Annotated in this window: 56 protein-coding genes, 1 tRNA gene, 2 pseudogenes and 1 riboswitch (1 of these 60 only partly in view); of the genes and pseudogenes, 31 read left to right on the top strand and 28 right to left on the bottom strand. The window is 68.4% G+C overall.

All coding sequences use genetic code 11. The features are described 5' to 3' along the window. The 3 genes and pseudogenes from OG2516_RS20980 to OG2516_RS20970 form a co-directional block, all read left to right on the top strand. Nucleotides 1-859: the 3' portion of a UvrD-helicase domain-containing protein gene (locus tag OG2516_RS20980; protein WP_007256147.1), read on the top strand. It extends 38 nt beyond the left edge of the window; 859 of the gene's 897 nt are visible here — the last part of the coding sequence; its start codon lies beyond the left edge, outside the window; its stop codon occupies nt 857-859. After that, on the top strand, nt 856-2,361 hold the full coding sequence (locus OG2516_RS20975; protein WP_425357549.1) for a UvrD-helicase domain-containing protein: 1,506 nt from the start codon (nt 856-858) through the stop codon (nt 2,359-2,361). The genes OG2516_RS20980 and OG2516_RS20975 overlap by 4 nt, the downstream gene beginning before the upstream one ends. Before the next feature lie 50 nt (nt 2,362-2,411). Further along, a pseudogene (locus tag OG2516_RS20970) lies at nt 2,412-2,522 on the top strand (transposase); the annotation flags it as partial. 116 nt (nt 2,523-2,638) lie between these two features. On the opposite strand, the gene OG2516_RS12980 reads toward OG2516_RS20970, so the two are convergent. The 4 genes from OG2516_RS12980 to OG2516_RS12965 all read right to left on the bottom strand — a co-directional run bounded on the left by OG2516_RS12980 (nt 2,639) and on the right by OG2516_RS12965 (nt 5,782). Further along, complete coding sequence (locus tag OG2516_RS12980; protein WP_040615831.1) at nt 2,639-3,643, bottom strand: ABC transporter substrate-binding protein; 1,005 nt, start codon at nt 3,641-3,643, stop codon at nt 2,639-2,641. Next, nucleotides 3,643-4,383 (bottom strand): ABC transporter ATP-binding protein, encoded by a 741-nt coding sequence (locus OG2516_RS12975; RefSeq protein ID WP_007256143.1) that lies wholly within the window; start codon nt 4,381-4,383, stop codon nt 3,643-3,645. The genes OG2516_RS12980 and OG2516_RS12975 overlap by 1 nt, the downstream gene beginning before the upstream one ends. After that, on the bottom strand, nt 4,376-5,137 hold the full coding sequence (locus tag OG2516_RS12970) for an ABC transporter permease (protein WP_007256142.1): 762 nt from the start codon (nt 5,135-5,137) through the stop codon (nt 4,376-4,378). The genes OG2516_RS12975 and OG2516_RS12970 overlap by 8 nt, the downstream gene beginning before the upstream one ends. Nucleotides 5,138-5,170: 33 nt before the next feature. Next, complete coding sequence (locus OG2516_RS12965; RefSeq protein ID WP_007256141.1) at nt 5,171-5,782, bottom strand: YkoF family thiamine/hydroxymethylpyrimidine-binding protein; 612 nt, start codon at nt 5,780-5,782, stop codon at nt 5,171-5,173. Then, nucleotides 5,775-5,880, bottom strand: a riboswitch (TPP riboswitch). (Overlaps the previous gene by 8 nt.) Before the next feature lie 401 nt (nt 5,881-6,281). On the opposite strand from OG2516_RS12965, the gene OG2516_RS12960 reads away from it, so the two are divergent. Further along, complete coding sequence (locus OG2516_RS12960; protein ID WP_040615966.1) at nt 6,282-7,232, top strand: EamA family transporter; 951 nt, start codon at nt 6,282-6,284, stop codon at nt 7,230-7,232. 328 nt (nt 7,233-7,560) lie between these two features. Here OG2516_RS12960 and OG2516_RS12955 read toward each other — a convergent pair whose 3' ends face one another. Beyond that, nucleotides 7,561-8,451, bottom strand: coding sequence for a LysR substrate-binding domain-containing protein (locus tag OG2516_RS12955; RefSeq protein ID WP_007256139.1), 891 nt, complete (start codon nt 8,449-8,451; stop codon nt 7,561-7,563). A 5-nt stretch (nt 8,452-8,456) separates the two neighbouring features. Between OG2516_RS12955 and asnB the strand changes: the two genes are divergently transcribed. After that, a complete protein-coding gene (asnB, locus tag OG2516_RS12950) occupies nt 8,457-10,118 on the top strand; it encodes an asparagine synthase (glutamine-hydrolyzing) (protein ID WP_342626095.1) in 1,662 nt (553 codons plus the stop codon). Nucleotides 10,119-10,576: 458 nt separating this feature from the next. Here the strand turns inward: asnB and OG2516_RS19605 are convergent, their stop codons facing one another. Beyond that, on the bottom strand, nt 10,577-10,750 hold the full coding sequence (locus tag OG2516_RS19605) for a hypothetical protein (RefSeq protein WP_007256137.1): 174 nt from the start codon (nt 10,748-10,750) through the stop codon (nt 10,577-10,579). Continuing rightward, a complete protein-coding gene (locus OG2516_RS19600) occupies nt 10,750-11,235 on the bottom strand; it encodes a cupin domain-containing protein (RefSeq protein ID WP_083788599.1) in 486 nt (161 codons plus the stop codon). The genes OG2516_RS19605 and OG2516_RS19600 overlap by 1 nt, the downstream gene beginning before the upstream one ends. A 104-nt stretch (nt 11,236-11,339) precedes the next feature. On the opposite strand from OG2516_RS19600, the gene OG2516_RS12935 reads away from it, so the two are divergent. From OG2516_RS12935 to OG2516_RS20765, 8 genes are all read left to right on the top strand, one after another. Continuing rightward, nucleotides 11,340-11,939: a TetR/AcrR family transcriptional regulator gene (locus OG2516_RS12935; RefSeq protein WP_007256135.1), complete on the top strand. Its 600-nt coding sequence runs from the start codon at nt 11,340-11,342 to the stop codon at nt 11,937-11,939. A gap of 294 nt (nt 11,940-12,233) precedes the next feature. Then, on the top strand, nt 12,234-12,596 hold the full coding sequence (locus tag OG2516_RS12930; RefSeq protein WP_156799378.1) for a nuclear transport factor 2 family protein: 363 nt from the start codon (nt 12,234-12,236) through the stop codon (nt 12,594-12,596). 261 nt (nt 12,597-12,857) lie between these two features. Further along, nucleotides 12,858-13,088, top strand: coding sequence for a pyridoxal-phosphate dependent enzyme (locus OG2516_RS20965; protein WP_083788597.1), 231 nt, complete (start codon nt 12,858-12,860; stop codon nt 13,086-13,088). Nucleotides 13,089-13,096: 8 nt separating this feature from the next. Beyond that, complete coding sequence (locus OG2516_RS19590) at nt 13,097-13,636, top strand: pyridoxal-phosphate dependent enzyme (protein WP_083788595.1); 540 nt, start codon at nt 13,097-13,099, stop codon at nt 13,634-13,636. Between the two features lie 334 nt (nt 13,637-13,970). Then, nucleotides 13,971-14,663, top strand: a complete 693-nt coding sequence (locus tag OG2516_RS19585) for a DUF2924 domain-containing protein (protein ID WP_007256133.1) — start codon at nt 13,971-13,973, stop codon at nt 14,661-14,663. After that, the gene (locus tag OG2516_RS20770) at nt 14,660-15,292 is read left to right on the top strand and encodes a recombinase family protein (protein ID WP_007256132.1); all 633 of its coding nucleotides are present in this window, start codon (nt 14,660-14,662) and stop codon (nt 15,290-15,292) included. Before OG2516_RS19585 ends, OG2516_RS20770 begins: the two co-directional genes overlap by 4 nt. Next, complete coding sequence (locus OG2516_RS20935; RefSeq protein ID WP_342626094.1) at nt 15,289-15,711, top strand: recombinase family protein; 423 nt, start codon at nt 15,289-15,291, stop codon at nt 15,709-15,711. The genes OG2516_RS20770 and OG2516_RS20935 overlap by 4 nt, the downstream gene beginning before the upstream one ends. Next, nucleotides 15,599-16,291 carry a hypothetical protein gene (locus tag OG2516_RS20765; protein ID WP_245544317.1) on the top strand — a complete coding sequence of 231 codons (693 nt, stop codon included), beginning with the start codon at nt 15,599-15,601 and terminating at the stop codon, nt 16,289-16,291. Before OG2516_RS20935 ends, OG2516_RS20765 begins: the two co-directional genes overlap by 113 nt. A gap of 173 nt (nt 16,292-16,464) precedes the next feature. Here OG2516_RS20765 and OG2516_RS12915 read toward each other — a convergent pair. From OG2516_RS12915 to OG2516_RS12895, 5 genes are all read right to left on the bottom strand, one after another. Further along, nucleotides 16,465-16,539 (bottom strand) — tRNA-Gln (locus tag OG2516_RS12915). Nucleotides 16,540-16,591: 52 nt separating this feature from the next. Then, on the bottom strand, nt 16,592-17,920 hold the full coding sequence (locus OG2516_RS12910) for a mechanosensitive ion channel family protein (protein WP_007256130.1): 1,329 nt from the start codon (nt 17,918-17,920) through the stop codon (nt 16,592-16,594). Between the two features lie 61 nt (nt 17,921-17,981). Beyond that, entirely contained in the window at nt 17,982-18,815 is an 834-nt protein-coding gene (gene kdsA, locus OG2516_RS12905) for a 3-deoxy-8-phosphooctulonate synthase (protein ID WP_007256129.1), read from the bottom strand. Further along, complete coding sequence (locus tag OG2516_RS12900; protein WP_007256128.1) at nt 18,815-20,521, bottom strand: KpsE/RkpR family capsule polysaccharide export protein; 1,707 nt, start codon at nt 20,519-20,521, stop codon at nt 18,815-18,817. Before OG2516_RS12900 ends, kdsA begins: the two co-directional genes overlap by 1 nt. Beyond that, entirely contained in the window at nt 20,505-21,158 is a 654-nt protein-coding gene (locus tag OG2516_RS12895; protein ID WP_007256127.1) for an ABC transporter ATP-binding protein, read from the bottom strand. Before OG2516_RS12895 ends, OG2516_RS12900 begins: the two co-directional genes overlap by 17 nt. A 200-nt stretch (nt 21,159-21,358) precedes the next feature. On the opposite strand from OG2516_RS12895, the gene OG2516_RS12890 reads away from it, so the two are divergent. Both OG2516_RS12890 and OG2516_RS12885 read left to right on the top strand, forming a co-directional pair. Beyond that, on the top strand, nt 21,359-21,943 hold the full coding sequence (locus tag OG2516_RS12890; protein WP_007256126.1) for a uracil-DNA glycosylase family protein: 585 nt from the start codon (nt 21,359-21,361) through the stop codon (nt 21,941-21,943). Continuing rightward, nucleotides 21,940-22,725: an SseB family protein gene (locus OG2516_RS12885; protein ID WP_007256125.1), complete on the top strand. Its 786-nt coding sequence runs from the start codon at nt 21,940-21,942 to the stop codon at nt 22,723-22,725. The genes OG2516_RS12890 and OG2516_RS12885 overlap by 4 nt, the downstream gene beginning before the upstream one ends. 117 nt (nt 22,726-22,842) lie before the next feature. Here OG2516_RS12885 and OG2516_RS12880 read toward each other — a convergent pair whose 3' ends face one another. The 7 genes from OG2516_RS12880 to OG2516_RS12850 form a co-directional block, all read right to left on the bottom strand. After that, the gene (locus tag OG2516_RS12880) at nt 22,843-23,769 is read right to left on the bottom strand and encodes a 2-hydroxyacid dehydrogenase (RefSeq protein WP_007256124.1); all 927 of its coding nucleotides are present in this window, start codon (nt 23,767-23,769) and stop codon (nt 22,843-22,845) included. Beyond that, complete coding sequence (gene rodA / locus OG2516_RS12875) at nt 23,769-24,908, bottom strand: rod shape-determining protein RodA (RefSeq protein WP_007256123.1); 1,140 nt, start codon at nt 24,906-24,908, stop codon at nt 23,769-23,771. Before rodA ends, OG2516_RS12880 begins: the two co-directional genes overlap by 1 nt. Next, nucleotides 24,905-26,851, bottom strand: coding sequence for a penicillin-binding protein 2 (mrdA, locus tag OG2516_RS12870; protein ID WP_007256122.1), 1,947 nt, complete (start codon nt 26,849-26,851; stop codon nt 24,905-24,907). Before mrdA ends, rodA begins: the two co-directional genes overlap by 4 nt. Continuing rightward, on the bottom strand, nt 26,848-27,390 hold the full coding sequence (locus OG2516_RS12865; protein WP_007256121.1) for a hypothetical protein: 543 nt from the start codon (nt 27,388-27,390) through the stop codon (nt 26,848-26,850). Before OG2516_RS12865 ends, mrdA begins: the two co-directional genes overlap by 4 nt. Beyond that, nucleotides 27,383-28,327 (bottom strand): rod shape-determining protein MreC, encoded by a 945-nt coding sequence (gene mreC / locus OG2516_RS12860; RefSeq protein ID WP_040615820.1) that lies wholly within the window; start codon nt 28,325-28,327, stop codon nt 27,383-27,385. Before mreC ends, OG2516_RS12865 begins: the two co-directional genes overlap by 8 nt. A 47-nt stretch (nt 28,328-28,374) precedes the next feature. Next, nucleotides 28,375-29,415: a rod shape-determining protein gene (locus OG2516_RS12855; RefSeq protein WP_040615819.1), complete on the bottom strand. Its 1,041-nt coding sequence runs from the start codon at nt 29,413-29,415 to the stop codon at nt 28,375-28,377. Nucleotides 29,416-29,785: 370 nt separating this feature from the next. Next, nucleotides 29,786-31,351: a 2-isopropylmalate synthase gene (locus tag OG2516_RS12850; RefSeq protein WP_007256118.1), complete on the bottom strand. Its 1,566-nt coding sequence runs from the start codon at nt 31,349-31,351 to the stop codon at nt 29,786-29,788. Between the two features lie 339 nt (nt 31,352-31,690). Here OG2516_RS12850 and OG2516_RS12845 point away from each other — a divergent pair, with 339 nt between their 5' ends. Beyond that, nucleotides 31,691-32,350: an SDR family NAD(P)-dependent oxidoreductase gene (locus tag OG2516_RS12845; RefSeq protein WP_007256116.1), complete on the top strand. Its 660-nt coding sequence runs from the start codon at nt 31,691-31,693 to the stop codon at nt 32,348-32,350. A 1-nt stretch (nt 32,351) separates the two neighbouring features. On the opposite strand, the gene OG2516_RS12840 is transcribed toward OG2516_RS12845, so the two are convergent. Further along, nucleotides 32,352-33,869 carry an MORN repeat-containing protein gene (locus OG2516_RS12840; protein WP_007256115.1) on the bottom strand — a complete coding sequence of 506 codons (1,518 nt, stop codon included), beginning with the start codon at nt 33,867-33,869 and terminating at the stop codon, nt 32,352-32,354. Between the two features lie 120 nt (nt 33,870-33,989). Between OG2516_RS12840 and OG2516_RS12835 the strand changes: the two genes are divergently transcribed. The 4 genes from OG2516_RS12835 to OG2516_RS19990 all read left to right on the top strand — a co-directional run bounded on the left by OG2516_RS12835 (nt 33,990) and on the right by OG2516_RS19990 (nt 37,647). Next, the gene (locus OG2516_RS12835; RefSeq protein WP_007256114.1) at nt 33,990-34,346 is read left to right on the top strand and encodes a TraR/DksA family transcriptional regulator; all 357 of its coding nucleotides are present in this window, start codon (nt 33,990-33,992) and stop codon (nt 34,344-34,346) included. A 73-nt stretch (nt 34,347-34,419) separates the two neighbouring features. Beyond that, on the top strand, nt 34,420-36,222 hold the full coding sequence (gene lepA / locus OG2516_RS12830) for a translation elongation factor 4 (protein ID WP_007256113.1): 1,803 nt from the start codon (nt 34,420-34,422) through the stop codon (nt 36,220-36,222). 119 nt (nt 36,223-36,341) lie between these two features. Beyond that, nucleotides 36,342-36,593 (top strand): DUF2442 domain-containing protein, encoded by a 252-nt coding sequence (locus OG2516_RS19580; RefSeq protein WP_007256112.1) that lies wholly within the window; start codon nt 36,342-36,344, stop codon nt 36,591-36,593. A 133-nt stretch (nt 36,594-36,726) separates the two neighbouring features. Next, nucleotides 36,727-37,647: a DUF7946 domain-containing protein gene (locus OG2516_RS19990; RefSeq protein ID WP_156799376.1), complete on the top strand. Its 921-nt coding sequence runs from the start codon at nt 36,727-36,729 to the stop codon at nt 37,645-37,647. A gap of 17 nt (nt 37,648-37,664) precedes the next feature. Here OG2516_RS19990 and OG2516_RS12825 read toward each other — a convergent pair whose 3' ends face one another. From OG2516_RS12825 to glyA, 4 genes are all read right to left on the bottom strand, one after another. After that, nucleotides 37,665-37,880 (bottom strand): DUF3072 domain-containing protein, encoded by a 216-nt coding sequence (locus tag OG2516_RS12825; RefSeq protein ID WP_040615963.1) that lies wholly within the window; start codon nt 37,878-37,880, stop codon nt 37,665-37,667. A gap of 5 nt (nt 37,881-37,885) precedes the next feature. After that, nucleotides 37,886-38,326 carry a BrnA antitoxin family protein gene (locus tag OG2516_RS19035; protein WP_007256110.1) on the bottom strand — a complete coding sequence of 147 codons (441 nt, stop codon included), beginning with the start codon at nt 38,324-38,326 and terminating at the stop codon, nt 37,886-37,888. 268 nt (nt 38,327-38,594) lie between these two features. Beyond that, a complete protein-coding gene (locus OG2516_RS12815) occupies nt 38,595-39,320 on the bottom strand; it encodes an alpha/beta fold hydrolase (RefSeq protein WP_007256108.1) in 726 nt (241 codons plus the stop codon). Beyond that, nucleotides 39,317-40,615 carry a serine hydroxymethyltransferase gene (gene glyA / locus OG2516_RS12810; protein ID WP_007256107.1) on the bottom strand — a complete coding sequence of 433 codons (1,299 nt, stop codon included), beginning with the start codon at nt 40,613-40,615 and terminating at the stop codon, nt 39,317-39,319. The genes OG2516_RS12815 and glyA overlap by 4 nt, the downstream gene beginning before the upstream one ends. Nucleotides 40,616-40,786: 171 nt before the next feature. Between glyA and OG2516_RS12805 the strand changes: the two genes are divergently transcribed. The 4 genes from OG2516_RS12805 (at nt 40,787) to OG2516_RS12790 (ending at nt 43,204) form a co-directional block, all read left to right on the top strand. After that, nucleotides 40,787-41,554 carry an NAD kinase gene (locus OG2516_RS12805; RefSeq protein ID WP_007256106.1) on the top strand — a complete coding sequence of 256 codons (768 nt, stop codon included), beginning with the start codon at nt 40,787-40,789 and terminating at the stop codon, nt 41,552-41,554. A gap of 261 nt (nt 41,555-41,815) precedes the next feature. Next, a complete protein-coding gene (locus OG2516_RS12800) occupies nt 41,816-42,253 on the top strand; it encodes a hypothetical protein (protein WP_007256105.1) in 438 nt (145 codons plus the stop codon). A gap of 77 nt (nt 42,254-42,330) precedes the next feature. Continuing rightward, nucleotides 42,331-42,741 (top strand): curli-like amyloid fiber formation chaperone CsgH, encoded by a 411-nt coding sequence (csgH, locus tag OG2516_RS12795; RefSeq protein ID WP_007256104.1) that lies wholly within the window; start codon nt 42,331-42,333, stop codon nt 42,739-42,741. A 64-nt stretch (nt 42,742-42,805) separates the two neighbouring features. Continuing rightward, nucleotides 42,806-43,204, top strand: a complete 399-nt coding sequence (locus OG2516_RS12790; RefSeq protein ID WP_007256103.1) for a hypothetical protein — start codon at nt 42,806-42,808, stop codon at nt 43,202-43,204. 69 nt (nt 43,205-43,273) lie between these two features. Here OG2516_RS12790 and OG2516_RS12785 read toward each other — a convergent pair whose 3' ends face one another. Beyond that, nucleotides 43,274-45,166, bottom strand: a complete 1,893-nt coding sequence (locus tag OG2516_RS12785; RefSeq protein WP_007256102.1) for a propionyl-CoA synthetase — start codon at nt 45,164-45,166, stop codon at nt 43,274-43,276. Between the two features lie 134 nt (nt 45,167-45,300). Between OG2516_RS12785 and OG2516_RS12780 the strand changes: the two genes are divergently transcribed. Continuing rightward, on the top strand, nt 45,301-46,311 hold the full coding sequence (locus OG2516_RS12780) for a hypothetical protein (protein WP_192808381.1): 1,011 nt from the start codon (nt 45,301-45,303) through the stop codon (nt 46,309-46,311). Between the two features lie 3 nt (nt 46,312-46,314). Here the strand turns inward: OG2516_RS12780 and OG2516_RS12775 are convergent, their stop codons facing one another. The 3 genes from OG2516_RS12775 to OG2516_RS12765 all read right to left on the bottom strand — a co-directional run bounded on the left by OG2516_RS12775 (nt 46,315) and on the right by OG2516_RS12765 (nt 49,113). Continuing rightward, nucleotides 46,315-48,594 (bottom strand): NADP-dependent malic enzyme, encoded by a 2,280-nt coding sequence (locus OG2516_RS12775; RefSeq protein WP_007256100.1) that lies wholly within the window; start codon nt 48,592-48,594, stop codon nt 46,315-46,317. A gap of 95 nt (nt 48,595-48,689) precedes the next feature. After that, nucleotides 48,690-48,890: a DUF3072 domain-containing protein gene (locus OG2516_RS12770; protein WP_007256099.1), complete on the bottom strand. Its 201-nt coding sequence runs from the start codon at nt 48,888-48,890 to the stop codon at nt 48,690-48,692. Between the two features lies 1 nt (nt 48,891). Next, nucleotides 48,892-49,113 carry a DUF3072 domain-containing protein gene (locus OG2516_RS12765; protein WP_007256098.1) on the bottom strand — a complete coding sequence of 74 codons (222 nt, stop codon included), beginning with the start codon at nt 49,111-49,113 and terminating at the stop codon, nt 48,892-48,894. A gap of 135 nt (nt 49,114-49,248) precedes the next feature. Between OG2516_RS12765 and OG2516_RS12760 the strand changes: the two genes are divergently transcribed. From OG2516_RS12760 to OG2516_RS20760, 6 genes and pseudogenes are all read left to right on the top strand, one after another. Further along, complete coding sequence (locus tag OG2516_RS12760; RefSeq protein WP_007256097.1) at nt 49,249-49,641, top strand: cytidine deaminase; 393 nt, start codon at nt 49,249-49,251, stop codon at nt 49,639-49,641. Then, nucleotides 49,641-50,948: a thymidine phosphorylase gene (locus OG2516_RS12755; protein WP_007256096.1), complete on the top strand. Its 1,308-nt coding sequence runs from the start codon at nt 49,641-49,643 to the stop codon at nt 50,946-50,948. The genes OG2516_RS12760 and OG2516_RS12755 overlap by 1 nt, the downstream gene beginning before the upstream one ends. Next, nucleotides 50,945-52,120 carry a phosphopentomutase gene (locus OG2516_RS12750; RefSeq protein ID WP_007256095.1) on the top strand — a complete coding sequence of 392 codons (1,176 nt, stop codon included), beginning with the start codon at nt 50,945-50,947 and terminating at the stop codon, nt 52,118-52,120. Before OG2516_RS12755 ends, OG2516_RS12750 begins: the two co-directional genes overlap by 4 nt. 79 nt (nt 52,121-52,199) lie before the next feature. Next, entirely contained in the window at nt 52,200-53,189 is a 990-nt protein-coding gene (locus OG2516_RS12745; protein WP_007256094.1) for an adenosine deaminase, read from the top strand. Beyond that, nucleotides 53,186-53,818 carry a uracil phosphoribosyltransferase gene (upp, locus tag OG2516_RS12740; protein ID WP_007256093.1) on the top strand — a complete coding sequence of 211 codons (633 nt, stop codon included), beginning with the start codon at nt 53,186-53,188 and terminating at the stop codon, nt 53,816-53,818. Before OG2516_RS12745 ends, upp begins: the two co-directional genes overlap by 4 nt. An 82-nt stretch (nt 53,819-53,900) precedes the next feature. Next, nucleotides 53,901-54,383 (top strand): annotated as a pseudogene (locus tag OG2516_RS20760) (SPOR domain-containing protein); the annotation flags it as partial.

Below are 54,383 nucleotides of genomic sequence, written 5' to 3'. Positions count from 1 at the left end.
CCGCGACCTCGACGGTGGCAAGGGCAATGTGCGCCTGCGCAAGGCCTCTCGCGACACGCTGTTCGTAGCTCTGCAACGGTCCTGGTCGGTATTGGAGCAGTCGGCTGCGCTGCGCCGGCAAGCCGGTGAAGTGCTGGTGGAGCATCTGTTGGGGCGGCTCGGAAAAGGCCAGTGGGGCAAGGACCAGCAGGCGGAAACAACTCTGGGCGACATGTTGGCGACCTTGACGGGCGATGCTTTCCTCCGTGGTCAGGTCAACGAAATGACCCGGCTGATGGACCGCGCGCTTCTATGGCTGCACGAGCAGGAGGTGGTGACTCTCGGCAAGGGGCTTACTGTCTTCCGGCCCGCGATGACGGTCCAGCTTGCGCCGGGCAAGACGCAGTTCCTGGTCAAGGATTTCGCGCCATTGCAGGAGCACTATGACGAACAGACGGTACAGACCCATGTAATGGCGGCCTACGCGGAAACAGGGTTGTCCTCTATGCAGGACGCCATCCGCTTGACGAAGGATTATTTCGCCCTCGACCAGGAAGGCTTCATGGGCCGCTGGATGAAGGGCAAGACTACCGAAGTGAAGCGGCAGACGACGGGGAAGTCGTGGCAGAACGTCGTCGAGGCGCTCGGCAATCCCGTTCAGCAGAAGATCGTCGCCGATGATCGGGACGCGACCAACGTGCTGGTCCTTGCCGGCCCGGGCTCCGGCAAGACCCGCGTGTTGGTGCACCGCATCGCCTGCCTGATCCGCGTCCGGCGCGAAGACTCGCGCAGCATCCTTGTCCTGAGCTACAACCGCCACGCTGCGGTGGAGATCCGGGCGCGTCTTCGGCATCTGGTGGGGGCGAGGCATTCGGTGTGACGGTATCGACCTGTCACGCAATGGCGATGCGGCTTGTGGGCGCCAGCTTTGCCGGGTCGCAGGCAGAGAGCCGGGATTTCGACGGTATCGTCATGGAGGCGGTGCGCCAGCTGAACGGCGAAGGTTTGAGCAAGGCCGAAGCCGAGGCGCAGCGCGAGACGCTGATCCAAGGGTATCGTTGGATCCTCGTAGACGAATACCGGGACATCGGCCCCGAGGAATACGCCCTGATCGCCGCCGTTGCAGGACGGACGATCGATGACGAGGATATGAAGCTCAGTCTTTTTGCGGTGGGTGATGACGACCAGAACATCTACGCCTTCGCTGGAGCGTCCGTCAAGTTTATCCGACAGTTCGAGCAGGATTACCGGGCGAAGCCTGAGTTTCTCATCGAAAATTATCGCTCCACCCGTCATATCATCGAGGCCTCCAACACAGTGATCGCCGGGGCCGTTGAAAGGATGAAGCTGGGCCACGATATCACCATCGACCGTAAGCGCCGCAAGAACTCGCCGGGCGGCGGCGTGTTGGAAGCCTGTGACCCTGTAGGGCATGGTCGGGTGCAGCTTCTTCAATGCCCGCCAGGGGATCGGATGCAGGCCGTCGCAGCGGTGAGTGAGTTGCAGCGCCTGGCGGAATTGCAGCCTGGCTGGAACTGGTCTCGCACGGCCATCATCGCTCGAAATTGGAGACAACTTGCCCCGGTGCGCGCTTTTGCCGAGGCGCAGGGAATTCCGGTCGAAATGGCTAATGAGAGCTTACCGAGCCTCTGGCGCCTGCGCGAGATGCGGCAATTCATCGACCGCATACGCCGCGACCGAACTCGCGTTCTGGGCGTGACAGACCTGCTGGATGTCGTGAACGACATGCAGCGCAATCGGTGGACCGACCTTATCGCAGAAGGCATTGCCGCGCTGGCCCAGGAGATCGGCACAGGGCAGGTCTCAGTTCCCGATCTCGTGGAGTGGTTCGGTGAATGGGCGCGTGACGCGCGGGGTGAGCAGCGGGGGCTTTTGCTGATGACGGCGCACCGAGCCAAGGCGCTCGAATTCGACGACGTGGTGATCCTGAATGGTGGTTGGGAAAGGCCATCTCGGAACGAGGATTTCGATGCGCCGCGCCGGCTGTTCTACGTCGCCATGACGCGAGCCAGGCGCAGCCTCGCAGTAATGACTCAGGGTCCACATGCATTCGTTCCGGCGAACGGCGACAACATCTTGCGCAGGCACGCCACGCTGCCCGATGCGCGCGATCTGCCACCGGATCGAACATATCTGATGCCCGACATGAGCCAGGTGTTCATTGATTGGTCTGGTCGTTTGCGCAGTGGGGATCGCTTATTCGGGGCCTGCTCGCGAGCTTCGGGCTGCACGTGCCCGCGCAGCCTCGGACCTACGAGGGGCTTATTCGCGCGGTTCTGGAAGACCAGGACGCGCTGGCCCCGATCATCTTGCCGCTTCTGGTGGTGCGCACGGAGGCGCTTCGCCAGGCGGCCGCGCTGACCAGGGAGCTGGTTCGGCAAGTGAAGGCCTCGGATGCTTGCCGGCGACTGATGACCGTGCCCGGCGTGGGTACGGTGTCGGCGGCGACGTTCGTAGCTACCATCGACGCGCCCGGCCGGTTCGCCAAGTCGTGCTCGATCGGCGCCTATGCAGGGCTGACGTCCCGGCGCCATCATCGGGCGCCGTCGATTGTGGCGGCCGGGTATCCAAGCGCGGGGACAGGCTCTTGCGGACGATGCTCTACGAAGCGGCGAATGTGTCAATTTGTCCGCGGAATTCAATCTGCCAGCGGTTCGGGGTCGGCTTGGTCCGCCATCCAGCTCTGGTCGAACCAATTCGATACGTCGCCGGGCCATGCCAGCGGGGTGCCGTCGGTGCCGCGCAGGACGCTGCTCTCGTAGAGAAAGCGGGCCATCTTTTCGAGCCTGCCCGGGTCGATGCGGCCCACCGGCGTGGTGCCGTCGGTGAGGTAGCCGCCTTCGTCGATCACCCGCATGGAGCCGTGCACGAGGTCTTCGTTGGGAAAATCGCCGGCCTCGATCAGGATCTCGGCCGCCTCCTGCGGGTGCTCGGCCGCCCAAGCATAGCCCCTTTCGGTCGCCTTCATAAAGGCCTCGACGGTCTCGGGCTCCGATTCCAGCATCGCCGTTTGGGTGCCGATGTATCCGCCCTGGGGTTCCGGCACGCCGTAGTCGTTGTAGATGAAATGGGACTGGTCACGACCCAGCAGTTCGCTGTTCACGCCTTCCCATGTCGCGACCTCAAGGGTGAAGTCGACGGCGCCTGAGGCGAGGGCCTCGTAGGCCCCGGTGCCGAGCGTCACGGTATCGTATTCGGCCAGACCGCCGTCGTTCTCGATCATGGTCGAGATCAGCGCATCCTCCCAAGCGCTGCCGAAACCCGCGTAGGTCTTGCCCTCGAGATCGGCAGGGCGCGAGATCGCCTCGTCGTCCGAGTTGTAGACCAGCCGGCCGGCCTCGCGCTGCATGGTGACCCAAAGCGCCGTGATCTCGGCGCCACCGGCCTTGGCGCTCATGAAGCCGAGCGCGGTCATGTAGGCAAAATCCACGGCCCCCGCGGCCAGGAGCGCGGTCGAGGCGCTGTCGGAATAGGGCAGGATGTCGACCTCCAGCCCGGCCTCTTCGAAATAGCCCTTCTCCTGGGCCACCACGAGGCCGATGTGGTTGGTGTTCAGCGTCCAGTCGAGCGCGATGCTGACCTCTTGCGCTGTCGCCATCGGTGCCGCGAAACAGGCGGCGAGGCTGAGAGTTCCGAGTTTCATTATGTGTTCTCCAGTAGCATTGATCTGAGCGACAATCGGGTCTCGGCCAAGCTAACCTCTGTCCGGTCGGCGCGGGGGGTAGTGATCGAGATGTCGGAGACGATGCGGCCCGGATCGGCTGCCATGACCAGCACACGGTCGGCGATTTGGGTGGCCTCGAAAAGGTCGTGGGTTACCATCAGGACGGAGCGCGGATCTTCGGCAAGTCGGCCGGTCAGCCAGCCCTGCATCATCAGCCGCGTGACCGCATCGAGCGCCGAGAAGGGTTCGTCCAGAAGAAGCACGCAGGACTTCTGGACCATGGTGCGCAGGAAGGCGGCGCGCTGACGCATTCCGCCCGACAGCTGATCGGGAAAGCTCCGTTCATGGCCCTCGAGGCCGAAGGTCGGAAACAGGGCGCGCACCCTGTCCCGCGCGATGGACCTGCCGGTCCTGCGGATCTCGAGCCCGAGGCTCGCGTTCTCGAGGATGGTGAGCCAGGGAAACAGCGTGTCCTGCTGAGGCTGATAGGCGATCGCGGGGTGCGGCAGGGACATCTCCGCGCCGTGCAAACGGGCCTGGCCCGCGACCCGCAACTCGCCTGAGAGGACGCCGGCGAGCCATTTCAGGACGGAGCTCTTGCCGCAGCCGGACGGGCCGATCAGGCAAGTCAGACGTCCCGTGACGAGGTCGAAGGACAGGTCCTCGATGAGAACCGTGCCCGAAGAAGACCGGATTGTCAGATCCGTCACCTCAAGCATGGGTGCTTCTTCGGTACCTGTGCCCTGTGGCCCGTTCGATCCCCTGGATCAGGGCGAGCAGCGTGAGGGTGAGGAGCGCCGACACGGCGACGGCCGACAACACGAGGTCCGCCCGGAAGTTGTTCTTCGCGGTCAGGATGTAGATCCCCAGCCCCTGCCGGGCGCCCGCGTACTCGGCGAAGATCGTGGCCACGATGGCGTAGGTCGCGGAGATCCTGAGGCCTGCGAAGAAATGCGCGCGGGCCGAGGGCAGCGTGGCGCGGCGGAAGACCTGCCACGGGCCCGCACCCATGGAGACGAGCTGATCGCGGAAGGCGTGAGGCACCTGCCCGTAACCGGTCATGAGGCTCACCACCATCGGGAAGAAGGTTACGAGGATGACCAGAAGCACCTTGGGCAGCAGTCCGAAGCCGAACCAGAGCACCATCAGCGGCGCGAGCGCGACGATCGGCACCGTCTGGCTGGCCACGAGAAGCGGCATCACCCCGCGCCTGAGCAGTCCCGCGAAATGCAATGCGACGGAGACGACTAAGGCGAAGCTCACCGACAGGCCAAAGCCGAGCGAGGCGACCCCGACCGTCGCCAATGCGTGCCTCGAAATGTCGTCCCCTTCGACCCTCAGGCCGTTCAGGACGTCGCTTGGAGCGGGCAGCACGAGCGGCGACACCGCCGTGAGCCTCACGTAACCCTCCCATCCGCCAAGAAAGACGGCAGCCAGCACGACGGCCGGAAGGATATGTCGCAGAGCGGCCATGGATCTCCAACCACAAGGCAGCGCCGGCGAGGTTCAGCGCCTGCCGGGACTGTTGGCCGATGCGGTCATGTCGATGGTGACGTGACCATCGGCAGGGCCGAACCGCAGGAACGCCTGGCGCAGGGTCTCAAAAACCGCACCGGCGTCGCCACGCAGCCGGGTGCTGAAGTTCTTCGCCTTGTAGAACGTCCCGCTCGTCTTGAGGAAATCGATGCAGCCGTAGATCTCAGCCATGTGGTCGCCACCGCCCATGACGTAGAGCGAGAACTGCACGTCGTTCCCGACCCCCACTTCCGGCGCCGTCGCGACGGCCTGCACCGCAAGAGCCTGGCGCTCGGCGAGGGTCTCGCCCTGCGCGCGTTCCAGCGTCTCGCAGCGGCAGATCGGATCGTCCGGCTCTCCGGGGCAGCCGCGCGACAGGGTGACATGCATCGTCACATGCTCCGGCTGCCTGGCCGCGGCCGCGAACAAGTCCCGGATCGCATCGAACAAGGGCCCCGGCGAACCGATCATGAGCGTCGAAATGTCGTCGGTCTCGATCCTCAGGTCATCCTTGTAGGGCGTCAGGGCCTCGAGTCCGGTCGCGATAACCTCCACGAACTTGGACGTCATCGGGTATAGTGACACTTGCGCGCCTATGAACATGGTAGCACCTCGCTCCGCTGGCATTATCCAGATCAGCTTTGAAAGGGTTCGCGCAGTCGCGCATCTCAGCCCCGCAAGGAGCACCCCCGGTTATGTTCGCGCACCGTCGTTCACGGCCATGGGGATGTCAACCGAACGGGCAATGAAGCGCGGGTTGCGCTTGGTGTCAGCCAACGCAAAGTTCCGCGCCCGGCGCAGCATGATCCTCTTCCTCTACCTTGGTCATGACGGCCCATTGCGGTCACTCGTCAGCAACTTCGGTTGCTGCGGTGCAGCCGGCGAGAACGGCCATTCGCTGCAAGTGCGAAATCGAGCCGGTTGCGAACTAGTTGTTGGTGGCCAAGTGCAGCGAACTCGCACTCTCCGCCCTTGTTTCGATGATCCAGTTGGTGGCGCCGTCGATGCGGTCGGCCGCCGACAAGCTTCCAGATTGATGAGCGGCCGGCAATGCGTCGCAAAAGGGATGGACCTGCACGGGGTGACGTCTTACGCGAGGTTCATGGCGACCGCGACCTCTTCTGACAGCCCGCCCGCCGATCGCATCCTCGCCGGTGTCGCGCTGATGCTGGGGTTCTGCGTGACCGCCCCCATGCTGGACGTGGCCGCCAAGCTGGCGTCGGACAGCGTGCCGGTGGGACAGATCACCACCGCGCGCTTCCTCGTGCAGTGCATGCTGATGGCACCGTTCGTCCGGGTCATGAGGCTGTCGCTGCGGGTGCCGCGGGAACAATGGCTGGCCTTGACGGTTCGCGCGGTTCTCCTGTTCGTTTCGACCTTCTGTTTCATCGCCGCCATCCGAGTCATGCCTCTGGCCGACGCGCTGGCTATCGTGTTCGTGGCCCCGTTCATCGTGCTTCTGGTGGGCAAGTTCTACCTGAGCGAGGATGTCGGCCCGCGCCGCGTGTGCGCGGCGATTGTCGGCTTTCTGGGCGTCCTGTTCGTGATCCAGCCGAGTTTCGCGGCCTTTGGCGCCGTGGCACTGTTTCCGCTGGGAACGGCCATGGGGTTCGCGTTCTACATCCTGGTGACACGCAGGCTGTCGCGGCGGATGCATCCCGTGACCCTGCAATTCCATACGGGCCTGATCGCCAGTGTGCTGTGCCTGCCGGTGATGATCTTGGCCGAGGGCACGGGTGCCGACCTGCTTGATCCAGTTTGGCCCAAAGGGATTGCATGGCTCTGGCTGTTCGGGGTCGGGTTCTTTGCCGCGATCAGCCACATGATGATGACTTATGCCCTGTCGCTGGCGCCTTCCGCCACACTGGCACCGCTGCAATACCTGGAACTGCCGGTGGCGACCCTGCTGGGCTATCTCGTGTTCCGGGATTTCCCCAACGCGCTGTCCCTGACCGGCATCGCCATCATCATAGGCGCGGGACTCTACATGATCCACCGCGAGAGAGTGATCGCCCGACAGTTGATCACCGAGCGGGCCGCGCCACCGATCTGAGGAAGCTGGGTCTCTGTGGCGAAAGGAGGCCTGGCGGACGGTCGATCCTCAAAGGGAACAGGTCGCCAGGAGCCCAGACTGACCGGGGCGTGCCACGTCGAGTTCGCGCGTGGAGCGAGACGCTCGTCGTCGCGACCGGCCCAGAGCCGACCTCCAGCGGGATAGTCAACGCTGCGGTGCCGCTTTCCCGAACCGGTCATCCGCAACCTCGTGCAGCATGCGCGGAGAGGTCAAGGTCAGTAGTGCGGACAAACCACTAACTCGCTGCACATGCGTCAATGTCAGCGTTGGCCAGAGCTCGCGAGCCGGTTCCTCTGCGGGCTAATGATCAGATCTGCCCGATTTCTGTTCTGAACCAATCGCCGAAGGCCATTAGCCGCGGGTCGGGAAATTCCGTGTCCGGATAGACCAGCCAGATGCCCCTGCCGGTCGAGACGGGCGTGTCGTTCAGGCGCACCAGATGGCCGGCGGTGACATCGGCGGCAGTCAGGCGCCGGTCAGCCAGCGCCACGCCGTGGCCGGAAAAAGCCAGATCGACGACCCGCGCCCGGCTGCCGTAGCCGATCATCTGCGTCGACGCCACGCCCTCATACCCCATCATCTCGAACCAAGCGGACCAATCGTCTTCCTGACCATCGATATAGCCGAGGGTGAGCTGGGCGATCTCGGCGGCCGAAAGCGGCAGATCGCGGCGCGACACCACGGTGGGGGCTGCCACCGGAAGCAGCTGGTCCTCGTGCATCGCGATGGCGGTCAGACCCGGCCAGTTTCCCGTGCCATACCGCAAGGCGCCATCGAGGTCCGTCTTGGCAAAGTTGATCCGTGTCTCACTCATCTCCGGTTCGACCCGGATCTCCGGATAGAGCGCGTGGAACCGGGACAGTCGCGGCAGGACGATCCTGTTCCCATAGAATGGCGTGACGGCGATGCGCAGGGTGCCGGACATCGGATTGCCCTGAAGCTCCATCGTCGCGGCCTCGATCGTATCGAACGCCTGGGCAAGACGCCCCGCGAACCGCTTGGCTGCATCGGTCGGTTGCACGGCGCGGCCCCGGCGGCGGAAGAGGCTCAGCCCCAGCTTGTCCTCAAGAGTCTTGATCTGATGGCTCACGGCTGCGTTGGTCACATGCAGCTCCTCGGCGGCGCGCTTGAAACTTTCGTGGCGGGCCGCCGCCTCGAAGGTGCGCAGAGCAGTAAGAGGGGGTAATCGGCGAGTCATCCTTAATGGTTAAGCTGGATTCATTCATGAAGAAGGATCGTTTCGTTTTTCTTCACCACGCCGACCCCCTAACTGTCATGCGTCTGGCCAATCGCCGTGCTGGCCACCTACCGCGCCTATGGCGCCGAAATGCGAAAGGACTTCCCATGTGCGGTTTCGTCTGCCTTTGGAACATAGATGACAAAGCCCTTGCCGAGGCCATGATCGACAAGATCGCGCATCGTGGTCCCGACGAAGTCCATGTCACCACCTTGGCCGATGCGCCCGTTACGATGGCGCATTGTCGGCTGTCGATCATTGGCACCGAGGACGGCGCGCAACCGATCCGCCAGGCGGGCAACATGCTGGTTGCCAATGGGGAAATCTACAACCACGCGGACCTGCGTGCGATCCTCGGAGAGGCGGCGTTCGAAACGGCTTCCGACAGCGAGACGATCCTGCACCTCTTCCGCTCTGGCCGGTCACGCTGGATCGACCGCCTGGACGGCATGTTCGCCTTCGTGCTGGCCACGAAGGACCGGATCATCGCGACCCGCGACCCGCTTGGCATCAAGCCACTGTATGTTGCGAATATGGGAGGCGGGGCCATCTTCGCGTCGGAGCTGAAAGCTTTCGACGGCGTTCCGGTGGACGGCATCGAGGCGATCCCGCCGGGTCATCTGATCGACAGCCGCGACGGTTGGCGCCAATGGTATCGCACCCCCCAGGGCGCCGCGTCGGCGGAACCGGGCTTCGACATCGGACGCGCCTCGCGGGAGTTGCGGCTGGTCTTGGAGGCCGCGGTTGCCAAGTGGATGGTGGCCGATGTCGAGGTCGGCAGTTTCCTGTCCGGCGGTCTCGACAGTTCGATCATCGCGGCCATCGCGCAGAAGGTGCGCCTCGCACAGGGGCTCGGTCCGCTGAAGACCTTTGCCGTGGGCACCGACGGCAGCCCGGACCTGCGCGCCGCGCGGGCCGTGGCCGCGCATATCGGTGCCGATCACCACGAAGCGGTCTTTACCGCGCAGGACGTGGTCGGCGCCCTGCCGCATGTCATTTACCATCTTGAATCCGCCGATGTGGACCTCGTGCGCTCGGCGCTGCCCACGCTGTTCGCCGCGCGACTTGCAAGGGCGCAGGTCAAGGCCGTGCTGACCGGTGAGGGCGCGGACGAATTGTTCGCCGGCTATACCTATCATCACGGCTACGCCGACGACCCCCGGGCGCTCGCCGATGAATTGACGCGCAGCCTCGGCACCATGCATAACATCAACCTTCAGCGCGTGGACCGCGTGACCATGTCCGAAAGCCTCGAAGCGCGCACGCCGTTCCTCGACCGCGACCTGATCGACTTCGCACAGTCCATCCCGGCCGAGTTGAAGATGCGGCACACCGACCCCGAGGCCCGCGACGCCACGGGCCCGACGACCGAGAAATGGATACTGCGCAAGGCCTGCGAAGACCTCTTGCCCGCCGATCTCGTCTGGCGAAAGAAGGCGCAGTTCGACGAAGGCTCCGGCACCGTGGACGCCCTGAGCGGCGCGCTGGCAAGCCTGATCGACGGCCCTGTGAACCGGCAGTCGGAGGGGGCGCTCTACGAACGCATCCTGGGCGAAACCTATGCCGACCCGGATCGCATCCTCGCCGCCGCCGGCACTTGGGAGGCCGACAGGGTGCTCGGCGGATAGTGGATAGACAACTGACGACCAGGACGACGCGCTGCCGAAACCGTTAATATTCCCGCTTGAAACTGAGCGTGATCTCAGCGCATGCCTCGCTCAGAACCGAAAGCCGGACGTTTAATCGGTGCCCAGAAATCGCACCTTTAAGCTCGAACCGGACACGCGGCGACGCAACTCCAGAACAAGCCGCCGGGGCAAGATACGCCGTCGCTCCCGGCCCTCACCTGCCTTTGCAAGCGATACTCTATGCTGCGGCGCAGCCCGTCAAAGCGGCCATACGCACAATTATTCTGTGTCGAACCGGCGCGTCGCGACCTCGGAGGAATGGCCGGCTTACATGCGGAAGGCAAAATGCATCCTTCAAGACCCTCAGCGGCGAGGGACGGCCGTCACTCTTCAGGCGTGCGACGACGCTGTCCCTAAGAAGATCACCCCGCACGTTCATTTGTCTTATCCCAATTCAATCAGGCGTTTGCAGGGGCGAGGATCGTCATGCCCCATCTCTCGGCCACCCGCACGACATGCGCGACATCCGGCGGGCCCTCCATCGGCGTGGGGACCTTCCGGTCATCCCCGACCGGTTCTCCCAATTCGGTGAAGAAGCCGGCATGCATCTGTCCCGGCGCGTTCACGATCATCACCCTGGCCGGCACACGCTACCAGGGTCCATCTCCAGGGCATACTCTGCGCAGAGCGTTCCGAGAGCCTCTGGCGAGACGGCTGTCACGCCCCCCATGTCCGAAAGCCGCTCAAAGAACTGCTCGAAACCAGCTGGAGCGATGATTTCCAGGATACGTGTCGGCTGATCTGATGCATTCCAAAATGTGTGCCACTGGCCGCGCGGCTTGAATACCAAGTCACCGGGCCTGGCCTCGAGAACTTCATCCCCGAGCAGAGCCCCCATGCGGCCTTGCAAGACAAAGCTGTATTCGTCCTCGTTCATATGTCTGTGCAGCGGCGCAGCGAGCGCGCGAGGGGACATTGGATGTTCGACCAGTGAAAACCCCCCGCCTGTCTCACTGCCGTCAATCATGAAACGGACCCCTATAGTGCCGAGAAATCCGAGCTTTCCATCATCAGGACCGACCACTTTGGTCGGGCTCTGCGTCAATACCTGATCCATCGCTTTCCCTTTCACTGAGCACGGATGTATCATCAAGTAAGGCCGCAATAGCGAGTCGTGTCAATATTGGATGAACATCAGTGTCCGACGAAAAGAGATCATACGTGAAGCGCAAGCGTGCCGAGGATGAGGAGCGAACCCGCTCCCGCATTGCCCAAGCCGCAGTTGACCTGCATGGGAGCATCGGCCCTGCTCTCACCACAATCAGCGCCGTGGCCGAACGCGCCGGCGTGCGCCGTGCCACTGTCTACCGACACTTCCCGGACGAGGCCGCGCTCTTCCAGGCCTGTTCGAGCCGGTGGTTGTCGCAGAGCCCCTTGCCCGCGATCGACACGCTGAATGACATAGACGACGGTGAAGCCCGACTGCGCGCGGCGTTGGATCTGGTCTACGCCTACTACCGCCCCAACGCGCGAATGCTCTCCAACGTGATGCGCGACGCCGAGGCCTCTTCAGCGCTGCGCGACACCCTGCACGGGTTTGCTACCTGGCTCGCGCAGCTGAGAAAGGTTCTGGAGGAAGGGCTATCGTTTCAAGCGATAGGCGGAAAGCGACTGCTGCATGCCGCACTGGGACATGCTCTCAGTTTTGCTGCATGGCGCGCTTTGACTGAGGAGCAAGGGCTCTCGGATAAAGAAGCACGCGACTTGATGTGCAGAATGATCCGAACGACAGTTCAAGATGATCAGAAATCGTTCAGTTGAAATTCTACTCAGCCTCCACCGGCCTTTATGCCCTCGCCGCGGACATACGTAAAATTTCGCAGAGAAAACCAGCACCCGGCCATCTGAGGAGAAACGCGGACGACCCTTGCTCGGCCTTGGCCACCTACGGAGCGTCAATCAGTGGCGCGCCAAACGGGCAACTTGCGACACCGCGCAGCGACGGTCAGCCGCTGCGAGTTCGATGTTCGAAACCATGAGGGTCATTGCTGGAAAAGGCGGGGCCGTTAGCTTTTTGTTTAAAGACCATCATCTTCAGTGCGGGAGGTCTGGTCCGTGAAAACCCAAGACAAATTAGACGTGATGCGCGTGCTGAATGACTACATCAAGGCCACGCGTGACGGAGACGGTGACATCCTTCGGCGCATTTTCCATCCTGACGCGATGGTCGCTGGTTGGTTTGGGAGTGATCTGCTCATGCGCAACCCCGAGGGCTTTATCGCACGAGCCGAGAGCACGGATGCTGGACCCGACTACCAAGCCTGTGTCGCGTGCGTGAATGTTCTCGGAGATACGGCGACCGCGATGGTGACTGAAGATGGCCTCTGGGAAGGCTGGTCTTTCCTCAATCATTTCCACTTGGTTCGGGATAAAACCGGGCAGTGGATTATAACTGCGAAGCTCTTCCAACGCGACTGATCGGAGTTGACCGACGCCGTATGGGGAGTGCGGTGGCCGAGCAATTGATCGATACTTTTGGCCTCACGTGGCGGCTGCCACGAGGAGACTTTTCCGGTAGCATGGCGTGAAGATTAGGAGGATTTGTATGTTTTCAGCAGGCGCCCTTGCGGCTGTGGGGAACACGCCACTGATTAGACTGGAAAAGCTCGAAGCCTCAGACGGTGCAGAGATTTGGTTGAAGTTGGAGGCAGGTAATCCAACAGGTTCTGCAAGGATAGGATGGCTGTCTCAGTCCTCGGGCGCGCAATGCAGCGGGGAGACCTCTCGCCCGGAAATCGCGTCATCGAATACACAGGTGGCAGCACGGGAACGGCCCTTGCCTTCGTGTCAGCCGTTTTGGGATTGAAGTTCACGGCGGTACTCTCAGATGCATTCTCTGCAAGCAAGCGCCGGGCGATGGAAGCGTTTGAGGCGAGAAAAGTGATAATGGGAATATCAGTCCCGAATTGATACAACGCATGAAAACTAGGGCATATGCATTGGCCGAACAGCCGGGCTGTTTCTATGCAGACCAGTTCGGGTCTCCCGATGTTCGGGCCGGGTATGAGCCTATGGGTCACGAAATCGCGGCGGATCTCGGCGACGAAGTAGATGTCCTCGTGTCCGCAGTCGGAACGGGTGCCGCGCTGATGGGAGCAGCAGACGGTCTCTCGGCTCGCGGCATCAAGCCTCGCCTGATCGCACTCGAGCCCTCTCAATCGCCGCTCATGACAACAGGGAAGGGAGGACCGCACCGCGTGGAAGGTATCGGTGTTGGCTTCTTCCCCCCTTTTCTCGATCAGGACCACCTCGACGAAATTCGCACAATAGATCAGAACCGAGCATTCGAGATGTGTCGGACCCTCGCACGTCGCGCTGGCGTTTTCTGCGGTGGTTCCACCGGAATGAACATTGTCGCGGCCATCGAGCTCTCTCGCGAACTCGGCCGAGGAAGGAGGGTCGTGACTTTGGGTTGCGGCAACGGTGCGAAGTATCTGGGCAGTCCTATCTTCTGCTGACGTAGGGCGCCGTGTGGGAGCTTGCGACACTTCGCGGTTCAGGCGGGCTACAAGCTTCGATTTCGTCCTCATGCGACTAAGTGCCGGGTGCGAAGCCGACATCCGTCCGAACCGCAGCGAATGTCAACAATCCGCCCTAACCTGTCGATTTCTGCGCCTGCATGGCCGCGATTGCGGCGGCGAATGCGCTCTTCGGACTGGACTTCCCTGTGACCCGGAGCGGTACTGACCGAGCCTGCCGACCCAGGTGTCGCACCGATCTCCGCCCGGATCTCCGGGCTCTGCCCGGTAGCAGGGGCAGGGTGCTCCTGCGGCCGGGAGAAGGAGGCCGGAAATGGCGAAGAACATCAAGACCACCAAGACCACCAAGGCTACGAAGAAAGACCAGCTCGTCCGGATGCTGCGGGCGAAGACTGGCGCGGATGCGGCGGCGGTCAGCCGGAAGCTCGGCTGGCAGATCCACACGGCGCGGGCCGCGATCACCGGCTTGAAGAAGGCCGGCTACGAGATCGCGGCGGAGAAGTCCGATCCGGGCAAGCCGACGCGCTACAGGGTGATTGGCGAGCCGAAGCGGGCGATCCCTTCCGAAGACGCCCAGCCCGCGGCGGAGTCGGCCGATGCCGGTAGGGCGGACCCGGAGCGCGGAGAGGTGCTGCGCGCGTGGGAGGAGGCCTTCGGGACTCCTCCTCCGCCCTACCTCTCCGTTCCGTTCATGCGGAAGGCGCTCGCCTACGACGCCCAGTGCCGGAACCACGGCGGGCTTTCCGCCGCGACCCGCAGGGCACTGCGGCAGGTCGCGGAGGGGCAGGGGGTGCGTGAGACCACCCGGCGAGTAGCGCGGCCCGGCGCGCACCTCGTCCGAGAGTGGAACGGCCGGACTTATCAGGTCGAGGTGACCGCGGACGGCTACTGCATGGATGGCAGAACGTGGCGCTCGCTCTCCGCAGTCGCAAGGCACATCACCGGGGCCACCTGGTCGGGGCCACGCTTCTTCGGGCTGACCGACCGGGCCGGGCACCGGCGATGATCCGGACCCGCTGCGCGATCTACACCCGGAAGAGCTCCGAGGACGGGCTGGAGCAGGAGTTCAACTCGCTCCTTGCCCAGCGGGAGGCCTCCGCTGCCTACATCGCCAGCCAAATGCACGAGGGCTGGGTTCTGCTGCCGGCGCCCTACGACGATGGCGGTCTCTCAGGCGGGAGCCTGGAGCGCCCTGCGCTGCAGCAGCTGATGGCGGACGTGCGGGAGGGACGCGTCGACCGGATCGTGGTTTACAAGATCGACCGGCTAACCCGGTCCCTCTCGGACTTCGCGAAGATCGTCGACGTGCTGGACACGGCCGGCGCCTCCTTCGTGTCCGTCACCCAGTCCTTCAACACCGCGACCAGCATGGGGCGGCTGACGCTCAACATGCTGCTGAGCTTCGCGCAGTTCGAGCGCGAGGTGACGGCTGAGCGGATCCGCGACAAGATCGCAGCCTCCAAGCGCAAGGGGCTCTGGATGGGCGGACGGGTGCCGCTGGGCTACGACCCTGACGGGCGGTCGCTCAAGGTCAACGAGGGGGAGGCCGAAACCATTCGGACGCTCTACGGCCTCTATGAGGGCCATGGCACGATCCGGGCGGTGAAGGCCGAGGCTGACCGGCTCGGGCGGTGAAGGCCGAGGCTGACCGGCTCGGGCTGCGCAGCCGCAAGCGGACGCGCGCGGATGGCCGAGTGGCCGGCGGCACGTTCTTCGACCGAGGTCACATTCACCACGTGCTGACCAACCCGCTTCATGCCGGCCGCATCCGGCATCGCGGAGAGGTTCACGCGGGCCAGCATCCGGCGATCATCGCGCCCGAGCGCTGGGAGCCGGGGCAAGGCATCCGCCACCCGTCGCTCAGCCCTCTGTGGCAAGCTCTTCGACGAGACCGGCGACCAGCTGACGCCGTCACACTCGAAGACCCGGGCCGGGACCCGGTTGCGCTACTACGTCTCGCATCGGCTGGTCGCGAGGACCGGGCAATCGCATCCCGATGCATGGAGGCTGCCCGCGGTCGAACTGGAGAGCATGATCGGCGGGCTCGTCGCTAGCGAACTCGGCAGACCCGGACTCGCGGCAGCACTGCTGCCGACGGCATCGGCCGCCGACATCGCAGGCGCGGCCACCGCGCTCGGCGGTCGCGCTGCCCACGACGATGCGGCGTCATACCTGGGCCTGGTCCAGCGGATCGACCTCGCGCCAGGTCTGCTGACGCTCAAGCTAAATGCCGATACCATTGCGAAGCGTCTCGACATCGACGCGAATGACATCGATCTCGATCAATTGGTCTCGCGGCACTCGTTCCAGCTTCGCAAGCGCGGCATTGAGACGAAGATCGTCCTCGCCGATGCGCCAACTGGTCAGGACGAGACGCTGATCCGCAACATCGCCCGTGCCCATGCCTGGTTCGAACGGATCAAGGCCGGCGAGACCTTCGCACAGATTGCCGAAGCCGATGGCACTTCGAAGCGCCGCGTCCAGCAGATGATCGACCTGGCCTTTCTTGCACCCGACATCGTCGCCGACGTCTTGGGCGGCAAACAGCCAGCCGGCTTCACTTCCTACTCGTGCAAGACAAACGAGTTTCCGTCCGACTGGTCAGAGCAGCGCGCGCGTTTCGCGGCGCTTTGACCGCCCACCAACTCAACCTGCTACCACGGAAAGGTCAAACACAGACTGCGGGCGATTTGCGCCCTGTTCGAGGCGACGGTGCCGGTCTGCAGATGCGCGCCACCGCCGTAACCCACGGAAGCCGCGGCGCTATCCGCACCGCACCTCGCACCGTCTGGAAAATCGGGAGTGGCTGGCTGGGGTGGTAGGATTCGAACCTACGGTACACGGTACCAAAAACCGCTGCCTTACCGCTTGGCTACACCCCAACGCGAGGGGGGTCTTACCGCCGGCGGGCGGGGGGTTCAACCCCGAAATCGCCTACTCGCGGTCGGCGCCGTTCTGCATCAGATCCTGCTTGTCGCCGGCGCGGCGTTCGGCGTCGACGATGGCGTCGAGGTCGGTCTCGGTGGTCTCGGCGACGGTCCCGAGGTCGGCGGCGTCGACGTAGGGGGGCGGGCGGCGGGCCGGGTCGTCGGCGGTCGGCGCGGCGGTGTCGGGCGGGGCGGCCATCTGGATCGTGTAGGTGTTGTTGGGCAGGTCGATCCCGGCCGCCAGCAGCGCGCTCTTGACGCGGCGCATCGCCTCGCCGCGCGCCAGCAGCAGCGACGTCTCGCGCTGGTCGACCCAGCCCGTCACCGTCAGCTCGACCCCGCCGGGCGTCACGTCGCCGAGCCAGACCATCGGCGCCGGGCTGTCGAGCGTGAAGGGCAGCTCGGCGATGGCCTCGGTGGCGAGCCGGCTGGCCTCGCCGAGGTCGGCCATGAAGTCGACGCCGAGGGTGAACATGAACCGCGTCTCGGGGTTCTGCGAGAAGTTGACGATGCGGCTCTTGAAGACGGTCGCGTTGGGGATGCGGATGTGGTTGCCGTCGAAGCTGAGCAGGATCGTGGCGCGGCTGGTGAGGCGGATCACCTTGCCCTGGTCGCCGTTGATCTCGACCACCTCGTTGGGCCCGAAGGGGCGGCGGATCGACAGCATCACCGAGGCGATGAAGTTCTCCACCGTGTCGCGCACCGCGAAGCCGACGGCGAGGCCGATCAGGCCGGCGGCGCCGAGGATGGTGGAGAGCAGCGCCGTGGCGTTGAGGATGTCGAGCGCCACCACGGTGCCGACGACGACGAAGGCGAGCCGCACCAGCGCCCGGTAGAGCTGCGCGATGAAGGCGTTGGGCGCGAGCCGGTCGAAGGGCTGGCGCATCCGCGCCACGAGGAAGCCGGTCGCGACGATGGCGGCGAAGACGGCGGCGGCGATCAGGAACAGCGGCAGGAACACGACGAGCTGCTCGACGCGGGTGCGGAACCGCTCCATTGCGGGATCGAGGCGGCGGCCGATGTCGCTCGTCTCCATCACCTCGTTCTTCACCGCCACGACCCCCTCGACCCGGGCCACCAGCGGATCGAGCTCCGTGGCCTCGGCGATCGAGGCGGTGGTGCCGCGCAGGGTGACGACGCCTTCCGAGACGGTGACGGTGACGTCCTCGTAGCCGCCGAGCTCCCGGAGGATCTCGCGGATGCGGACCGCCATGTCGGCATCGGTGCGGGCGTCGGAGGTCGCGGAGATGGGGCCGTCGGGGCCGGATTCCTGCGCGGGGCCGGCGAGGGGCAGGGCGAGCAGGACGAGGAGCAGGAGGGCGCGGAACAGGGGCATGGCACTCGGACGGGTTGCGGTGGTCGCCGCGACCTTAGAAGGCGTCATGGCGCAGCGGAAGTCAGATCCGCGCCGGGCTGTCCTTGGCGAGCGCGTCGAACGCCATCAGCCGCGCCACCAGTGCCTCCATCTGCCCGAGCGGGATCATGTTGGGCCCGTCGGAGGGCGCGTTGTCCGGGTCCTCGTGGGTCTCGATGAAGACCGACGCGATCCCCAGCGACACCGCCGCGCGCGCCAGCACCGGGGCGAATTCGCGCTGCCCGCCGCTCGAGCCGCCGCGCCCGCCGGGCTGCTGCACCGCGTGGGTGGCGTCCATGACGACGGGGTAGCCCGTCCGGGCCATGATCGGCAGGGCGCGCATGTCCGTCACCAGCGCGTTGTAGCCGAACGACACGCCGCGCTCGGTGAGCAGGATGCGCTCGTTGCCCGTCGAGGCGACCTTGGCGGCGACGTTGGCCATGTCCCACGGCGCGAGGAACTGGCCCTTCTTGACGTTGATCGCCGCGCCGGTGCGGCCGGCGGCGAGCAGCAGGTCGGTCTGGCGGCACAGGAAGGCGGGGATCTGCAGGATGTCGACGGCCTCGGCGGCGGGCGCGCAATGGGCCTCGGCGTGGATGTCGGTCAGCACAGGGCAGCCGAGCGCCGCGCGCACGTCGGCGAGCACCCGCAGCCCCTCGTCCATCCCCAGCCCCCGGCGGCCCTCCAGCGAGGTCCGGTTGGCCTTGTCGTAGCTCGCCTTGAACACGTAGCCCGCGCCGGCGGCGGCACAGGCGCGCGCCATCTCCTCGGCGATGCGCAGCGCGTGGTCGCGGCTCTCGAGCTGGCACGGCCCGGCGATGACGACGAGCGGGCGGTCGTTGCCGAAGGTGACGCCGCCAACGGCGACCTCGCGCATCACGACGAGACCTGTTCGCGCAGGATCGAGCCGGTGATCGAGATCAGCAGGTAGAGCCCGCCGAAGATCAGGAAGGCGAGGATCGTGTTCTCGAAGGCGCGCGGGTAGGTCGGCTGGTCGGGCGCGATGGGGGCCACGGAGAGCGACAGGTAGCGCACCTGCCGGTTGGCCTCGATCTGCGCCGATTCCATCGATTGCATCGCCTGCTGCACCAGCACGTTCTGGAACGCGTAGTTCTCCTCGGCGAGGCGCAGCTGGGTGTTCTTCTCGGCCTGGCTGGCGCGGCCCTCGCCGGCGGTGACGGCCTGCTGCTGGATCTCGGCGATCAGCTCGTCGATGTTGGCGATCTCCGTCTCGATCGCCTCCACCTGGCTCTCGTTGGGACGGCGCACGGCGAGGCGGTTCTGCAGCTCGAGCCGCAGGTCCTGCCGGCGGGTCTGGAGCGCGGCGATCTGCGCGGTGCGCGCGGCGGTCTCGCCGGCCGGGTCGATCGTCTCCAGATCCTGCTGCAGCGTCAGCAGCTCCTGCAGCGACGCCTGGCGGCGCGCCTCGGCGGCCTCGTAGCTCGCGAGCGCGCCGGCCATCTGGTCTTCGCGCAGGCGCTGGGTCAGGCGATCGACCTGCTCCTCGGCGTAACCGACTAGCGCCTCGGCGAAAGCCTGGCTCGTCTCCGGGTCGGCGGCGACGACCTCCATCCGCAGGATGCCCTCGGTCGGATCGTAGCTGACCTTCACGCGCTCCTGGTAGACGTCGTAGGCCTGCTCGTTGGTGGCGTCCTCGGGCAGGCCCTGGATCGGGTCGACGCCGGGGCTCGCGAAATGCTCCTTGAAGCCGAGGTCCGCGTCGAGCCGCAGCATCGCCTCGCGGCTGGCGAGGTAGGACTGCACGGCGATGCTGTCCTGCTGCGTCGCCATCGAGGTGCCTTGGAACAGGCTGCCGAGCCCCGCGCCGCCCGAGGCGGATTCCGCCTGCTGGATCACGAACTCGGACTCCGTGGCGTACATCGGCGTGGCGAGCACGTAGAAATAGTAGCCCGCGGCGAAGGTCGGCAGGCCGATGAACACCAGCAGCCGGGCCAGCATCAGCGCCAGCTTGCGGCGGCGGCGGCGCACCAGGTCCTGCTGGATGCGCGCTACCTCGGCCATGCCCTGCTCGAACTTCGAGGGCTGACGCACGTCCGTCGAGGGCAGCCCGCCGGGCCGCGTCGTCGCGGGCAGGTTGCGCCCGCCGGCGGGGACGGTCTGAGGCAGCTGGTGGCGGGCCTCGTCGCCGTTGCCGGCATTGTCGTCGGGCACGACGAGCTCGATCACGCTCGAGCGCTGGAACGGGTCGATCCCGAGCTTGCGCAGCTGGCGCACGGCGTCGAAGTCCGACGTCACCGCCAGCCCCTGCTTCTGCGCCACCCGCCGCGCCATGCGCAGCTGCCGGCCGGTCAGCCCCTCCTTGCGGATCGCGTCGAGATCGTCCTCCTCGGCGACCTGTTCGGGGCTGTCGACCGCGCCGCTGAGCCCGCCGCCAGCCGGCGCCGCTCGCGCCGCCTCCGGCTCGGCCGCCGCGGGGGCCTCCCGCGCCGCCTCCGCCCCGGCGACGACCCGCGGACGCGGGCGCTCCTCGGCCTCCCCCGTCGCGGGCGTGACACCACCGGCCCCGGCGGTCCCGGGGCTGCGTCGGATGCGGAACTTGCGCGCCTTAGGCTTGGTAGTCATAGAGCTGCTTCGCCTCTTCCAGCGTGTCGAACATCGTCAGCTTGCCGTGCCGCAGCACGGCGGCCTGCCGGGTGAACCGCTCCAGCACGTCGGCCTGGTGCGAGACGATGACGACGGTCGTGTTTTCCAGCCGCTCGCGCAGGATCGCGCCGGCCTTCCTGTTGAACTCCGCGTCGGTGGTCTGCGGCATGCCCTCGTCGATCAGGTACATGTCGAAGTCCAGCGCGAGCAAGAGCGAGAACGTGAACCGCGCCCGCATCCCGGCGCTGTAGGTGCCGACGGGCATGTCGAAATATTCCTCGATCCCCGACAGCCAGCGGCAGAACGCCTCGACGTAGTCGGGATCGAGCCCGTAGAGGCGGGCGATGTAGCGGCTATTCTCGCGGGCCGTGTGCTTGCCCACCACGCCGCCCATGAACCCGAGCGGAAACGAGATCCGGCAGCCGCGATGGATCGAGCCCTCGTCGGGTTTTTCGAGCCCCGCCATCATGTTGACCAGCGTCGTCTTGCCGGTGCCGTTGGGCGCGAGGATGCCGAGCGAGCGCCCGATCTCGACCCGGAACGACGCCCGGTCGAGGATGACCTTGCGCTGCTTGCCGGTCCAGAAGGACTTGCTGACGTTGTTGAACTCGAGCATGGCTGCCGACTGCTCTCCGGCCCCGCGGGGCGCTGCACCTGTTCCGCCGCCCCATCATGACGGTCTTTCGTTAACACCGTCTTCTAGCGAGGGAATTTGCCCGCATTATGTCGGACTCGTGCGCGGATTGACAACGACGATCGCGCGGGCCCGGGCCGGGGCTGGACGTCGCGCGCGCCGATGCCTACCTCGAGGCCTCCATGCATCCGCTCGCCGACGACATCCGCGCCTGCCGCCTCTGCGCCGACCGCTTCCGCGCGACCGCGACCCGCCACACGCCGCGCCCGGTGCCGTGGTTCGACGCGGGCGCGCGCATCCTGATCGCCGGCCAGGCCCCCGGCGCGCGCGTCCACGAGGCGCAGCGCCCCTTCGCCGACGCCTCGGGCGTGCGCCTGCGCGACTGGCTCGGCCTCGGCGAGGACGAGTTCTACGACCGCAACCGCATCGCGGTGGTGCCCATGGCCTTCTGCTTCCCCGGCTACGACGCCAAGGGCAGCGACCTGCCGCCGCCCCCGATCTGCGCCGCCACCTGGCACGACCGGGTCATGGCCGCGCTACCCGACCTCGGCCTGCGCATCCTGGTCGGCGGCCACGCCCACCGCTGGCACCTCGGCGGGCGGCTGTCGTTGACGGAGCGGGTCGCGGACTGGCGGGCGCACGCGCCGCACACCTTCCCCTTGCCTCACCCCTCCTGGCGCAATACCGGCTGGCTGAAGAGGAACCCCTGGTTCGCCGAGGAACTGCTGCCCGTGCTCAAGGCGCGGGTCCGCGAGGTGCTGCAATGACAGAGACCACCGAACTCGACCGCGCCCACGCCGCGATGGAGGCCGCGCCCGAGGACGATGCCGCCCGGCTCGCCTTCTACGGCCGTCTCGCCGACGGCGAGCTGTTCCTGCTGCTCGAGCGCGAGCCCGAGGGCGACGCCATCGCCCCCCGCCTGTTCGACGTCGAGGGCACCGGCTACGCCCTCGCCTTCGACCGCCCCGACCGGCTCACCGACTTCACCGGCGCCCCCGCGCCCTACGCGGCGCTGTCGGGGCGGACGCTGGCGCGGATGCTCGCCGGCAACGGCCTCGGCCTCGGGCTCAACCTCGAGACCGCCCCCTCCGCCATGCTGCTGCCGCCCGACGCCATCGGCTGGCTCGCCGCCACCCTCGGCGACGGCCCGCGCGAGGCCGAGGCGCGCATCGCCGAGATCGCCCCGCCGCGCGCGCTCCCCGAGGCGCTGCTCCCGGCGCTCGACCGCCGCCTCGCCGGCGCCGGCGGGCTGGCCCGCAGCGCCTACCTCGTCGCCACGACCTACGACGACGGCAGCCGCGGCCACCTGCTCGCGGTGATCGACGCCGCGCCCGGCGCCGAGCCCGCCATCGCCACCGCGGTCGCCGACGCGCTGACCTTCTCCGGGCTCGAGGCCGGCGCGCTCGACGTCGCCTTCTTCCCCGCCTCCAGCCCCCACGCCGCCGCCTTCGCCCGCCACGGCCTGCGCTTCGACCTCCCCGACCCGCCCGCGCCCGCCGCCCGCGGCGCGCCCGGCTCCGACCCGGACCGCCCGCCGAAGCTGCGCTAGGGGGCGCTGCCCCCGTCGCCTGCGGCGACTCCCCCGGGATATTTCGAGAACAGAGACATGCGGGCGCGCCGCCCCCGACCTCTGTCCTGAAAATATCCCCGCCGGAGGCGGTCCGCTTCAGTAGCCGCGGCCGCGGTCGACGAGGTGAAGCAGGGGCTCGCCCGCCTCGGCGCGGCGCAGGTTCTCGGCGATGACGCGCGCCGCGGTGGCGGGGCGGGTCTCGGAGGCGATGTGGGGCGTGACGGTGACGCGCTCGTGGCGCCAGAACGGATGGTCGCGCGGGAGCGGCTCGGTGCGGAAGGTGTCGAGGGTGGCGTGGCCGAGCCGGCCGCTGTCGAGCGCCTCGAGCAGGGCCGCGTCGTCGACCAGTGCGCCGCGGCCGGGATTGAGCAGCACCGCGCCGGGGGCGAGGCGGGCGAGGGCGGCGGCGTCGACGATGCGCTCCGTCGCCTCCGTCAGCGGCAGCAGCAGCACCAGCATCTCGGCCCCCGCGAGCGCGGCGGCGAGCCCGTCGGCGCCGTGGTGACAGGTGACGCCGGGCACCTCGCGGGCGGTGCGGCTCCAGCCGCGCACCGCGAAGCCGAGCCCGGCGAGGGTGCGCGCGGCGGCCGCGCCGAGCGCGCCGAGGCCGAGCACCGCGACCGTGCGCTCCGACGCCAGCGGCGGCATCCTCGGCGCCCAGGCATGGTCGGGGTTGTGGATGTGGGCGTCCATCCCGAGGTGGTGGCGCAGCACGTGGCCCGCGACGTACTCCACCATCCCCGCCTCGAGCCCCGGATCGACCATGCGCGTCAGCGGCACCCTCAGCGTCGGGTTGGCGACGATGCTCTCCACCCCCGCCCAGAGGCTGAACACCGCCTTGAGCCGGGGGTAGCGCGAGAAGTCGGCCGCGCCCCGGGCCGGCCCGTAGACGATGTAGTCCACCGCCTCCGCCGGCAGGTCGGGCGACACCTCCGCGCGCACCCCCGCCTCCGCGACTGCGCGGGGCAGCACCTCGCGGTAGTCGGGCCAGCGGTGGCCGGCGAGGAACAGCACGCCCGCCATCAGCGCGGGCGGTGGACGTGGGCCGACTGGACGAGCCCGAAGGCGAGCAGCAGCACCAGCATCGCCGAGCCGCCGTAGCTGACCAGCGGCAGCGGCACGCCGACCACGGGCGCGAGGCCCATCACCATCGCCATGTTGACGGCGAAGAACAGGAAGAACGTCATCGCCACCCCCAGCGTCAGCAGCGCCGCGAAGCGGTTCTGGTTCTGCAGCGCGGAGGCGACGCAGAAGAAGATGATCAGCCCGTAGAGGACCAGCAGCGTCATCGCGCCGACGAAGCCGAACTCCTCGGCCAGCGTGTTGAAGATGAAGTCGGTTTGCTTCTCGGGCAGGAAGTTGAGCCGCGACTGGGTGCCCTGCATGAAGCCCTTGCCCGCGAAGCCCCCCGAGCCGAAGGCGATCTTGGCCTGGGTGATGTGGTAGCCCGCGCCGAGCGGGTCGGCGGCGGGGTCGAGGAAGGTGTCGATGCGGCGGTACTGGTAGTCCTTGAGCAGCTGCCACTCCGTCCCGCGCGACTGGAACACCGCCGCCACCACGCCGGCGCCGGCCGCGATGATCGTGGCGAAGTAGGCCCAGTGCACCCCGGCGAGGAACATCAGCGTCCCGCCCCCCGCCACCAGCAGGATCGAGGTGCCGAGGTCGGGCTGGCGCAGCACCAGCGCGGTGGGCACGAAGATCAGCACCAGCGGCGGCAGCAGCCACAGGGGCCGCGAGGTCTTGGTCATCGGCAGCCAGTCGTAGTAGGCCGCCAGCGCCATCACGAGGGCGATCTTCATCAGCTCCGAGGGCTGGAGCTGCATGAAGCCGAGATCGATCCAGCGCACCGCGCCCTTGCCCTCGGTGCCGACGAACTCGACCAGGACCAGCAGGAACAGCGAGCCCGCGTAGGCCACGCCCGCGACGTTGCGCCAGAACCAGATCGGGATCATCGCAACGCCGATCATCAGCAGCAATCCGACCCCGAAGCGCTTCATCTGCGGCTCCGCCCAGCGCGAGATGTCGCCTCCCGCCACCGAGTAGAGCATCAGGAAGCCGGCGCTCGCGACGGCGGTGATCAGCACGATCACCGGCCAGTTCAGGTAGAGCAGCTTGCGAAAGCCCGACGGCGTGTATTTGACCTGGTACTCGAGGTAGCTCATGCCCGGTCCCGCCCGTCGTTGCGCTCGGCGGCGCGGCGCTCGTAGAGTTCCTGCTGCTCGCGGATCCTGTCCTGCTCGGACGAGGGGTAGGCCTCGAGCGGCGGGGTGCCGCCGTAGAGCGCCTGCAGCAGGATATCGCGCGCCAGCGGCGAGGCGGCGCTGCCGCCGCCGCCGTGCTCGACGACGACCGCCACCGCGTAGCGCGGCTTGTCGAGTGGCGCGAAGGCGACGAACAGGCCGTGGTCGCGCCGCTCCCAGGGCAGGTCGGCGTTGGAGGTGACGCCGGCGGCGCGCTCCTCGGCGGTGATCCGGCGGACCTGGCTGGTGCCGGTCTTGCCGGCCATCTGGAACTCCTCGGCGACGATCCGCACCCGGTGGGCGGTGCCGCGCGGGTGGTTGACGACCGAGCTCATCGAGTCGCGCACCTTGCGCAGGTTGTTCTCGTTCAGCCCGAGCGCCTCGCCCCGGCCCGAGGGCTCGGGCACCCCGTCGATCGAGCGCACCAGCCGCGGCGTCAGCGACCGCCCGGTGGCGATCCGGGCGACCATCACCGCCAGCTGCAGCGGCGAGGTGAGCACGTAGCCCTGGCCGATGGAGGCGTTGACGGTATCGCCGATGCGCCACTCCTCGCCGTTGAAGCCGCGCTTCCACGCCTTGTCGGGGGCGATGCCCTCGGTGACGGCCGACATCGGGATGTCGTGCCTCTGTCCGAGCCCGAGCCGGCGGGCCATCTCGGCGATCTTGTCGATGCCGATGCGCTGGCCGACGTCGTAATAGTAGACGTCGCAGGATTGCTTGAGGCTCTCGTGGAGGTTGATGTTGCCGTGCCCGCCGCGCCGCCAGCAATGGAAGCGCAGCCCCGAGACCTCCATGTGGCCCGGGCAGTACACCGTCTCCTCGCTGTCCACCTCGCCGCCCTCGAGCGCGGCGAGCGCGGTGACCATCTTGAAGGTCGAGCCGGGCGGGTAGGCGTCCTGCACCGCCTTCGAGGCGAGCGGTCGGTACTTGTCCTCGTTGAGCCGGGTCCAGTCGGCGACGGAGATGCCGCGCACGAAGAGGTTTGGGTCGAAGGACGGGGTCGAGCCGATGGCGCGGATGTCGCCGTCCTCGAGGTCGATCAGCACCGCGCTCGCGCTCTCGGTGTCGAGCCGCTGGTTCATGTAGGCCTGCAGCTCCAGGTCGATCGTCAGCTGCACGTCCTTGCCCTTGATCCCCTCCTGCCGGCCCAGCTCGCGCATCACCCGGCCGACGGCGTTGACCTCGATCCGCTTGGTGCCCGCCGACCCGCGCAGCACGTGCTCGAGCCGCGCCTCGACGCCGGTCTTGCCGACCTGGAAGCGCGGGATCTTGAGCAGCGGGTCGTCGTCGGAGGCGAGGTAGCCGCGGGTCAGGTCGTAGTCCGACACCGGCCCCACGTAGCCGACCACGTGCGCCGTCTCCTCGGTCCGGTTGTAGAAGCGCGACAGCCCCACCTCGGCGACGATACCGTGCAGCGAGGGCGCGTTGACCGTGACCCGCGCGACGTCCTCCCACGGCACCCGCTCGACGATGGTGACGGGCACGAAGGGCGAGACGCGCATCATCTCCTCCTTCGCCCGCTCGATGGCCTCGGGCTCGACGGCGATCAGCCGCTGCAGCCGCCTCAGCGTCTCGTCCACGTCGCCGGCATCCTCGCGGACGATGACGATGCGGTAGTTCTGCTCGTTCTCCGCCAGCTTGCGCCCGTCGCGGTCGACGATCAGGCCGCGCGCGGGGGGCAGCAGGCGCAGGTTGACGCGGTTCTCCTCGGCGAGCAGCCGGAACTCGTCGGCCTGCTCGACCTGCATCGCGTGCATCCGCCAGCCGAGCAGCCCCATCACGCCGAGCTGCGCGCCGGCGAGCACGAGGCCGCGCCGGGTCACGACGCGGGCGGAGCGGGCGAGGTCCTTGGTCGGGCGCTTCATATCCGGTGTCCCAGTGCGTCGACGGCGCCCGGCGCGGGGCGGGTGACGCCGAAGGCGAGGTAGGAGAGCCACGTCACGATCGGGTAGGCGAGGATGGTGACGACCATCTCCACCATCGCCAGGCTCAGCGGCGCCTGCGGCGTGACGCTCACCGCCAGCAGGAAGCGGTTGGCCAGCACCGCCGCGCAGATCACCAGCGCGATGGTCAGCCACTCGAGCGGGAACGGCACCGCGCGCAGGTCGGCCGAGCGGCGGCGCAGGCCCTCGGCGCAGATCAACACGATGCCGGTCCAGAGGCCGGGCGGGCGGTGGAACAGCAGATCCGACAGCAGCATCACCAGCGCGATCAGCAGCACCGGGACGTAGTCGGGCCGCCGCGCCACCCAGGCGAAGGTGACGATCAGCAGCCAGTCCGGCGGCGCCCAGCGGCGCGGCACGGTGTCGAGCGGCAGCAGGTGGAGGAACATCAGCACCACCGCGATGGCGAGGTAGCTGGCGCGGCCGATCCAGATCCGGGCGAGGGGAGAGCGCTCAGCCACCGCCGGCCCCCGTCGAGGCGAGCTCGGGCTCGTTCATCTGGGTCGGCGGCTCGATCTCGTCGGAGGGCAGCCGGGGCACCTCCACCGGCGCGATCAGCGCGCCGGCATCGGTGATCCGCTCCGCCGGCTGGCTGCGCATCACCCGCAGGAATTCGAGCCGCTCGTAATCGGCGGCGAGCCGCACGCGCAGGCGGCGCTCGGTGTCCATCGCAACCTGCCCGATCAGGATGTCGGCGGGAAACACCCCGCCGTCGCCCGAACTGACGACCCGGTCGCCGGGGCGTACGGCGGCGTCGTTCTCGAGGAACTCGATCGGCGGCGTCGCCGAATTGTCGCCCGCCAGCACCGCCTTGTGGCCCGAGGGCTGGATGGTGATCGGCACCCGGCTCGACGTGTCGGTCAGCAGGATCACCCGGCTGGTGTCGCGCCCGACGCCGCTGATCCGCCCGACGAGGCCGATCCCGTCCATCACCGGCCAGCCGTCGAGGATGCCGTCGCGGCTGCCCACGTTGAGCAGCACCGATTGGCGGTAGGGCGAGCCGGAATCGGCCAGCACCACGCCGGTGATCCAGGTCAGCTCCGGGTCGAGGCTCACCTGGTTGAGGTCGCGCAGCTTGGCGTTCTCCTGCTCGAGCTGCAGCGCCGCCTCGCGCCAGGCCTTCATCTGCTGCAGCTCCCGGCGCAGGTCGGCGTTCTGCTCGGCGAGCCGCTGGTACGACTGGAAGTCGGCGACGAGGTTGACGAGGCCGGTCACCGGCGCCATCGCCCAGTCGAAGCTCGGCAGCACCTCGTCGATCACCATCGCGCGGTAGCGCTCGACCCGCGGGCTGTCGATGCGCCAGAACAGGAACAGCCCGAACAGCGACAGCACCAGCAGGCCGACCAGCAAACGCCGGATCGGGCCCACGAAATCCGTCTGGTGCCGTTCCCTCGCCAAAGCGCTCGTCCATCCCCGGTGGCGAACGGCCCGAGGGGGCCGTCGTTTCAGCTGTCGTAGTCGATCACGTGCCTGAGCTGCCGCTCGTATTCTAGAGCCTTGCCGGTGCCCAGAGCCACACAATTGAGTGACTCGTCCGCCACGCTGATGGCGAGGCCGGTCTGCTCGCGCAGCGCCAGGTCGAGCTCGCCCAGCAGCGCGCCGCCGCCGGTGAGCATCACGCCCCGGTCGACGATGTCGGCGGCGAGGTCGGGCGGGGTGGCCTCGAGTGCGGTCATCACCGCCTCGCAGATCTGCTGCACCGGCTCGGCCAGCGCCTCGGCCACCTGCGCCTGGGAGATCTCGGTCTCCTTGGGCACGCCGTTGAGCAGGTCGCGGCCGCGGATGTGCATCGACTGGCCGCGGCCGTCGTCGGGCATCCGCGCGGTGCCGATGGAGGTCTTGATCCGCTCGGCGGTCGATTCCCCGATCAGCAGGTTATGCTGGCGGCGCAGGTACGACACGATCGCCTCGTCCATCCGGTCGCCGCCGACGCGTACCGAGCGGGCATAGACGATGTCGCCGAGGCTCAGCACCGCCACCTCGGTGGTGCCGCCGCCGATATCGACGACCATGTTGCCGGTCGGATCGGTGATCGGCATCCCCGCGCCGATGGCGGCCGCGATCGGCTCGGCGATCAGCCCGGCGCGCCGCGCGCCCGCCGACAGCACCGAGGTGCGGATCGCGCGCTTTTCCACCGGGGTGGCGCCGTGAGGGACGCAGACGATGATCTTGGGCTTGGAGAAGGTCGAGCGCTTGTGCACCTTGCGGATGAAGTGCTTGATCATCTCCTCGGCGACGTCGAAATCGGCGATCACGCCCTCGCGCATCGGCCGGATCGCCTCGATGCTGCCCGGCGTGCGGCCCAGCATCAGCTTGGCGTCCTCGCCGACGGCCAGCACCTTCTTGACGCCGTCCTTGACGTGGTAGGCCACCACGGAGGGCTCGGACAGGATCACCCCGCGGCCCTTGACGTAGACCAGGGTATTCGCCGTCCCGAGGTCGATCGCCATGTCCGAGGAAAATATGCTCGAGAGAAAGCCCAGCATTCCTGTCCGCTCCATTGCCCACTGTCCGCGACTCTTCCGGGCGGAAGGCGGACTGCGGGCTTATAGAAGGCTGTTCCCGCAGACGAAAGGGGGCAGGCCGGAGCGACCCGGCGCGTTTTCGCCGTGAGCAAGTCCGGCGGGGGCTGCGGGAGCCGGCTCCAGGTTCGAAATGTGCAAGCCGCTCGGCTCTACCTGCAGCGGCAGCCCCCCTGCAGGTTGCGAAACGACTATTCCGCCCGCCCCCTGCGACAGCTTGTCTTTTCCCCCACACCCCCCGGTAGGGTGCGCATTCATTGCGCACCCCACCTCACAACGACAAGGGCCGCACCCCCTCCCGGCACGGCCCCCATCCACCTCTCCAGAAATGCCCCTACTCGCCCACGTCGCGGTAGGAGATCTCCTTCACGTCCGCCCCCGGCGCCGTCTTCTGGCGGCGCACGATGAGCCGGTTGAGGGCGTTGATGTAGGCCTTCGTCGAGGCCACGACGGTGTCGGTGTCCGCCGACATCCCCGTCGCGATCCGCCCGTCCTCCTCGAGCCGCACCGTCACCGTCGCCTGCGCGTCGGTGCCCTCGGTCACGGCGTGGACCTGGTAGAGCGGCAGCCGGACGTCGTGCGGGTAGAGCGCCTTGATCGCGTTGAACGCCGAATCCACCGGCCCGTCGCCCCGCGCCGTCCCCGACTTCTCCGCCCCGTCGACCTCGAGCACCATCTCCGCCTCGGCCGGCCCCCCGGTGCCGCAGACGACGCGCAGCGAGACCAGCCTGACGCTATCCTCCGCCCCCTCGTTCTGGCGCACCAGCGCGACGAGGTCCTCGTCGTAGACCTCCTTCTTGCGGTCGGCGAGGTCCTTGAAGCGCACGAACACGTCGTTGAGCTGGTTGTCGGCGAGATCGAAGCCGAGATCCTTCAGCTTCGCCCGCAGCGCCGCCCGGCCGGAATGCTTGCCCATCACCAGCGAGGTCTCGCCCAGCCCGACGTCGGCGGGGCGCATGATCTCGAACGTCTCGGCGTTCTTCAACATCCCGTCCTGGTGGATGCCGCTCTCGTGGGCGAAGGCGTTCTTGCCCACGATCGCCTTGTTGAACTGCACCGCGAAGCCCGACACCGTCGCCACCCGGCGCGAGATGTTCATGATCTTCGTCGTGTCGATGCCCGTGGTGAACGGCATGATGTCGTGGCGCACCTTGAGCGCCATCACCACCTCCTCGAGCGCGGTGTTGCCCGCCCGCTCGCCGAGGCCGTTGATCGTGCACTCGATCTGGCGCGCGCCGCCCTCGACGGCGGCCAGCGAGTTCGCCGTCGCCATGCCGAGGTCGTTGTGGCAGTGCGTCGCGAAGATCACCTCGTCGGCGCCCGGCACCTCCGCGATCAGCCGCCGGATCAGCTCGGCGCTCTCGTTGGGCGCGGTGTAGCCGACGGTGTCGGGGATGTTGATCGTCGTCGCCCCCGCCTTGATCGCGATCTCCACCACCCGCTTGAGGTAGTCCCACTCGGTCCGCGTCGCGTCCATCGGCGACCATTGCACGTTGCCGCAGAGGTTGCGGGCGTGGGTCACGGTGTCGTGGATGCGCTCGGCCATCTGGTCCTGGTCGAGGTTGGGGATCGCGCGGTGCAGCGGCGAGGTGCCGATGAAGGTGTGGATGCGCGGGCTGCGGGCGTGGCGCACGGCTTCCCAGCAGCGGTCGATGTCCTTGAAGTTGGCCCGCGCGAGGCCGCAGATCGTGGCGTTCTTGGCCTGCCGCGCGATCTCCGAGACGGCGCGGAAGTCGCCCTCGGAGGCGATCGGGAAGCCCGCCTCGATGATGTCGACGCCCATCTCGTCGAGCAGCTCGGCGATCTCGAGCTTCTCGGCGTGGGTCATCGTCGCGCCCGGGCTCTGCTCGCCGTCGCGCAGCGTGGTGTCGAAGATGCGTACTCGGTTGTCCTGGCTCATCTCTCTGCGCCTCCCCCGCAAATCTGGTTGCGCGGGGCATAGCCGCCCGCGTGGCGCTCCGCCACCCCGTGACGGGGGCGCGGTTCGGGTTCTCGAATGCTCATGTGGTCTATCCTCTGGGTGTCTCCGGCGCGGTGCTACCTCTGAGCGGTCGCGCCGATGAAGGCACGCTCAGAGGCGGGTAAGGAGCAGCAGGCCGAGCGGACGCGCGCCGGGAATGGCGGAAGCGAGGATATGGCGCGCGGCGGTCATGGGCGGCATCATACTGACACCGATCCGTTTGAAAAGGGTTAAGACGCCCCGGATGAACCGGACCGGCCGCCCGCGCGTATCACCTCCATGACCAACGCACTCGTCATCGGCGCCTCCGGCGGCATCGGCACCGCGCTCGCCGCGGCGCTCGAAGGGCAGGGCAGGGCGGTCACGCGCCTGTCGCGCGCCGACGGCCTCGACCTGCGCGACCCGGACGCCACCGGGCGCGCCCTCGACGCGCTCGACGGCCCCTTCGAGCGCATCCTCCTCGCCACCGGCATCCTCGCCCCGTCCGGCCGCAGCCCCGAGAAGTCGCTCGCCCGGATCGACGCGGCGGCGATGGCGGAGGTGCTGGCGGTCAACACCATCGGCACCGCGCTGGTGCTGCGCGCGCTGCCGCGCCTGCTGGCGCGCGACGGGGCGGGGAAGGTCGGGGTGCTGACGGCGCGGGTCGGCTCGATCGGCGACAACCGCCTCGGCGGCTGGCACGCCTACCGCGCCTCCAAGGCGGCGGCCAACATGCTGATCCGCGGCGCCGCGATCGAACTGGCGCGCAGCCACAAGGGCGTCACCTGCGTCGCGCTGCATCCGGGCACCGTGGCGACCGACTTCACCGCCGGCTATCCCGCCCACGCCAAGCACGGCCCGGAACAGGCCGCCCGCGCCCTGCTCGACGTGCTCGACGGCCTCGGCCCCGACGAAAGCGGCGGCTTCTTCGACTACGCCGGCCGCCCCGTCCCGTGGTAGCCTACTCCAGCGGCGCGGCCTCCTCCTCGCCGCCCCCGGGCACCTCGATCGTCTCCGCGGCCTCGCCGCCGCCGCCCTCCGCGCCGTCGGGCGCGACGAGCTCGCCGTCGTTCCAGTCGCCCTCGGCGGCCTCGCCGCTGGCATAGCGCATGGTGCCCTCGCCCTGCCGGCGGCCGTTGGTGAAGTTGCCCTCGTAGACGTCGCCGTTGGTGTAGGTCGCGACGCCGTAGCCGTTGATCTCGCCCATCTCCCAGTTGCCCTCGTAGACGAACCCGTCGGGCATGGTGATCCTGCCCTGCCCGTGGCGCTGCCCGTCGAGGAACTCACCCTCGTAGACGGTGCCGTCGGAGTAGGTGGCGACCCCGAAGCCGGAGCGCTGGCCGTCGGCCCAGCCGCCCTCGTAGGTGTAGCCATCGGCGTAGGTCATGCGGCCCTGGCCGTGGTTCTTGGCGTCTCGGAACTCGCCCTCGTAGACCAGCCCGTTGGCGTAGCGGGCCACGCCCTCGCCCTCGATCACCCCGGCGACCCACTCGCCCTCGTAGGTGGAGCCGTCGGCGTAGGTGATCTTGCCGGTGCCGCAATGCTCGACCTCGCCCGCCGCCTCGGCGACCTGGTCGGCGCAGCGGGTGTCGGCGACATCGTCGAGGAAGGGGCCGGTATAGACGGAGCCGTCGGGGTAGGTGACTTCGCCCTCGCCCTCGATCTGCCCCTCGGACCACTCGCCGATGTAGATGTAGCCGTCGGAGCCGGTGAAGGTGCCGATCCCGTGCCGGCGGTCGTCGACGAAGGCGCCCTGGTAGACGTCGCCGTTGGCGTAGGTGACGGTGCCCTGGCCCGAGCGCTTGCCGGCGCTGAGCTCGCCTTCGTAGATGTCGCCGTTGGGCTGGATCAGCCGGCCGGTGCCGTCGATCTGCCCGTCGACCCAGGTGCCGTCGTAGATCATCCCGTCGGGCATCGTCAGCGTGCCCTCGCCCTCGCGCTCGCCGCCCTCGAGCTGGCCGACATAGACCGCGCCGTCGGGGTAGGTGATGGTGCCCTCGCCCTCCTTCACGCCGTTGACCCACTCGCCCTCGTAGGAATAGCCGTTCGGGCTCTCCATCCGGCCGGTGCCGTGGTGCATCGCGTTGCGGAACTCGCCCTGGTAGACGACCCCGTTGGCGTAGCGCGCGATGCCCTCGCCGACGATCTTGCCGTCCTCCCACTCGCCCTCGTAGGTGCCGCCGTCGGCGAAGGTGATCTTGCCGATGCCGTGCGGCTTGCCGGCGAGGAACTCGCCCTCGTAGACCGAGCTGTTGGGGAACCGCGCGACGCCCTGGCCGCGGATCTCGCCCTCGAACCACTGGCCGGTATACTCGTAGCCGTTCGGCAGCCGGTAGGTGCCCTGGCCGTGCTGGCGGCCGTTCAGGAAGGTGCCCTCGTAGATGCCGCCGTCGTCGTACTGCTTGGTCTGGACATCCTGCGCCGCCAGCGCGGTCGCGAGGCCCGCCAGCAGCACGCCGGACAAGATCGCCGTCTTCATAAGGTGTGCTCTCCCCACTGCCATGCCGTGAGACTAGGCGATGGCCCCCCGGGCGGCAACGGGGCACGGCGGAGGGGCGCCCCTTGCGCCCAGCGCCCCGGCCGTGCTCCGCTCCTCGCCATGAGCGATCCCGCCCCGCCCTCCGACGCCTCCCTCGCCGCGCGCTACCGCCCGCGTCTCGTCGCCGAGCGGGCCGAGCTCGCCGCCGCCTCGGGCGCGACCAGCGCCGACCGCCGGCCCGTCGAGCTCGACCAGCAGAGCGTCGGGCGGCTGTCGCGCATGGACGCGCTGCAGAACCAGGCGCTCGCCCAGGGCCTCGAGGCCCGCCGCGCCGCCCGCCTGCGCGCCATCGACGCCGCGCTCGGGCGGCTCGAGACGGGGGCGTTCGGCTATTGCGACGGCTGCGGCGACTTCATCGGCACCCCCCGCCTCGACCTCGACCCCTGCGCCGCCCGCTGCACCGGCTGCGCCCGCTGACGGCGCGACGTCGCGCAGCACTGGAAATCCTCGCCCGATCGGATATGTGGGGCCGAACCTCAGGACTCCGTGCATGCCCGATCTCGCCCACATCCGAAATTTCTCCATCGTCGCCCACATCGACCACGGCAAGTCGACCCTCGCCGACCGGCTGATCCAGCTCACCGGCACCGTGGCCGAGCGCGACATGAAGGCCCAGCTGCTCGACTCGATGGACATCGAGCGCGAGCGCGGCATCACCATCAAGGCCAACACCGTCCGCATCGACTACCCGGCCAAGGACGGCCACACCTACGTGCTCAACCTCATCGACACGCCCGGCCACGTCGATTTCGGCTACGAGGTCTCGCGCTCGATGCAGGCGGTCGAGGGCTCGCTGCTCGTGGTCGACGCCACGCAGGGCGTCGAGGCGCAGACGCTGGCCAACGTCTACACCGCCATCGAGGCCGACCACGAGATCGTCCCGGTGCTCAACAAGATCGACCTGCCCGCCGCCGAGCCCGAGCGGATCATCGAGCAGATCGAGGACGTCATCGGCATCGAGGCCCACGACGCCTGCATGATCTCCGCCAAGACGGGGCTCGGCATCCCCGACGTGCTCGAGGCCATCGTGACCCGCCTGCCGCCGCCCAAGGGCGGCTCGCGCGAGGCGCCGCTCAAGGCGTTGCTCGTCGATTCGAAGTACGACCCGTATCTCGGCGTCGTGGTGATCGTGCGGATCATCGACGGGGTGCTGAAGAAGGGCCAGCGGATCCGCATGATGAAGACCGGCGGCACCTACGACGTCGACCGCGTCGGCGTCTACCGCCCCGCGATGCAGGACGTCGCCGAACTCGGCCCCGGCGAGATCGGCTTCCTCACCGCGTCGATCAAGCAGGTCCGCGACACCCGCGTCGGCGACACGATCACCACCGAGAAGAAGGGCACCGACACCCCGCTGCCCGGCTTCAAGCCGTCGATCCCGGTGGTGTTCTGCGGGCTGTTCCCCGTCGACACCTCCGAGTTCGAGGATCTGCGCGACGCCATCGAGAAGCTGGCGCTGAACGATGCCTCCTTTTCCTTCGAGATGGAGACCTCGGCCGCGCTCGGCTTCGGCTTCCGCTGCGGCTTCCTCGGCCTGCTGCACCTCGAGGTGATCCGCGACCGGATCGAGCGCGAGTACAACATCGAGCTGATCACCACCGCGCCCTCGGTGGTCTATCACCTCTACATGAAGGACGGGGAGATGCGCGAGCTGCACAACCCCGCCGACATGCCCGACCCGACCTATGTCGCGCATATCGAGGAGCCCCGGATCAAGGCCACGATCCTGGTGCCCGACGACTATCTCGGCGACGTGCTCAAGCTCTGCCAGGACCGCCGCGGCATCCAGCAGGAGCTCACCTATGCCGGCTCCCGTCCGCTCGTCGTCTACGATCTCCCTCTCAACGAAGTGGTGTTCGACTTCTACGATAGGCTGAAATCGGTAACGAAAGGTTACGCGAGCTTCGATTACCAGATGATCGGTTACCGCGAGGATAACCTCGTGAAGATGTCGATCCTGGTCAACGACGAGCCCGTCGACGCGCTCTCGATGATGGTCCACCGCGACCGCGCCGAGCAGCGCGGCCGGGCGATGTGCGAGAAGCTCAAGGAGCTGATCCCGCGCCACATGTTCAAGATCCCGATCCAGGCGGCCATCGGCGGCAAGGTCATCGCCCGCGAGACCCTCTCGGCGCTCCGCAAGGACGTCACCGCCAAGTGCTACGGCGGCGACGCCACCCGCAAGCGCAAGCTGCTCGACAAGCAGAAGGCCGGCAAGAAGAAGATGCGCCAGTTCGGCAAGGTCGACATCCCCCAGGAGGCATTTATTTCCGCTCTGAAGATGGACAGCTGAAGCTGTCCATCTTCAGAGCGAGTGGGCGGAAGCGATTGCTCGCAATCGCGTGCCCACACGGTGGGATGCTGGGTGCAGAAAAACCGTGACCTGACCGCAGGCTGCGGTAACATGCCTCCATGTCGGCCAATGCCAGTGCGAGAGCTTCACCTAACGAAGTTGATTTTGACGAGGACGCGATGTGGGTGGGTCTGACAGACGGTCGTACCCTCGGCGCCCCCCTCGCTTGGTTTCCGCGTCTAAAGAACGGTCTTCCCGAAGAGCGCGCTGCCGTAACCTTTAGCGCGTTCGGCTTGCATTGGGAGGCGCTAGATGAAGACATCAGCGATGTTGACCTTCAGGAGAGGAGCGGCTCGCTAGGTAACCCGTGATCAAGCGGCGCTTAAGCCGACACTTGATCGTTGAGTAGATACGTGATCCGATATGGTCGAGGCCATTTAGATCAGAAAGGTATGAGGCCTTTCTTTGGCTAATTAGCTAGTTGCTTCAGGGGTTAATGGACACATGGCTGCGGAGAGAGTCGAGCTTGTAGTTAAGTTAGATGGGGGCTCTGCTGATCTGCACTACGTGCCTGCCTTCACCGCGCTCGATAGCGCCCACGCTATCTCTCAAGCGTTGATGATGATCATTCATTTCGCGCAAACCGGTGAGATCAGACGGCGAAACTTCAAAGATCTTGAAACTGAAGTGCTGCTGAAGGAGACGAGGCCGGGTTCGTTCGAATTCGTCTACGATTTCTCCGAGTTCGCGCCTTACTTCGTGGAAGTATATGGCAAGGGTTTGAGCAACGCTTCATGGAAATTGATTGAGACTGTATTTAAACGTGCAACTGGATTAGCTGGAAATCGAGAGATAGAAGAGGCGGAGGGGGATGGAAGGTTCAGTTCTGGAGATCTTGGTGCACTCATTCAGGCTGCCGAGCCAGCCGTCCGCCGCTCACATTCCGTGATCAATCATGGCGCTGGGGCGATCCAGATCTCGGTGGTTGGAGATGGGAACCAGATTGTTCTAGATCGCCAAAGCAAAGATTATATGCATGAGAGCATCTTCAACGACGAGGCGCGTTCGCAAAGGTTTTTAGTGACAAGCTTCGACGGTCGAAACCGGACAGGCCGACTTTTCGATCTAGAAGACGAGCAAGCCTACACCTTCGACTTATTGCCTGATGCGGACAGGAAGTCGCTAACCGTTATTGTTGATGCCGCTCGATCTTACGCGCTTCGGGAAAAGGGAAAATTTGACGAGAAGATGGAGGCAGTCTGCGCTTTCACTTCGGTCGATGCTCCTGATGGAAGGAAAAAGCGACTTAAGGTCTTCGCTGTTGCTCGGGATTATGCCGAATTAGACATAGGTGAACTGCCTAATGTATCTGATGCACCGCAGCGGATTGGTCCAGAAGAAGACCACGACGACGTAATCGAGTAGGTTCTTCCACCGCCCCCCTACCGCGCCCCCTTCAACGCATCAATCCGCTCCGACGCCTCCGCCTTCGTCAGCTCCGCCTCGAACGTCTCCCCCGTCTGTTCGCACAGCGTCTTGAGGTAGCTCGCCTGCGCGCCCGTCATCGGCTCGTCGCCGCTGACCCAGTCTTCCGGGTCCTTCTCGGCGTTGCCGCGGGGGTGGGTCTTCGGGTCGGCGTGGGTGTGGTCGTCGGTCATGGTGTTCACCTTTCGTTTTCCTCGTCCAACCCCGGCGGCCGGCCGCGGTTCCCGTCCTGCCCGCGCCGGGACAGCCGCCGGGCGCGGACCTCCTCCAGCATCCCCGCGAGGATCCGTTCCCGGCGCAGGTCGTCGCGCTGCGCGTCGGTGAGGGCCGGGGGGCGGGGCGGGGGCGCGCCGAGGAGTTCGGTCTGGCGGGCGAGCATGTAGGCGCGCAGCACGCGGGCGACGATCTTCTGGTAGCCGGTCCCGTAGCTGCGGAACCACTTCGCCACGTCGCGGTCGATGCGCAGGGTGACGCGGGTCTGGGGCGGCTCAGGGCGGTCGTCGATCTCGCCCCAGCCGTGGGGCAGGCGGGCGGCGAGCAGTTCGGGGTGCTGGGTGTCGCTGGCGATGTCGGCCCAGAGCGTGGCGATCTCCTGCAGGCGGCGGCGGGCGTGGGTCATCTGGGGCTCCTCGGACGGTGTGGCGGCGCCAGTCTGGAGCGCGGGCGTCAAGATCGGGTAAGCGGGGCGCGCGGTGCACGTCGGGTGCATCGCGGGTGCACGCGCGGTGCCGCAGGAACCGCGGGCCACCCTGCCGGGTTCTCCTCTCCAAAGGGAGACCTCACATGTTCAGCCTGATCGCCATCGCCGCCGCCGCCGCCCTTGCCGTGGGCTTCGCTGCCAGCCGCTCGCCGACCGAGGAGTACAAGCCGGTCCGCGTGCGCAGCCGCTAGGCGAAGAACGCCCGGATCGTCGCCTCGAACTCGCGCGGCTTCTCCGCGTGAAGCCAGTGGCCGGCGCCGGGGAGCTTGGCAAATTTCGCCTGCGGAAACAGCGCCTTGATCCGGTCGCGGTGCTCGGGGAGGACGTAGTCGCTCTCGGCGCCTGACAGGAAGAGCGTGGGGCCGTCGTAGGTGGCGTCGATGTCCGGGAAGCCGAGGATCCTGTCCATCTCGCGGCCCAGGACGTCGAGGTTGAGCCGCCAGCGCTTTTCGCGCAAGTCCAGGCTCTGCAACAGGAAATCCCGCACGCTCTCGTCCACCTGCAGCGCCTCGCGCGCCGCGCTCCGCGTCGGCTGGTCCGGATCCAGCGCCGCCATCGCCTCCACCAGGTGCGCCTGCGTGTGGCCATAGGCGACGGGGGCGATGTCGGCGACGATGAGCCGGCGGACCCGCTCGGGCCGGGTCAGCGCCAGCACCATCGCAGCCTTGCCGCCCATCGAGTGCCCCACCACGTCGCCGCCCGCCAGGGGGGCGAGGTCCTGGGCCATGTCGAAGTAGGAATGGCTGTCGTGCCAGGGGCTTAGCCCGTGGTTGCGCTGGTCGGGGACGGTGACCTGCCAGCGGTCCGACAGCCGCCGGGCCAGCACGCCGAAGTTGCGCGCCGAGCCGAAGAGGCCGTGGACGAGGAGGAGCGGCTCGCCCTCCTCGCCGTAGATGTCGGCGTTGAGGCTCACAGGGTCGGGTAGAGCGGGAAGCGCTCGCACAGCGCCTCCACCTCGGCCCGCACCTTGGCCTCGACCTCGCCGTTGCTGTCCTCGCCGTTGGCCGCGAGCCCGTCGACCACCTCGACGATCCAGTCGCCGACCTGGCGGAACTCCTCCTCGCCGAAACCGCGCGTGGTGCCCGCCGGCGTGCCGAGGCGGATGCCGGAGGTGACGGTGGGCTTTTCGGGATCGAAGGGGATGCCGTTCTTGTTGGTCGTGATGTGGGCGCGGTTGAGCGCCTTCTCGGTGGCGTTGCCCTTGACCGCCTTGGGCCGCAGGTCGACGAGCATCAGGTGGCTGTCGGTGCCGCCGGTGACGATGTCGAGCCCGCCCTTCATCAGCTGGTCGGCCAGCGCGCGGGCGTTGGCGACGACCTGTTCCTGATAGGTCTTGAACTCGGGGCGCAGCGCCTCGCCGAAGGCCACGGCCTTGCCCGCGATCACGTGCATCAGCGGGCCGCCCTGGATGCCGGGGAAGATGGCGGAGTTCACCTTCTTCGAGATGTCGGCGTCGTTGGTCAGGATCATCCCGCCGCGGGGCCCGCGCAAGGTCTTGTGTGTGGTGGTGGTGGCGACGTGGGCGTGCGGGAAGGGCGAGGGATAGATGCCCGCCGCCACGAGGCCGGCGAAGTGCGCCATGTCCACGAGCAGCAGCGCGCCGACGCTGTCGGCGATCTCGCGCATGCGGGCGAAGTCGATGATGCGGGGGATGGCCGAGCCGCCGGCGATCAGCATCTTGGGCCGGTGCTCGGTGGCGAGCTGCTGGATCTGGTCGTAGTCGATCTGGCTGTCCTGCTTGCGCACGCCGTACTGCACCGCGTTGAACCACTTGCCCGACTGGTTGGGCCGCGCGCCGTGGGTCAGGTGGCCGCCGGCGTCGAGGCTCATGCCGAGGATCGTGTCGCCGGGCTGGAGCAGGGCGGTGTAGACGCCCTGATTGGCCTGGCTGCCGGAGTTGGGCTGCACGTTGGCGAACTCGCACTCGAAGAGTTCGCAGGCGCGCTCGATGGCCAGGTTCTCGGCGATGTCGACATACTGGCAGCCGCCGTAGTAGCGCCGGCCCGGATAGCCCTCGGCGTACTTGTTGGTCATCACCGAGCCCTGCGCCTCGAGCACGGCGGCGGAGACGATGTTTTCCGACGCGATCAGCTCGATCTCGTTGCGCTGGCGGCCCAGCTCCTTCTGGATCGCGCCCCAGATCTCGGGGTCGCGGCCCGCGAGTTTCTCGGTGAAGAAGCCGTCGTCGTCTCTGGTGGGCGCGCTCATCTGGAGGTCTCCGTATCTCGCGGGGCGTGGTCGCGCTCCTTCTAGCGGGGCGGGGCAGGGGTCAAAAGGGCGAAACCGACCTGCGTGGAAGCGGCGGCGACCGGATCGGCAGCTTGCCTTTCCGATCCGCGCCGGGGCAGGCTGCCGCGGAAACCGGGGGTAGCCGACCAAATGACCAGCACGCCGCGCATCGCCTTTTGCGCCAGCCGCTCGCCGATCGCCGAGGAAGCGCGCGAGGCGCTGGCGGCGGCCCATGGCGACGTGCCCTGCGCTCAGGCCGACATCATCGTCGCGCTCGGCGGCGACGGCTTCATGCTGCAGACGCTCCACGCCACCGAGGGGCTGCCGGCGCCGGTCTACGGGATGAATCGCGGGACGGTCGGATTCCTGATGAACGAGTACCGCCGCGACGGGCTGATCGGGCGGCTCGCGGCGGCCGAGGAGGCGGTGATCTACCCGCTGCGCATGATCGCCACCACGGTCGACGGCAGCCGCCACGAGGCGCTCGCGATCAACGAGGTCTCGCTGCTGCGCGCGGGCCCGCAGGCGGCGAAGCTGCGCATCACGGTCGACGACAAGCTGCGCATGGCCGAGCTGGTCTGCGACGGCGCGCTGGTGGCGACGCCGGCGGGCTCGACCGCCTACAACTACTCCGCCCACGGCCCGATCCTGCCGATCGATTCCAAGGTGCTGGCGATCACCGCCGTCGCCGCTTTCCGCCCCCGCCGCTGGCGAGGCGCGCTGATTCCAAGCGATGCGACGGTGCGGCTCGAGGTGCTGGAGCCGGAGAAAAGGCCAGTCATGGCCGACGCAGACTCACGATCTGTCTCCGACGTGGCGCTGGTGGAAATAAAAAGCGCGCCCGAGGTGCGGCACCGGATCCTGTTCGATCCGGGACACGGGCTCGAGGAGCGGCTGATCCGCGAGCAGTTCGTCTAGGCGCGCGCTCCGGTCAAGCTACTGACACTGCTGTGTTTTCGAGCCCGCCCCGGCGGCGGGATCCGGTCGTGTTATCCGATATCACGCCCCCTGACATGCCCTAGCGCGCGCCCGGTCATGCCCTAGCCGGGGCGGGATATTGTCTGCCTCGCCGCCCTGCCCCCTCATCGTCTCATCGAACGGCCCGACCAACAGCGGGCCACCTGCAAGACCAGACGCAACCCTCGCTGCCACAGCGCCACACACACGAAGGACAACGCCATGCAACTCGTCACCGTCTTCAAGTCCGCCACCCTCGCCCTGGCCCTTTCCCTGGGCGCCACCCCCTCCTTCGCCGACCGCAACCACAGCCGCATCGTCCAGTGGGGCACGCACAACGAGGTCGGCGGCGGCCAGTACGGGTTCGGCAACCGCCTGACGGTGGAGCAGGACGGCTGGAGCAACAGCTCGATCTCCACCCAGGACGGTCGCCGCAACCGCGCCGTGGTCGGCCAGAACGGCCACCGCAACAGCGCCAATACCCAGCAGTTCGGCTCGTGCAACGTCTCCGGGATCGCCCAGTTCGGCGGCCATAACCGCGCCCGCGCCACCCAGTCGGGCGGCTGCAACGCCTCGGCCATCATCCAGGCCGGCCACGGCAACCGCGCCAACACCCGCCAGTACGGCAGCGGCAACGTCACGGTCATCGTCCAGGACTGACCGCCGCACCTCGGCCGGTGCGCCGCCGATGCGGCGCACCGCCCAGCCCCTCAACGCCTCGCCGAAAGGATACCGCCATGCCCACTTCGCTCCGCGCCCTCGCCGCCTCCGCCGCCACCGTCGTCGCCGCCGCCTGCGCCGTTCCGGCGGTGACCAGCGCCAACGGCGAGACCATCGCCGGCCCCGTCACCAAGGACATCGCCCCCGCGCCGCTGCGCTGCGCGCTCCAGGTGCGCCAGACCGGCGGGATGATCGCCATCGAGGGCCTCGTCCAGTCCGAGACGCCGCTGTCGGGGAGCTACATGCTCGACCTCGTCAAGACGGGCGGCAACAGCGCCCAGATCCAGCAGGGCGGGGGCTTCACCGTCGCTGTCGGCGAGACGGCCCGGGTCGGATCGGCCGAACTCAGCGGGTCGGCCAGCGACGTCTCCGGCACCCTCACGCTCACCGTCGACGGCCGCACGATGATCTGCCCCATCACCGGCTGACACGCGCGGGCCGCCTGCTCCCGGCCCGTCCGATCAAGGAATTCAAACCCAAAGGATTGCTGCCATGCTCCGTTCCCTCGCCCTCACCGCCGCCCTGAGCCTCTCCGCCCTCACCGCCGCCGCGCCCCCGGCCGCCGCCGAGCAGATCGCCGTGTCGATCACGCCGACGACGGCCGAGGAGGACGCGCTGATCCGGCTCGGACTCGCGCTCTACATGCTGCACAAGGATTACGAGACGAACGGCGAGGTGACCCAGCGCGGCATCGACAACGCCGCCGGGCTCTACCAGCAGGGCAACTGCAACACCGGCCTCATCGAGCAGCGCGGCCGCAACCACACCGGCACCCTGTCCCAGCGCGGCTGCAACAACGCGCATGGCATGTTCCAGTCCGGCCGCAACACCGCCGCCCACGTCGTGCAGACGGGCGGGCAGGCGGGCCTGACCTTCGTCTACGGGTTCTGACGCCGCGCTGTCCCGCCGTCAGTTTCTCCGTCACCTGCGCCCGGCCTCGGCTGGGCGCCTTTTTATGGCTCAGCCGCCCCCGTAGCCGAGCGGACGGATCGCGGCGCGGATCTCGTCGAGGATGGCCGGGTCGTCGATGGTGGCGGGCACCCGCATCTCGGCGCCCTCGGCGACCTTCGCCATCGTGGCGCGCAGGATCTTGCCCGAGCGGGTCTTGGGCAGCCGCTCCACGACCGCCGCGAGCTTGAACGCCGCCACCGGGCCGATGCGCTCGCGCACGCGGGCGACGCACTCGGCGACGATCTCGTCGTGCGGCCGCGTGCAGCCCTTGTTGAGGCACAGGAACCCCATCGGCAGCTGACCCTTCACCGCGTCGGCGACGCCCACCACCGCGCACTCGGCGACGTCCGGATGGCCGGCGAGCACCTCCTCCATCGCCCCCGTCGAAAGCCGGTGGCCGGCGACGTTGATGACGTCGTCGGTGCGCGCCATGATCCAGAGGTAGCCGTCTTCGTCCTTCATCCCCGCGTCGCCGGTCTCGTAGAAGCCCGCGAAGCGCGACAGGTAGGCGGAGCGGAAGCGCTCGTTGGCGTTCCAGAGGCCGGGCAGGGTGCCCGGGGGCAGGGGCAGCTTGATGGCGATGGCGCCGAGGGTGCCGGGAGGCACCTCCGCGCCGTCGCGATCGAGGATGCGCACGTCGTAGCCGGGCATCGGCACGGTCGGCGAGCCGATCTTCACCGGCAGCGGCTCGATCCCCACGGGATTGCCCGCGATGGTCCAGCCGGTCTCGGTCTGCCACCAGTGATCGTAGACCGGCACCTTCATCACCCGCTGCGCCCACTCGATGGTGTCGGGATCGGCGCGCTCACCCGCGAGGTAGAGCGCGCGCAGGCCGGAGATGTCGTGCGCCTCGATGAGGCGGCCCTCCGGGTCTTCGCGCTTGATCGCGCGGAAGGCGGTGGGGGCGGTGAAGAAGCTCTTCACCCCGTGCTCGGCGATGACCCGCCAGAAGGTGCCGGCGTCGGGCGTGCCGACGGGCTTGCCCTCGAAGACGACGCTGGTGTTGCCGTGGATCAGCGGCGCGTAGCAGATGTAGCTGTGGCCCACGACCCAGCCGACGTCCGACGCCGCCCAGAAGACCTCGCCGGGGTCGACGTTGTAGATGTTCTTCATCGTCCAGCCGAGCGCGACGAGGTGCCCGGCGGTGGCGCGCACCACGCCCTTGGGCTGGCCCGTCGTGCCGGAGGTGTAGAGGATGTAGGCCGGGTGGTTGCCGTCCACGGGCACGCAGGGGGCCGGCTCGGCGCTGCGCACCGCCTCGGCCCAGTCGATGTCGCGGCCCGCGCGCAGCTCGGCGGGGCATTGGTCGCGCTGGAAGATGACGCAGAAGTCGGGCTGGTGCGTCGCCTCGGCGAGCGCCCCCTCGATCAGCGGCATGTAGGCGATGGTGCGGGTCGGCTCGATGCCGCAGGAGCCGGCGATGATCGCCCTGGGCCGGGCGTCGTCGATCCGCACGGCGAGTTCGTGGCTGGCGAAGCCGCCGAACACGACCGAGTGGATCGCCCCGAGCCGCGCGCAGGCGAGCATCGCCACCACCGCCTCGGGCACCATCGGCATGTAGATCACCACCCGGTCGCCGAGCCCGACGCCGCGCGCCGCGAGCACCCCGGCGAGGCGGGCGACCTGGTCCTGCAGCTCGGCGTAGGAGATGTGGCGGACGGTGCCGGTGACGGGGCTGTCGTGGATCAGCGCGATCCGCGCGCCGTGGCCGGCGGCGACGTGGCGGTCGACGGCGTTGTGGCAGGTGTTGACGCGGGCGTCGGCGAACCACTCGTAGAAGGGCGCGTTGTCGTCGAACAGCGCGCGGCTCGGGGGACGGTCCCAGTCGATGGCCCGTGCCGCCTCCATCCAGAACCCTTCCGGGTCTGCCGTCCACGTGTCGTAGACCTCGCGGTAGCCCATGCCCTGTCTCCTCCTGCTCCCGCCCTCACCGTAAGCGGCAGGGCGCGGGCGCGGCAAGCGCGGGCGCGTTGCGCGGCGCGGCGGGCTGTGCTCTCTGGAGGCGTGGGCCACGGGGAGTCTTCCAGATGCGCCTGATGCCATTGCTGTTCGCTCTTCTGACGCTGGCGGGGGCCGCTTCGGCGCAGGAGAGGTGGGATTTCTACCGGACCGACGAGCGGCAGGCGGCGCGCAACTGTCCGTTCGGCCCCATCGAGGCGGGCGGCTACTTCTGCATCGAGATCGGCTGCGACACCGGCGACGGGATCGGCTTCCTGATCCGGCTCACCCCGCGCGAGAGCCAGGCGCGGCTCGAGGGGCTGTGGACGGTCGATTACCGCCAGGCGGGCGAGCTGGTGCTCGAGGCGGTGCCGGGGGAGGCCGGGGTGTTCCGCGCGCCCTACCTGCCGCGCCGCGACGGGGTGCTGGTGGCCGGGCTGAAGCGGGGCAACGTGGCGACCTTCACCATCATCAACCGCCCGATCCGCGCCAACCGGCCGTTCGGGCTGAACGGCTCGAGCGACGCCATCGACCGCGCCTTCGCCGCCTGCCCGCTGGAGGCGCCCGCGCCGCTGGTCGTCGCCGAGCCCGCGCCGGCGCCCGATCCCACGCCTGAGTCCGAGCCGCCGGCGGCGACGCCGTCGGAGCCGGAAGAGGTCGCCACCGCGCCGGGCGCCGAACCGGAGGCCGCGCCCGAAGCGCCGCCCGAGCCGTCGGTGGCGCAGGTGGGCGTCAGCGACCCGGCCTTCGAGACCCTCACCGAGATCCGCGCGCTCTGCCGCGAGCGGGGCGGCGCGATGGTCGAGGTGCAGCACGGCTTCGCCCGCCCGCGCGACCTGAACGGCGACGGGCTCGAGGACATGGAGGTCGATTTCGGCGAGGCGGAGTGCGTCAACGTCCCCTACCTCTATTGCGACATCCCCGTCTGCCCGACCCGCATCTACCTCGGCCAGCCCGACGGCAGCTACCTGCTCGCCTACGAGGGCGACTACGAGACGGCGACGACGGAGACCGTCGTCACCCTGTCGATGAAGGACGAATCCTGCACCGAACGGCGCTGCGCCCGCCGCTTCGTCTGGCGCGAGGGGCGGCTGGTGCCGTTCGAGTAGGCCTCAGCCGTAGTGCGAGACGGGTGTGCCGGCGATGGCCGACATGTTGAGCAGGCCGCGCGCGGTGATCGAGGGGGTGACGATGTGGGCGCGGTTGCCCAGCCCCATCAGGATCGGCCCCACCTCGAGGCCGCCGCCCTTCATCTTGAGGATGTTGCGCACCCCCGAGGCGGCGTCGGAATTGGCGAAGATCAGCACGTTGGCCGCGCCGGTCATGCGGCTGTCGGGGAAGACCCGGTCGCGCAGTTCCCGGTCGAGCGCGGCGTCGACGTTCATCTCGCCCTCGTAGCAGAAGTCGCGCGGCTCGCTGTCGAGCAGCGCCACCGCCGCGCGCATCCGCCGGCCGGTCTCGTTGTCGAGGTTGCCGAACTGCGAGTGCGAGCAGAGCGCGATGGCCGGGGCGAGGCCGAAGCGGCGGACGTGGCGGGCCGCGCCGATGGCGGTCTCCGCGATCTGCTCGGGCGTCGGCTCGGCATGGACCTGCGTGTCGGCGATGAACAGCGGGCCGTCCTCGAGGATCATCATCGACAGCGCCCCGACCGGGCGCAGCGCCTCGGTGCCGAGCACCTGGGTGACGTAGTTCAGGTGCCACAGGTACTGCCCGAAGGTGCCGCAAATCAGGCTGTCGGCCTCCTCGCGGTGGACCATCACCGCGCCGATGGCGGTGGTGTTGGTGCGCATCACCGCCTTGGCGAGATCGGGGGTGACGCCCTTGCGGGCCATCAGCTCGTGGTAGGTGCCCCAGTAGTCGCGGTAGCGCGGGTCGTTCTCCGGGTTGACGATGTTGAAGTCGCGCTCGGGCCGGATCGTCAGGCCGAGCCGCTCGCAGCGGGTGGCGATAACCTCGGGACGGCCGATCAGGATCGGCGTCTCCGGCGTCTCCTCGAGCACCGCCTGCGCACAGCGCAGCACCCGTTCGTCCTCGCCCTCGGCGAACACGATCCGCCGCGCCGCCGTGGCCGCCGCGTCGAAGACCGGGCGCATCAGCAGGGCCGACTTGAAGACGGAGCTGTCGAGCTTGCGCTTGTAGGCGTCCATGTCGGCGAGCGGGCGCGCGGCAACGCCGGCCTCGATCGCGGCGCGGGCGACGGCGCTGGCGACGACGCCCATCAGGCGCGGGTCGAAGGGCTTGGGGATGAGGTAGTCGGCGCCGAAGGTGAGCTGCTCGCCGTGATAGGCCGCCGCCGCCTCGGCACTGGTGGTGGCGCGGGCGAGGGCGGCGATGCCCTCGATGCAGGCGATCTGCATCGCGTCGTTGATCTCCGTCGCGCCGACGTCGAGCGCGCCGCGGAAGATGAACGGAAAGCACAGGACGTTGTTGACCTGGTTCGGGAAATCGCTGCGCCCGGTGGCGATAATCGCGTCCGGCGCGACCTCGCGGGCGGCGTCGGGCATGATCTCGGGCGTCGGATTGGCGAGGGCGAAGATGATCGGCGTCCCCGCCATCTTCGCCACCATCTCGGGCTTGAGCACGTTCGGCCCCGACAGGCCGAGGAACAGGTCGGCGCCGTCGATCACGTCGCCGAGCTGGCGCGGCTCGGTGCCTTGGGCGAACTCCGCCTTCTGCGGCGTCATCTCCTCCTCGCGGCCCTCGTGGACCAGACCGGCGATGTCGCAGAGCCAGACGTTCTCGCGCTTCACCCCGAGCTTGAGCAGCATGTTGAGGCAGGCGATCCCCGCCGCGCCGCCGCCGGTCGAGACGACCTTGATGTCCTCGAACCGCTTGCCCGCGACGCGCAGCGCGTTCGTCGTCGCCGCGCCGACGACGATGGCGGTGCCGTGCTGGTCGTCGTGGAAGACGGGGATGCCCATCCGCTCGCGGCAGATCTTCTCGACGATGAAGCAATCGGGCGCCTTGATGTCCTCGAGATTGATCGCGCCGAAGGTCGGTTCGAGCGCGCAGACGATCTCGGCGAGCTTCTCCGGGTCGCGCTCGTCGAGCTCGATGTCGAAGCAGTCGATGTTGGCGAACTTCTTGAACAGGACCGCCTTGCCCTCCATCACCGGCTTCGACGCCAGCGCGCCGATATCGCCGAGCCCGAGCACGGCGGTGCCGTTGGAGACCACGGCGACGAGGTTGCCGCGGGCGGTGAAGTCGGACGCGGTCTGCGGGTCGCCCTTGATCTCCAGGCAGGCCTCGGCGACCCCGGGGGAGTAGGCGCGGGACAGGTCGCGGCCGTTGGCGAGCGGCTTGGTGGCGCGCACCTCCAGCTTGCCCGGCTTGGGCAGGCGGTGGTAGTCGAGCGCCGCCTGCCGCGCGCTGTCCTTGACTTGATCGCTCATCGGTCCCTCCCGGATGGTTCAATATTAAACCATCTGCCTGATCGCAGGACCAATGCTAGAGCACGAAGCGCCGCCTCGTGCAACAGAACCGGGCGTCAGCGGCCCAGCATCTCCTCGAGCGCCGCGATGCGCCGCTGCGCCTGCAACTGGGTGAGCTGGCCGTCGAACGGCTCATTCGCCGCCTCGGACAGCTCGCGCAGCTTCGTCGCCTGCACCGCCGTCATCTCGGCATCGGCGTCGAACTCCGGGTGATCGTCGAGGAAGGCGCGGGCGGCGAAGGGGGTGGCGATGCTCATCTCAGCCCTCCTTCCGCGCGTCCGGCTGGTCGTGCTTCTGCGCCTCCAGTTCGAGGATGCGCGCATGCGCCTGCGCCTCCGTCAGCGCGGTATCGAACTCCTCGCCCGTCGCCTCGCAGAGCGAGCGCAGGTGCACCGCCTGGTCGTTCGTCATCGGGGCGTCGGGGTCGTGGTCGCTCTCGGCGGCGGGGCTGTCGAGCACGGTCTTCACGGGGGGCATCATGGCCGGTCCTCCTCTGGGCGGGCTGGGGGCGGGGCTTGCCGGAACAACCTTGACGGCACGTTCGGGGTTCCGCCTCGGCCCTTGCATCCCTATCGGCGGCGGACCAGTCTGAGGCAGGATTTCAGGAGAGGCCCGATGACCCTCGTCGACCACGCCCGCGCCGTCCGCGAAAACGCCCACGCGCCGTATTCCCGCTTCAAGGTCGGGGCCGCGCTGCGCACCACCTCGGGCGCCGTCTTCACCGGCTGCAACGTCGAGAACGTCGCCTACCCGGAAGGCACCTGCGCCGAGGCCGGGGCGATCGCCGCGATGGTCGCCGGCGGCTTCACCGCCATCGCCGAGATGGCCGTCGTCTCCGATTCCGAAACCCCCGTCACCCCCTGCGGCGGCTGCCGCCAGAAGCTCGCCGAGTTCGCCGCCCCCAACGTGCCGGTGACCCTCGCCACCCTCGACGGCGCGACGCTCGAGACGACGGTGGGCGAGCTGCTCCCCGGCGTCTTCGCCAAGGACCACATGAGCCGCACCTGATGGAGGCGCGCGCGATCATCCGCAAGCTGCGCGAGGGCGAGACGCCGGGCGCCGACGAGCTCGCCTGGTTCGCCGCCGGCCTCGCCAGCGGCGCCGTCAGCGACGCCCAGGCCGGGGCCTTCGCGATGGCCGTCTGCCTCAACGGCATGACCGACGAGGGCCGCATCGGGCTGACGCTGGCGATGCGCGACAGCGGCGACGTGCTCGGCTGGGACCTGCCCGGCCCGGTGCTCGACAAGCACTCCACCGGCGGCGTCGGCGATTGCGTGAGCCTCGTGCTGGCCCCGGCGCTCGCGGCCTGCGGGGTGTTCGTGCCGATGATCTCGGGGCGCGGCCTCGGCCATACCGGCGGCACGCTCGACAAGCTCGAGGCGATCCCCGGCCTCGTCACCCAGGTCGACGCCGACACCCTGCGCCGCGTCACCCGCGCCGCCGGCTGCGCCATCGTCGGCGCGACGGGCCGCATCGCCCCCGCCGACGCCCGCCTCTACGCGGTGCGCGACGTGACGGCGACGGTGGAGAGCATCGACCTCATCACCGCCTCGATCCTGTCCAAGAAGCTCGCCGCAGGGCTCGGCGGGCTGGTGCTCGACGTCAAGATCGGCAGCGGCGCGTTCATGAAGTCGCCCGCCGAGGCCACCGCGCTCGCCGAGTCGCTCACCGGCACCGCCAACGGCGCGGGCTGCCCCACCGCGGCGCTGATCACCGACATGAACCAGCCGCTCGCGCCCGCGCTCGGCAACGCGCTCGAGGTCGCGGTGTCGATGGAGGTGCTCTCGGGCAACCGCGCCGCCGCACCCCGCCTGCACGACCTGACCGTCGCGCTCGGCGGGCGGCTGCTGGCGCTGGCCGGCGAGGCCGAGGGCGAGGCCGAGGAGAAGGTCGCCGACGCCATCGCCTCGGGGCGCGCCATGGCCCACTTCGCCCGCATGGTCGCCGAGCTCGGCGGCCCGCCCGACATGGAGAGCGACTGGCGCACCCACCTGCCCGCCGCGCCCGTGGTGGGCGAGGTGCCCGCGCCCGTCGCCGGCCATCTCGCCGCCATCGACGGCGAGGCGCTGGGCCTCGCGGTGGTCGGTCTCGGCGGGGGGCGGCAGGTCGAGACCGACAAGGTCGACCCGGCCGTCGGCATTTCCGACTTCGCCGGCCTCGGCGCCCGGCTCGAGCGCGGCGCGCCGATCTGCACCCTGCACGCCCGCGACGAGGAGAGCGCCGAGCGCGCCGCCCACGCCATCCTCGCCGCCGTCACCATCGGCGAGACCGCCGCCGAGCCGCCGCCGCTCGTCCATGCGAGGATCGACCCATGAGCCGCGCCTTCCTGATCGTCATCGACAGCGTCGGCATCGGCGGCGCGCCCGACGCGGGCGAGTTCTTCAACGACGGCGTTCCCGACAGCGGCGCCAACACCGTCGGCCATATCGCCGAGGCGGTCGGCCTCGAGGTGCCGGTGCTCGAGCGGCTCGGCCTCGGCGCGGCGCTCGACCTCGCCTCCGGCGTCGCCGATTGCGGCCTCGCGCTGAGCGGGCAGGGCGCCTGGGGCGCGGCCACGGAGGTCAGCCGCGGCAAGGACACGCCCTCGGGCCACTGGGAGCTCACCGGGGTGCCGGTGCCGTGGGACTGGCACAGCTTCCCCGACCGCGAGAACAGCTTCCCCGCCGATCTCGTCGCCGAGGTCTGCCGCCTCGCCGGCACCGGGGCCATCCTCGGCAACCGCCACGCGTCGGGCACCAACATCATCGAGGAGGAGGGCGAGCGTCACCTCGAGACGGGCTGGCCGATCTGCTACACCTCCGTCGACAGCGTCTTCCAGATCGCCGCCCACGAGGAGGCGTTCGGGCTCGAGCGCCTGCTCGACCTCTGCGCGGCCCTCGCCCCCCGGCTGCACGAGATGCGGGTCGGCCGCGTCATCGCCCGGCCCTTCGTCGGCGCCCCCGGCGACTTCCGCCGCACCCAGAACCGCAAGGACTTCGCCATCGCGCCGCCGTCGCCCACCCTGTGCGACTGGGCCGCCGCCGACGGCCGCCCGGTCCACGCGGTCGGCAAGATCGGCGACATCTTCTCCATGCGCGGCATCACCGATGTCGCCAAGGGCGACGACCGCGCCCTGATGGGCCACCTGGTGCGCCTCGCCGACACCGCCGAGGACGGCTCGCTCACCTTCGCCAACTTCGTCGAGTTCGACAGCCTCTACGGCCACCGCCGCGACCCGGTCGGCTACCGCGACCACCTCGAATGGTTCGACACCGCCCTCGGCGACCTGCTCGGGCGGATGCGCGCGGGCGACCTGCTGATCGTGACCGCCGACCACGGCAACGACCCGACCTGGATCGGGACCGACCACACCCGGGAGCGGGTGCCGGTGCTCTGCCACGGCCTCGGCGCGCGCCCGCTCGGGCAGCGCGCCTTCACCGACGTCGCCGCGAGCGTCGCCGCCCACCTGGGCCTCACCGAACGCGGCCCCGGCACCTCGTTCCTGTGATCTTCATCTGGCCGCAAATATGCCGGGGAGCGCGAGGGGCTGGCCCCTCGCGGCCGCACGTCTGAATAGGAGCTGGCCCATGAGCTGGAGAGACTACCCCAAGGTCGAGCTGCACCTGCACCACGAGGGCGCCGCGCCGCCCGACTTCATCCGCCGCCTCGCGCAGGAGAAGAGCGTCGACCTGTCGCGCATCTTCAACGAGGACGGCAGCTACGCCTACCGCGACTTCGCCCACTTCCTCACCGTCTACGAGGCCGCCTGCACCGTGCTGCAGAGCCCCGAGGATTACCGCCGCCTGACCCTCGCGGTGCTCGAGCAGAGCGCCGAGGCGGGGGTGGTCTATTCCGAGACCTTCCTGTCGCCCGACTTCTGCGGCGGCGGCGACGTGGGGGCGTGGCGCGAGTACCTCGCCGCCATCGAGGAGGCGGCGGCCGAGGCGGAGCGGGCGCACGGCATCACCCTGCGCGGCATCGTCACCTGCATCCGCCATTTCGGCCCCGAGCGGGCGCGGCCCATCGCGATCTGCGCCGCCGAGACCAGGGGCCCCTTCCTCACCGGCTTCGGCATGGCGGGCGCCGAGATGGTCGGCCGGCCGGGCGACTACGCCTGGGCCTTCGACGCCGCCCGCGAGGCCGGGCTGCGGCTCACCTGCCACGCCGGCGAGTGGGGCGGGCCGGACATGGTCGCCGACACGCTCGACGCGCTGAAGGTCGAGCGCATCGGCCACGGCATCAACGCCATCGACGACCTCGCCCTCGTCGACCGGCTCGCGGAGGACGGGGTGACGCTCGAGGTCTGCCCCGGCTCCAACGTCTTCCTGCAGGCGGTCGACAGCTGGCAGGCGCACCCGATCCAGCGGCTGCGCGAGCGCGGCGCCAAGGTCACCGTCTCGACCGACGATCCGCCCTTCTTCAAGACCGACATGGTCTCCGAGTTCGACAACCTCGAGCGCACCTTCGGCTGGGGCGAGGAGGATTTTGCCGAGATGGGCCGCAACGGGCTGGACGCCGCCTTCTGCGACGCCGATACCAAGGCCCGCATCGCCAAGAAGCTGGAGGCCGTCCGTTGAGCGAACACCTGACCGTCGTCGATCACCCGCTGATCCAGCACAAGCTGACGATCATGCGCGACAAGACCACCTCGACCAACAGCTTCCGCCGGCTGCTGCGCGAGATCAGCCACCTGCTCGCCTACGAGATCACCCGCGACCTGCCGATGACCACGGTCAGCATCGAGACGCCGATGGAGCGCATGGACGCGCCCGCCATCGAGGGCAAGAAGCTCGCGCTGGTGTCGATTCTGCGCGCCGGCAACGGGCTGCTCGACGGCATCCTCGAACTGGTCCCCGCCGCCCGCGTCGGCTTCGTCGGACTCTACCGGGACGAGCAGACGCTGCAGCCCGTTCAGTACTATTGCAAGCTGCCCGACGGGCTCGAGGACCGGCTGGTGATCGCCGTCGACCCGATGCTCGCGACCGGCAACAGTTCGGCGGCGGCGATCGACCTGCTCAAGCAGGCGGGCGCGAAGAACATCCGCTTCCTCTGCCTCCTGGCCGCCCCCGAGGGGGTCGCACGGATGAAGGAGCTGCATCCGGACGTGCCGGTCATCACAGCGGCTGTGGATAACCAGCTCGATGACCATGGATATATTGTACCTGGGCTAGGAGATGCGGGTGACCGCATGTTCGGCACGAAATAGGCTTTCCGGTCTCTTTACAAGAAACGATTATCTGCGCATGCTCCGGGTGGATTTTTCCACCTGTGTGGGGGCGCAGATGTCGATGACCAAGCAGTTTTTCCTCGCGGCGCTGACGGCCGGCCTCGTTCTCGGCCAGGCGGCGGGCGCACAAGTTCTGCGCGAGCCGGGCCCGCCCTCCGAGCAGCCGCCCGCGGGCTATGCCGGCACCCAGTACGTCGACAGCCGCGGCTGCGTCTACGTCCGCGCCGGCATCTCGGGCAACGTCACCTGGGTGCCGCGGGTGAACCGGGGCCGCGAGCAGCTCTGCGGCTTCACCCCGACCGGCGAGGACGGCCCCGTGGCCGCCGCGCCGCCGCCGCGCACCGCGCCGCCGCCCAACCCGCTCGAGATCGGCGCCGCCGCTCTGGGCGAGCAGGTCGCCGAGATCACGCCCGAGGACGAGGCACCGCCCGCGCCGCAGCCGGAGCCGGTCCGCACGGCCGCTGCCGCGCCCGCGCCGGCCCCCGTGCAGCCCGCGCCGCGGGTCGTCTCCCTGCCGCGCCAGGCCGCGCCCGCCCCGGCGCCC

It is taken from the genome of Oceanicola granulosus HTCC2516, assembly GCF_000153305.1.
Taxonomy (GTDB): Bacteria; Pseudomonadota; Alphaproteobacteria; order Rhodobacterales; family Rhodobacteraceae; genus Oceanicola; species Oceanicola granulosus.
Note: the sequence above shows the minus strand (reverse complement) of the source record. Positions and strands in the feature narration are given on the sequence as shown.

What these genes read in the sequence shown, in the direction of transcription:
- OG2516_RS12980 (WP_040615831.1), bottom strand. Translation starts at nt 3,643, where the DNA reads ATGAAACTCGGAACTCTCAGCCTCGCCGCCTGTTTCGCGGCACCGATG.
- OG2516_RS12975 (WP_007256143.1), bottom strand. Translation starts at nt 4,383, where the DNA reads ATGCTTGAGGTGACGGATCTGACAATCCGGTCTTCTTCGGGCACGGTT.
- OG2516_RS12970 (WP_007256142.1), bottom strand. Translation starts at nt 5,137, where the DNA reads ATGGCCGCTCTGCGACATATCCTTCCGGCCGTCGTGCTGGCTGCCGTC.
- OG2516_RS12965 (WP_007256141.1), bottom strand. Translation starts at nt 5,782, where the DNA reads ATGTTCATAGGCGCGCAAGTGTCACTATACCCGATGACGTCCAAGTTC.
- OG2516_RS12960 (WP_040615966.1), top strand. Translation starts at nt 6,282, where the DNA reads ATGGCGACCGCGACCTCTTCTGACAGCCCGCCCGCCGATCGCATCCTC.
- OG2516_RS12955 (WP_007256139.1), bottom strand. Translation starts at nt 8,451, where the DNA reads ATGACTCGCCGATTACCCCCTCTTACTGCTCTGCGCACCTTCGAGGCG.
- asnB (WP_342626095.1), top strand. Translation starts at nt 8,457, where the DNA reads ATGGTTAAGCTGGATTCATTCATGAAGAAGGATCGTTTCGTTTTTCTT.
- OG2516_RS19605 (WP_007256137.1), bottom strand. Translation starts at nt 10,750, where the DNA reads ATGATCGTGAACGCGCCGGGACAGATGCATGCCGGCTTCTTCACCGAA.
- OG2516_RS19600 (WP_083788599.1), bottom strand. Translation starts at nt 11,235, where the DNA reads ATGGATCAGGTATTGACGCAGAGCCCGACCAAAGTGGTCGGTCCTGAT.
- OG2516_RS20965 (WP_083788597.1), top strand. Translation starts at nt 12,858, where the DNA reads ATGGCTGTCTCAGTCCTCGGGCGCGCAATGCAGCGGGGAGACCTCTCG.
- OG2516_RS19590 (WP_083788595.1), top strand. Translation starts at nt 13,097, where the DNA reads ATGAAAACTAGGGCATATGCATTGGCCGAACAGCCGGGCTGTTTCTAT.
- OG2516_RS19585 (WP_007256133.1), top strand. Translation starts at nt 13,971, where the DNA reads ATGGCGAAGAACATCAAGACCACCAAGACCACCAAGGCTACGAAGAAA.
- OG2516_RS20770 (WP_007256132.1), top strand. Translation starts at nt 14,660, where the DNA reads ATGATCCGGACCCGCTGCGCGATCTACACCCGGAAGAGCTCCGAGGAC.
- OG2516_RS12910 (WP_007256130.1), bottom strand. Translation starts at nt 17,920, where the DNA reads ATGCCCCTGTTCCGCGCCCTCCTGCTCCTCGTCCTGCTCGCCCTGCCC.
- kdsA (WP_007256129.1), bottom strand. Translation starts at nt 18,815, where the DNA reads ATGCGCGAGGTCGCCGTTGGCGGCGTCACCTTCGGCAACGACCGCCCG.
- OG2516_RS12900 (WP_007256128.1), bottom strand. Translation starts at nt 20,521, where the DNA reads ATGACTACCAAGCCTAAGGCGCGCAAGTTCCGCATCCGACGCAGCCCC.
- OG2516_RS12895 (WP_007256127.1), bottom strand. Translation starts at nt 21,158, where the DNA reads ATGCTCGAGTTCAACAACGTCAGCAAGTCCTTCTGGACCGGCAAGCAG.
- OG2516_RS12890 (WP_007256126.1), top strand. Translation starts at nt 21,359, where the DNA reads ATGCATCCGCTCGCCGACGACATCCGCGCCTGCCGCCTCTGCGCCGAC.
- OG2516_RS12885 (WP_007256125.1), top strand. Translation starts at nt 21,940, where the DNA reads ATGACAGAGACCACCGAACTCGACCGCGCCCACGCCGCGATGGAGGCC.
- OG2516_RS12880 (WP_007256124.1), bottom strand. Translation starts at nt 23,769, where the DNA reads ATGGCGGGCGTGCTGTTCCTCGCCGGCCACCGCTGGCCCGACTACCGC.
- rodA (WP_007256123.1), bottom strand. Translation starts at nt 24,908, where the DNA reads ATGAGCTACCTCGAGTACCAGGTCAAATACACGCCGTCGGGCTTTCGC.
- mrdA (WP_007256122.1), bottom strand. Translation starts at nt 26,851, where the DNA reads ATGAAGCGCCCGACCAAGGACCTCGCCCGCTCCGCCCGCGTCGTGACC.
- OG2516_RS12855 (WP_040615819.1), bottom strand. Translation starts at nt 29,415, where the DNA reads ATGCTGGGCTTTCTCTCGAGCATATTTTCCTCGGACATGGCGATCGAC.
- OG2516_RS12850 (WP_007256118.1), bottom strand. Translation starts at nt 31,351, where the DNA reads ATGAGCCAGGACAACCGAGTACGCATCTTCGACACCACGCTGCGCGAC.
- OG2516_RS12845 (WP_007256116.1), top strand. Translation starts at nt 31,691, where the DNA reads ATGACCAACGCACTCGTCATCGGCGCCTCCGGCGGCATCGGCACCGCG.
- OG2516_RS12840 (WP_007256115.1), bottom strand. Translation starts at nt 33,869, where the DNA reads ATGAAGACGGCGATCTTGTCCGGCGTGCTGCTGGCGGGCCTCGCGACC.
- OG2516_RS12835 (WP_007256114.1), top strand. Translation starts at nt 33,990, where the DNA reads ATGAGCGATCCCGCCCCGCCCTCCGACGCCTCCCTCGCCGCGCGCTAC.
- lepA (WP_007256113.1), top strand. Translation starts at nt 34,420, where the DNA reads ATGCCCGATCTCGCCCACATCCGAAATTTCTCCATCGTCGCCCACATC.
- OG2516_RS19580 (WP_007256112.1), top strand. Translation starts at nt 36,342, where the DNA reads ATGTCGGCCAATGCCAGTGCGAGAGCTTCACCTAACGAAGTTGATTTT.
- OG2516_RS19990 (WP_156799376.1), top strand. Translation starts at nt 36,727, where the DNA reads ATGGCTGCGGAGAGAGTCGAGCTTGTAGTTAAGTTAGATGGGGGCTCT.
- OG2516_RS12825 (WP_040615963.1), bottom strand. Translation starts at nt 37,880, where the DNA reads ATGACCGACGACCACACCCACGCCGACCCGAAGACCCACCCCCGCGGC.
- OG2516_RS19035 (WP_007256110.1), bottom strand. Translation starts at nt 38,326, where the DNA reads ATGACCCACGCCCGCCGCCGCCTGCAGGAGATCGCCACGCTCTGGGCC.
- glyA (WP_007256107.1), bottom strand. Translation starts at nt 40,615, where the DNA reads ATGAGCGCGCCCACCAGAGACGACGACGGCTTCTTCACCGAGAAACTC.
- OG2516_RS12805 (WP_007256106.1), top strand. Translation starts at nt 40,787, where the DNA reads ATGACCAGCACGCCGCGCATCGCCTTTTGCGCCAGCCGCTCGCCGATC.
- OG2516_RS12800 (WP_007256105.1), top strand. Translation starts at nt 41,816, where the DNA reads ATGCAACTCGTCACCGTCTTCAAGTCCGCCACCCTCGCCCTGGCCCTT.
- csgH (WP_007256104.1), top strand. Translation starts at nt 42,331, where the DNA reads ATGCCCACTTCGCTCCGCGCCCTCGCCGCCTCCGCCGCCACCGTCGTC.
- OG2516_RS12790 (WP_007256103.1), top strand. Translation starts at nt 42,806, where the DNA reads ATGCTCCGTTCCCTCGCCCTCACCGCCGCCCTGAGCCTCTCCGCCCTC.
- OG2516_RS12785 (WP_007256102.1), bottom strand. Translation starts at nt 45,166, where the DNA reads ATGGGCTACCGCGAGGTCTACGACACGTGGACGGCAGACCCGGAAGGG.
- OG2516_RS12780 (WP_192808381.1), top strand. Translation starts at nt 45,301, where the DNA reads ATGCCATTGCTGTTCGCTCTTCTGACGCTGGCGGGGGCCGCTTCGGCG.
- OG2516_RS12775 (WP_007256100.1), bottom strand. Translation starts at nt 48,594, where the DNA reads ATGAGCGATCAAGTCAAGGACAGCGCGCGGCAGGCGGCGCTCGACTAC.
- OG2516_RS12770 (WP_007256099.1), bottom strand. Translation starts at nt 48,890, where the DNA reads ATGAGCATCGCCACCCCCTTCGCCGCCCGCGCCTTCCTCGACGATCAC.
- OG2516_RS12765 (WP_007256098.1), bottom strand. Translation starts at nt 49,113, where the DNA reads ATGATGCCCCCCGTGAAGACCGTGCTCGACAGCCCCGCCGCCGAGAGC.
- OG2516_RS12760 (WP_007256097.1), top strand. Translation starts at nt 49,249, where the DNA reads ATGACCCTCGTCGACCACGCCCGCGCCGTCCGCGAAAACGCCCACGCG.
- OG2516_RS12755 (WP_007256096.1), top strand. Translation starts at nt 49,641, where the DNA reads ATGGAGGCGCGCGCGATCATCCGCAAGCTGCGCGAGGGCGAGACGCCG.
- OG2516_RS12750 (WP_007256095.1), top strand. Translation starts at nt 50,945, where the DNA reads ATGAGCCGCGCCTTCCTGATCGTCATCGACAGCGTCGGCATCGGCGGC.
- OG2516_RS12745 (WP_007256094.1), top strand. Translation starts at nt 52,200, where the DNA reads ATGAGCTGGAGAGACTACCCCAAGGTCGAGCTGCACCTGCACCACGAG.